Genomic DNA, 49,957 nt, shown 5'->3' with positions numbered 1-49,957 from the left:
CCACCGGAGGGCAGCCACCCGGCATTCCCCGGCCATCACCACTGCAGACCCGGCTGCTGGACCTACTCGGTGTCGACCCGACCAAACCAAGATGATCAAATACCAGAACATGACGACCAGGCCGAGTTGATCAACCCTCATGTGCGGAATGCCCGGCTAGCTCCCGAGACAGGTGATCATGGCCGAGCGGATTCAGGTCGAACTCGTCGATGATGTCGACGGGTCCCCGGCCAACCACACCGTCACCTTCGCGTTGGATGGTGTGACGTATGAAATTGACCTGAACGATGAGAACGCCCAACAACTCCGGGCCGTCCTCGACCGGTACATCAAGGCCGCGCGCTCCCCGAAGCCCGAGCCGGCGAGCAGCACGCGCCAGCAGGAGCGCGAGGAGGAGCAGGCCCGGCAGGCCAACAAGCAGTTGACCCAACAACTCCGGGCCGTCCTCAACCGCTACGTCAAGGCCGCGCGCTCCCCGAAGCCCGAGCCGGCGAGCAGCACGCGCCAGCAGGAGCGCGAGGAGGAGCAGGCCCGGCAGGCCAACAAGCAGTTGACCGAGCAGATCCGCGGCGCCGCGCAGCGCACCCGCGAGCGCCTCAGCAAGAAGGCCGCCGAGCCGGTCGCCCCGGAGCCGGTCGAGCAGCCCGAGCCCGTCGAGGAAGCGCCGTTCGAAGCGACTCCGGCCGAAGAGCCGAAGCCGGACCCAGGTAGTGGGCGCTATGACCGAACTGCAAAAAATGGCCAAGCCCCAGGAGTTCCTGCTGAGCGGGGACTCTAAACTGGTGTCCTACACCAATGTCTCGGCGATGATCGATGCCGGTGTCGGGTTCATCGCCCCCGCCTCGAAGGCGTACACCCCCGCCGCGAGACTGGCCGCACTGGACCTCGACTCGGCCACCCAGGTCGACTACGTCGCGCAACGCGACACGAGCAAACCGGCTGCCGCGCGGGGCCGATGGCACGTCAGCGAGGACACGATGACCCTTGCGGGCAAACGCAAGCGAGACCCGGTGCTCACGCTGCGGCGGGTGTTCGTGCACTCCACCGCCCGAGCCCACGCCGCGGCCACCGCCCGGGCCAAGAAACTCGACCGCGCCCGCGATGACCTCGACCGGCTGGCCCGGGGGTTGGGTTCCCGTCACTACCCTGACGAGAAAGCCGTGACCGCCCGAGTCGCCGCGATCGCGGCCGCCCGACGGGTCACCGCCTACCTGCGCACCGAGACCGGCACCGATCCCGCTACCGGCAAACCCACCCTGCGCTGGTGGTTCGACCAGGCCGCGCTGGATGCCGAGACGGCCACCGACGGCTGGTACGCCCTGCTCACCAACCTGCCCGCCACCGTCGCAGCGGCCGAGATCCTGCGCCGTTACAAGGGCCAGGAAGTCGTGGAACGCCGCTACAGCACGATCAAAGGCCCCTTGGCGGTGGCACCGATGTTCCTGAAGAACAACCGGCGCATCGCCGCCCTGATCACCGTGATCTGCCTGGCACTGCTGATCTTCTGTCTGATCGAGCGCCAACTCCGACTGGCAATCGCCCCCCAGACCACGCTTGACGGACTCTACGTAGGAAGGCCCGCCAAACCCACCGGCAGGCTGGTCTTCGAGGCACTGGCCCGTCTCCGCCTCATTCCCGTCCCGAGACAGGTGATCATGGCCGAGCGGATTCAGGTCGAACTCGTCGATGATGTCGACGGGTCCCCGGCCAACCACACCGTCACCTTCGCGCTGGATGGTGTGACGTATGAAATTGACCTGAACGATGCGCACGCCCAACAACTCCGGGCCGTCCTCAACCGCTACGTCAAGGCCGCACGCTCCCCGAAGCCCGAGCCGACGAGCAGCACGCGCCAGCAGGAGCGCGAGGAGGAGCAGGCCCGGCAGGCCAACAAGCAGTTGACTCGGATTGTCTCGCAGTGGTTACTGTCCGTTGGTGGCCACGTACCCTCGCCGGGCGCGGCGGCACGTGACCCGCCCGGCGGTTATCGGCTGGGCAACGAGCTGCTCTATGGTTGAGTACGAGACAACGGTGCCGCCGCGTGCTACAACGTGGTTAAGGCTCGCAGTAGTCTTACCTGCAAGTGTCGCGGATCGAGGCGGGGCACGTTCCCGAGACAGGTGATCATGGCCGAGCGGATTCAGGTCGAACTCGTCGATGATGTCGACGGGTCCCCGGCCAACCACACCGTCACCTTCGCGCTGGATGGTGTGACGTATGAAATTGACCTGAACGATGCGCACGCCCAACAACTCCGGGCCGTCCTCAACCGCTACGTCAAGGCCGCACGCTCCCCGAAGCCCGAGCCCAGAACATGACGACCAGGCCGAGTTGATCAACCCTCATGTGCGGAATGCCCGGCTAGCGATCCAACGGCTCGCGAGCCCTGAACAGCGGACACGGTTCTACTACCAGGTCGGACGCAGCGGGTAGTGGGCGTCGGTGTCGTCCAGGCGGACGCCGAGGACCTGGTGCAGTTGGACGATGTTGCGCTCGAAGCCCAGCTGGCAGGCCGCCATGTAGAGCCGCCACACGCGCGCCCGGTCGAAGCTCACCTCGGCGACTGCCTCGTCCCAGTGCTCCTCCAGGTTCCGGCACCAACCGGCCAGCGTCAGCGCGTAGTGCTCCCGCAGGTTCTCCTCGTGCCGCACCTCGAAGCCGTTGTCGTTCATCGCCGACACGAGCGTGCCCACCGGCTCCAGCTCGCCGTCCGGGAAAACGTAGCGGGCGATGAACTTGCCCGGCCGCGACCCGTGGCTGCCGTCCGGCCGGGTAATGCAGTGGTTGAGCAGCCGCCCACCGGGGCGCAGCTTGCCCGCCAGGAACGAGAAGTAGCCCGGCAGCTGCGCCTGACCGATGTGCTCGGTGAGCCCGATCGAGCTGACCGCGTCGAAGCCGGTCTCGGTGACTTCGCGGTAGTCCAGGTGTCGGATCTCGGCGAGGTCGGCCAGCCCGCGTTCGGCGATGGTCTTCTGCGCCCACTGCGCCTGCTGCCGGGACAGCGTCACGCCGAGCGCGCGCACCCCGTAGTGCTCGGCCGCGTGCATCACCATGCCGCCCCAGCCGCAGCCGACGTCCAGCAGCCGCATGCCTTCCTGCAGGCCGAGCTTGCGCGCCACCAGGTCGTGCTTGGTGAACTGCGCCTCCTCCAAAGTGGACGTCGCCTCGGGGTACACCGCGCAGGTGTAGGCCATCGACGGGCCCAGCACCCACTCGTAGAACCTGTTGGACACGTCGTAGTGGTACGAGATCGACTTTCTGTCGCGGCGCTTCGAGTGCCGCCAGCCGCGCGGGCGGTGCTCCACCTCCGGCGGTCGCACCGGCCACCACAACCGGTACCCGGCCAGCTTCACCGCCAGTTCGCGCCGCAGGCTCGGCGGGATGTCGTTGAGCGCCACGCTGGGGAACGCCGTCAGCGCGGTGTGCATGTCGCCGTGCACCTCGATCGCCCCGGTGACGTAGGCGCGCGCCAGGCCGAGCTCGCCCGGCGCGGCGGCGAGATGCGAAAGTGCCAGCGGCGAACGGATTTCCACGCACACGTCCGCCCCCGCACGCCCGGCGCGGCTGCCGTCGAACGCACGGATCTCCAATGAGACGTCGCTTCCGAGGATGCGCGTGAACACCTCTGCCCAGCCCATCAGCGGATCTCCTTCCTGCCGCTCAGTTCGAGGGTTGCGTGGGATTTGCTTTTATGTCCGAAGAGCATTCGAGCGACATGCCCGGCCTGCCAAGAACGACGTGACCACGGCTCAAGCTGCGTAGAAATCATCTTTCCCCCACGCATTTCTCGTACAGCCCGGGAAGCCGGCCCTTCGGGTCGTACGTCTCCTTCAACTGCTGGTAGGCGGGGCGGTTGTAGAGCTGCCAGAACTCCGCTTCCTCGAAGTAGGAGTTGGAGTACAGCGACTTGTGCCCGTCGAGTTCGGTCACCGCGCGCTCGATGGCCCGGTTGTGCCGCCCCGGCGCCTCGCCCGGCTTCAGCGGCACCGTGGCCCAGAAACCGACGTTGACGTACAGCGTGTCCGGGTCCATCGGGTACAGCGGCCAGCCCTCGCGGTCGCGCAGTTGCACCGGGCACAGCCAGACCGGGGAGATCCCGATGTCGCGGTGGAAGAACTCCAGGAACTCCGGCAGCCGGTCCACCGGGATCTCCACGTCCTGGATCACCGGCTCGTTGAGGCCCTTGCCGCTAAGCACCGCGATCCGGTCGGTGACCGAGTGGCGGCGGTCCCAGGCCACGATCCGGCGGTAGACGTCGGAGCGGCGGTACCGCTGCGGCCAGAAGCGGCGGACCAGCGGGTGCTGCGCGCCGAGCGCGCGGGAGCACCAGAACCAGTCGGTGTCCCAGCGCCACAGGTAGTCGTGGATGCCCAGGAAGTCGACCTGCCGCTGCTGGATGGACCGGTAGTAGACCTGCTGCCCGGTGTAGTCGCTGGTGAACGGCGCCTTGTCCACATAGGAGCCCAGCGTCAGGTACTGCTCGCGCGGGCTGAACACGGTGCCGTCGAGGAAGTCGACCGGCTCCCCGTCGAAGCTGCGGTCGCGGCAGATCTCGGCGATCACCGTGGCGCATTCCCCCGCCGAACCGAAGCGCACGTGCCGCAACCGGACGTACGGCTTGACCTGCTCCAACTCGATCTCCAGCCGCAGCGCGTAGCCCAGCGTGCCGTAGGAGTTCGGAAATCCCCGGAAGAGGTCGGCGTGCTCGTTATCCGGCCGGGCCCGGACCACCTCACCGGCTCCGGTGAGGATCTCCATCTCCCGCACGGATTCGTGCGGGAGACCGCTGCGGAAGGAGGTGGATTCGATGCCCAGCCCGGCGACCGCACCGCCGAGTGTGATCGTCTTGAGCTGGGGCACCACCAGCGGGATGTGCCCGGACGGCAGCAGCGCGTCGACGATGCTCTCGTAGGTCGCCATGCCCTGCACCTGCGCGGTGCGGCTGGCGGAATCCACTTCCAGCACCCGGTTGAACCGCCCGACGTCCAGTCCCGGCCCCTGCGACGGCGCGCGAAAGCGGAAGAGGTTCGAGGTCGGTTTGGCAAGGCGCACCGGCGCGCTGGCCGGCAACCGGCCGTACTGCGCCACCAAAGCGGATACTTCGTCGGAATGGCTTCCTGCCACGACTGTTCCCCGATCGGCCATGCCTCGACTCTATTGCTGGTCCAGCGCGCAGGCATCCCGCTTTACGTGGGCCAAACATGGCCGCAATGCGAACAAAAGGGGCAAAACAACCATGTGGTGTCGTCGGCGGCGATCGTCGAAGGTCGCAAAACGCCAGGTGATCGACGTAGGACCGGTGAGTTATCAAAGATTCTTGCTTGTCGCATGCAAATGCATCGGGATTTCGGTCACACCGGCGCCGGGCCGGTGCCGCACGCCGACCGTGAGCCTCCTGGACAGCCACAGCAACCCGGAAGACTCACGGCCGGCGATGCGACTTCACTCCGAACGGCGCAGCGCCCAGGCCCGCAGGCCGCGGAAGCCCTGCACCTTGGTCGGGCCCACCGAGATCAGCCGGTACTCCGCGTGCCCCCGCAACGCGGCCGCCAGCTCACGGTCCACCAGCACCGAGGCCGGGCGAGCCACCGACGTCAGCCGGCTCGCGATGTTCACGGTCGACCCGTAGACGTCGCCGAAGCGGGCCAGCACCGGCCCCCGCGCGAGCCCGATCCGCAGCCGCGGCAGCAGGTCGGTCTTGGCGATCTCCTCGTTGAGCGTCAACGCGATCTCGGCGGCCTCCGTCGCGGTGTCGGTCACGAACAGCACCTCGTCGCCGACCGTCTTGATCACCCGGCCGTGGTTCTCCGCGACCACGGCGCCGGCCAGCGACTCGAAGCCGTCGATCAGCCGGGCGAGCTCCAGCTCGGTGAAGTCCCGGATCAACCTGGTGTAGCCGACGATGTCGGCGAAGCCGATCACCTGCACCCGCTCGTCGACCCCGGGATCGCGTTCGGCGAGCTCGCGCGAAGCGGTGGCCGCCAGGTGCCGCCGCCACACGTAGTCCTGCATGCGCGCCATCACCGGCAGGATCACCTCGGCGACCTGCGCCGTGGTCGCCACGTCCACCGCGAACTGCTCGCCCAGCAGCGACTTGAAGATCCCGACCTGCCACTCCGCCAACCGCGACATGGTCTGTGCCAGCGACCGCGCGACCGCCGACTCCAGCTCTGGCGGGATCACCTCGGCGGAGACCAGCTCGACCAGCGCGCGAAGCGCGGCGATGTCGGCGTCGGTGAACACCACCGCGTCGTCCTCGACGTGGGCGAAACCCATCGCCTGCCAGAGCTGCTCGGCCCGGGCGACAGGAACCCCGGCCGCCGCGGCGACCTCTTCCTTGGTGTGCCGCGCCGGCCCGCCGAGGATGGTCTCCTGCACCCTCGTGGCCGCGCGGCGCACCCTCATCGCGCGGTTCGGACAACGAGCACATCGCGATCGGCCCGACGGCACACCTCGGACGGCACCGACCCGAGGATCCGGCCCTTCAACGTGTTCAGCCCGCGGCTGCCCACCACCAGCAGGTCGGCCGCCTCCTTCTCGGCGGCGGCCAGCAGCACTGACACGGGCGCGCCGACCGACGCGAAGGTCTCGATCTTCGTCGCCCCCGCCCCGCGGGCGACGGCGGAGGCCTCGCGAAGGGTGTCCTCGGCCGGTGCGGAACCGATCACCTGGAACGCCTCGTCGCCGAGCGCGTTCTATGCCTCCTCGACCTCCCGCGTGCTGCTCGGGTAGTAGGCGCAGACGATCACCAGCCGGGCCGTCGAGTCGCGGGCCACCTCGGCGGCGCGGGACACCGCGAGCAGCGAAGGTGCCGAGCCGTCCGTTCCAACGACGACGGTGCGGTAACTGGACATTACAATCTCATTTCCGCAGCGGAGCTGGCTTCGAGTGGGCACCGGCGTGAACACTAACGATCGCGACGCCCGGCGGTCACGCGTCGCTACCGAACGTGCCGAGTTGTGAAGCAGGATGCGACCACCCACCGGCCGATTTGTCCGCTCGACCAAACGAGGCCGGAAACTCTCATCCGACCCCACAATCAAGTGACGCGTCGGCGGCGCGTAGGTTTCGCCGGAACGTGCAAACCCTTCGGTGATGCAGACACGGACGACGTTGCGCGGAACGTCCGCCGGGCCGGATCACGCAATGTACGTACCCTTTCGCGCAGGACGAACGCATTCGGGAGAATCCGTGACCACACCAAGCCTTACCCCAGGGCGGGGGATATTCCGCCGCAAGCCGATCGACACGATCATCGAGGACGACGGCGAGTCCGGACTCAAGCGTTCGCTGGGCCTGTGGCAGCTCACCGCGATCGGCGTCGGCGGCATCATCGGCGCCGGGATCTTCTCCCTGGCTGGCGCCGTCGCCAACGAAAAGGCCGGGCCCGCGGTGCTGATCTCCTTCCTGATCGCGGGTATCGCCAGCGCGGCCGCGGCGTTCTCCTACGCGGAGTTCGCGGGCATGATCCCCAAGGCCGGTTCGGCCTACACCTACGGATACGCGGTGCTCGGCGAGGTCGTGGGCTGGCTGATCGGCTGGGACCTGCTGCTGGAGTACACCGCGATCGTCGCGGTGGTAGCCATCGGCATCTCGGGTTACTTCAACGAACTGCTCGGCTTCCTGCACATCGATCTGCCGCTGTGGATGATGGGCGCGCCGGGCACCGAGGACGGCGCCGCCCCGGCGGGCAGCTACAAGATCAACCTGTTCGCGGCGCTGCTGTGCCTGCTGATCGCCTTCATCCTCAACCAGGGCATGAAGAGCGCGGCGCGCTTCGAAACGCTGCTGGTGTACCTGAAGGTCGCCGTGGTGCTGGTCGTGATCGTCGTCGGTGCGTTCCACATCAACACCGGCAACTACAACCCGTTCTTCCCCTTCGGCATCAGCGGCGCGTTCGCCGGTGCGGCGACGGTGTTCTTCGCGGTGTTCGGCTACGACGCGATGAGCACGGCGGCGGAGGAATCCAAGGACGCCCAGCGGCACATGCCGAAGGCGATCATTTACTCGCTGGCCATCTCGATGGTGCTCTACGTGCTGGCCTGCCTGGTGCTGACCGGCATGATCCCGTATCAGCAGATCAGCGCCGAGAGCGCGTTCGCCACCGCCTTCGCCGACGTCGGTCTGCCGGTGCTGGGCGCGATCATCGCCGTCGGCGCCATCCTGGGCATCCTCACCGTGCTGTTCACCTTCATGCTCGGCGTGACCCGGGTGGGCTTCGCGATGAGCCGGGACGGCCTCCTGCCGAAGTGGTTCTCCAAGACCCACCCGGTGCGCAAGGTGCCGAGCCGCTTCACCTGGCTCATCGGCATCGCCTCGGCGCTGATCGCGGGTCTGCTGCCGATCGGCGAGGCCGCGGAGTTGACCAACATCGGTATTCTGCTGGCGTTCGTGATCGTGTGCGCCGCGATCATCGTCCTCCGCTACAAGCGGCCGGATCTGCCACGCGGGTTCAAGTGCCCCGGCATGCCGGTCGTGCCGATCATCGGCATCATTTTCTCGATCTGGCTGGTCACCTTCCTCGACCCGGTTACGTGGCTGCGGTTCGCCGCCTGGTTCGTCATCGGCCTGGTGATCTACTTCGCCTACGGGTACCGGAAGTCCAAGCTCAACGAGCTCTCGTCCACCGAACCCCAGAAGTGAGCCGTTGACCCCGGTCGGAGGACCGGGAACTCCGAACGCCGGACGTCGCCTCCCCGTGCGACGTCCGGCGTTCCGGCGTTCCAGTGCAATTTCAATGGAAATCGAAGGTCCAATTTCCATTGAAATTGCCGTAAATGGAATATGTTGTCCGCGAAGCGGAAGATCGTCGCGATCGATCAAGGGTGTTTTCTGCGTCTCAGCGTGCACTGGATCACAGCGCCGCACGGCTCCGGCGTCCTAGGGTTTCTTCAACGCCGCCGGAAGTTCCCCGGGGCGTCTGAGTTCCTACCGGGCCTCAATGCCGAGGGGTACTTGTGACGCGCGTTCGCGAACTGAGCCCGTATGTCGAGCTGCACCGCGCGCAGTGGCGAGAACTGCGCGACTACCTTCCCCTGCCGCTGACCGAGGACGAGCTCGTCGCCCTGCGCGGGCTCGGCGAGCCGGTCGACCTCGCCGAAGTCGCCGACGTCTACCTGCCGCTATCGCGGCTGATCAGCCTCCAGGTGGCCGCCCGCCAGCGACTGCACGAGACCACCACGACGTTCCTTGGCGAGGAGACCCGCGGCACGAAGGTGCCGTTCGTGATCGGCATCGCGGGCAGCGTCGCGGTCGGCAAGTCGACCACCGCGCGGATCCTGCGCACGCTGCTGGCCCGCTGGCCCGACCACCCGCGGGTCGACCTGGTCACCACCGACGGCTTCCTGTACCCGAAGGCCGAGCTGGTGCGCCGCGGCCTGATGCACCGCAAGGGCTTCCCCGAGAGCTTCGACCGGCGGGCGCTGCTGCGCTTCGTCACCGAGGTGAAATCCGGGGCGCCCGAGGTGGCCGCGCCGGTCTACTCGCACGTCGCCTACGACATCCTGCCCGGCGAACAGCACGTGGTCCGCAAGCCGGACATCCTGATCATCGAGGGGCTTAACGTGCTGCAGCCCGCGCCGAGCCTGGCCGTGTCGGACCTGTTCGACTTCTCCATCTACGTCGACGCGCACACCGACCACATCGCCCGCTGGTACACCAATCGCTTCCTGGCGCTGCGCAGCACGGCGTTCGCGAACCCGAACTCGCACTTCCACCACTTCGCCGAGCTCTCCGACGACGAGGCCCGCGCCGAAGCCGAGCACCTGTGGCGCACGATCAACGAACCGAACCTGGTGGAAAACATCCTCCCGACCCGACCCCGCGCGACTCTGGTGCTGCGCAAGGACATCGACCACTCGATCAACCGGGTCCGCCTCCGCAAACTCTGAGCCGGACGTCGATCCCCCAGCACCACGCGCCCGCGCCGCCGCGCCGGATCGCGTGCTAGATCAACCTCGACGTGAACTGCTCGGGCAGATCGCGCTGCTCCGCCGGGCCCCGAGGCACCTACGGGACGGCGGCTCGATCACCATCGCGGTCAGCTCAGGATGGGGCGGCGAGGACGCCATCGAGCAGCCGTCAGCGGCGGGCAGTCCGGCGGGCGAGCAGTAGTTGCAGGTGCGCGCTCAGGCGTTCCGTCGGGTTGGCGAAGTCGACGCCCGTGATCTCACCGGCCCGGCGGACCCGGTAGCGGAGGGTGTTCGGGTGGACGTGCAAGCCCTCACTGGCCGCGCGGACGTCGCCGAAGGCCTCCAGGTACGCCAGCAGCGAGCGGGCCAGGTCGGTTCCGTGCTCCGCGTCGTGCTCGTGCAGCCCCGCCAGGCGGGAGTCGCGGAACCGCTCGTTGCCCTGCAGCACCGTCAGGATCTCGCTGATCACCACCTGCGCCCGCACATCCGAGATGGTGGCGATCTCCGCGTGCAGGTCGTGGGTCATCGCGTCGAGGATCCGGTCCGCCTCGGTGCGCGACTCCGCCACCTCGTCCAGCGTCCGGACCGCCGATCCAACGCCCACCTGCACCCGCGCCCGCACGTGCTGCCTGGCCGCCGCCACGATCTCCCTGGTCAGGCTCAGCGCCGACGCCACCGCAGAGCGTTCCGGCAGGTCCGGCAGCAGCACGTACACCCGTGAACCAATCGTGGTGACCAGCGCACTGCGCCGGTAGGCCGAGGCGTGCACCGAGATCAGGCTGGTCATCTCGGACCGCTGCAACTCCAGTTCGGAACGGTCCGCGCTGGCGTCCGACGGGCGCAGCGTGAACACCACGACCACCGCCGGCTTCGCCGGATCCGCACCGATGTTGTCGGACACCGACTGGGCGTCGATGAGGCCGTCCAGCAGACCGGTAAGCAGGTTCTCCCGGAACCGTGGCCCGGCCGTGGCCTCGGTGCGCTGCCGGATCAGCTGTAACGCCGCCACGCGCGCCGCGCCCAGCAGCGCCCGCTCGGAATGCTCGGACAGCGGCCGCTTGCCTTCCTGCACCCAGATCGTGCCCAGCGGTTGGTTGCCCGCGTGGATGCCGACCGCCATCCGGCGGCGGATGCCCAGGTCCGGCCGCTCGTCGAGGCGCACGACGTCCTCACCGGCGCGCAACCGCTGGTAAACGCCCCATTCCCGGAGCATCGCCAAGTACGGCTCCGGCCCCTGCCGCCCCAGGATCGACAGGCGGCGCAGCTCGTCGACCTCGTCGTCGGAGCGCGAATACGCCAGCACGCGGCTCGCGGTGTCCTCGATCGCGACGATGCCGTCGGTCATCGCCGCCACCGTTTGGGCCAGCGAAAACAGGTCGCCCAGCGCCTCGCCGAGGTCCGCGTCGGTGGTCAGCCGGGCGTTGTCGACGGCCGAACGCGCGAAGGACTCCAGCCGCTCCCAGCGGACCTCGGGCCGCACGCCGAGCAGCGCGATCCGGCAGTCGATCGCGGTGTCGCGCAGGGCCCGCGCATCGGTTTCGGAGTCGACCTTCACCGCCACGGCAGCCGCCCCGTCGCGGGCCGCAGCGCGCACCAGCCGGGCGGCTGCCCTGCCTCGCGCGCCGATGACCAGCACGAAATCGCCACTGCGACCGCTGCCGGACTCCTCCTCCGGGTCGACAATTACGACGTCGCGCACCTCGACTTCGAAGCCGCGCGGCGCCGCGAGCACGTCGACCAGCGGTTCCCCCACTGCGATCAGGAGTTGGCGCAATGGCACGCCCACCACGGCAACGCCCACGGCGTCAACTTCGACCTCGTGCAACCAGGGCCCCCACTTGTCCAACCGAACAATCCAGCAATGTCAACGATAGCCGAACGGACAAGCCCGGGGCGCTAACGAAACCTTAACCTCCCAAGTAACAGGACCCTTCCCCCGACAGCGACTTCTCGCAAGGAGGCGAATTTGGCTATGGACGCCATCACTTCGGTACCGGTGCCCTACAACGAGCCGGTCAAGGGCTATGCGCCCGGCTCGCCGGAGCGGGAGTCCCTGCAGAAGAGGGTCGCGGAGCTGGAGTCCGAGCGCATCGAGCTGACCCAGACCATCGGTGGCGTGCAGCGGCTCGGCGGCGGCGACCGCTTCGCCGTCGTTCAGCCGCATGACCACCAGCACGTGCTGGGCACCGCCGCGCAGGCCACCACCCAGGATGTCGCCGACGCCGTGCAGGCCGCCAAAGACGCCGCCCCCGCCTGGGCCGCGACGTCGTTCGACGAGCGCGCTGCGGTGCTGCTGCGTGTCGCAGACCTGTTGGCCGGGCCGTGGCGGGACACCATCAACGCCGCCACCATCCTGGGCCAGTCCAAGTCGGTGCAGCAGGCCGAGATCGACGCCGCGTGCGAGTTCATCGACTTCCTGCGGTTCAACGTCCACTACGCCCGGCAGATCATGGCCGAGCAGCCGCGGTCGGTGCCCGGCGAGTGGAACCGCATGGACTACCGCCCGCTGGACGGGTTCGTCACCGCGATCACGCCGTTCAACTTCACCGCCATCGCCGGCAACCTGCCCACCGCCCCGGCGCTGATGGGCAACACCGTGGTGTGGAAGCCGACGCCCTCGCAGCAGTTCGCCGCGCACTTCACCATGCGCCTGTTCGAGGCCGCCGGCCTGCCGCCCGGGGTGATCAACCTGGTCACCGGCGACGGCCAGGCCGTCTCCGATGTCGCGCTGACCGACCCGGGCTTCGCGGGCCTGCACTTCACCGGTTCCACCGCCACCTTCAAGAAGCTGTGGCGCATCATCGGCGACAACCTGGACAGCTACCGCAGCTACCCGCGCATCGTGGGCGAGACCGGCGGCAAGGACTTCATCGTCGTCCACCCCTCGGCCAACCCCGCCCCGCTGGCGGCGGCGTTCGCCCGCGGCGCGTTCGAGTACCAGGGCCAGAAGTGCTCCGCCGCCTCCCGCGCCTACGTGCCGCGCTCCATCTGGGAGGGCGGGCTGCGCGACGAGCTGGCCGAGCTGACCCGCACCATCCGCTACGGCGACGTCACCGACTTCTCCCACTTCGGCGGCGCCGTCATCGACCACCGCGCCTTTGCCAAGCACAAGGCAGCGCTGGACCGAGCGGCCAAGACCGACTCCATCGAGGTGCTCGTCGGCGGCGGCTATGACGACTCCACCGGCTACTTCGTCGAGCCCACGGTGCTGGTCTGCGACGACCCGACCGACGAGGTGTTCACCACCGAGTACTTCGGGCCGATCATCGCCGTGCACGTCTACGACGACGCCAAGTTCTCCCACATCCTCGACGTCGTCGACGCCTCCAGCCCCTACGCACTCACCGGTGCGGTGTTCGCCACCGACCGCAGCGCCATCGAGCTGGCGCACCAGAAGCTGCGCGGTGCGGCCGGCAACTTCTACGTCAACGACAAGCCCACCGGATCCATCGTGTCCCGCCAGCCCTTCGGCGGCAGCCGCGCCTCCGGCACCAACGACAAGGCCGGTTCGCTGCTGAACATCCAGCGCTGGACCAGCCCCCGGGCCATCAAGGAAACCTGGGACGCCCCCGCCCACATCGGCTACCCGCACATGGGCTGAGCGTGAGGGGCACCCGCGCCTGCCGCGGGTGCCCCTCACCCCGAACACCTCACTCCGAATCCTTCGCCGGTGCCGTCCGGCGAACCGCGGCACGCAATTTCGACTGCAGGCAACGCGGAAGGCAAGGAGATTCCCGAACCCCGAGAACAGCTGCGAAGAAGGAGACCCACGATGCTGCGCAGCACCTTGCTGGCCGCCGCCCGTTCCCAGGGCGTGCGCCGACTCGTGGAGGCCAACCCGCTGACCAAGCCGGTCGTAGCGCGGTTCGTCGCTGGCACCACGCCCGAGGACGCGGTCCGGGCCACCCGAGCCCTGCGTGACCAGAACATGTACGTCACGCTCGACCACCTCGGCGAAGACACCCTCCTTGCGCAGCAGGCCGCCGACACCGTCCACGCCTACCAGCAGATGCTGCAGGCGCTCTCCGCCGAGGGCCTGGCCGACCGGGCCGAGGTCTCGGTGAAGCTCTCCGCGGTCGGGCAGTTCCTGCCCGCCGACGGCGAGAAGATCGCTTTGGACAACGCGCGGCTGATCTGCGAGGCCGCAGCCGCCGCCGGGACCACGGTGACCCTCGACATGGAGGACCACACCACCACGGACTCGACGCTGGGCATCCTCCGCGACCTGCGGGTGGACTTCCCGTGGGTCGGCGCGGTGCTGCAGGCCTACCTGCACCGCACCGAGCAGGACTGCCGCGACCTGGCGGGCGAGGGCTCCCGGGTGCGGCTGTGCAAGGGCGCGTACTCCGAGCCGGCTTCGGTCGCCTACCAGGACAAGGCCGAGGTGGACCGCTCCTACGTCCGCTGCCTGAAGATCCTGATGGAGGGCGACGGCTACCCGATGGTGGCCAGCCACGACCCGCGGATGGTGGCGATCGCCGCCGACCTGGCCGCGCGGTCTGGCCGTAGCGCGGACAGCTACGAGTTCCAGATGCTGTTCGGCATCCGAGCCGAGGAGCAGAAGCGGATCGCTTCCGAAGGAAACAAGCTGCGGGTTTACGTGGCCTACGGCGACGAGTGGTACGGCTACTTCATGCGCCGCCTCGCCGAGCGCCCGGCCAACCTGGTCTTCTTCCTGCGTTCGCTGCTCTCCCAGAACTGACCCAGCGCCCCGGAAGGCCCGGCCCGAAGCGCTTTCGGGCCGGGCCTCCACGCTGATCCAGGGTCGCCTTCACCTTCGCCAGACCCAGTGATAGGCGTAGCGCGCACCGGGGCCGGGAAGTTCCGCACCGCCTCGCACATCCCCCGCAGGCCGTCGATGAACATCTCGGCACCGCGACGGTCCAGTGTGGACATCTCGTTGATGTCGGCATCACCGATGAAGGCGCGGTCACCGGTTCCGGGTAGACACCGACAGGTACCGGCGAGCCATAACCACGCAGCAGCGATACGCCAATGAATGGGGCCAACGACCCGGCGACGGTCTGGTCGCCAAGGACTTCTGTGCGGCTCAGCGACCAGACCGTGTTTCCCTCATACGGCCGGTGTTACCGGTGATGCGTTTTCTCAGGTCAGCGGCTGGGATTCAATTTTCCGCACTTGTAGGTTGGAGGGACCTGTGCCGGGGATTCGACGTGTCCGGCGTGCGAGGAGCACCGAAACGATGGTCAGGAACTGGCTGGCGACGACGAAGAGCACCACTGGCCAGGGAGAGCCGTTCGTTGCTCCGACCATAGCGGTGGCGATGAAGGGTGTGGTACCGCCGAGGACCATGACATTGATTTCGCGCGAGGCCGCGATCGCGGTAAAGCGATAGCGAGTTTCGAAGAGTTCCGAGAGGAATGCGCTTTGGGAACCAAGCATGGCGCTTTGGCCAACGCCGTAGGCGATCACCATCGCTGCCACGACGATGCCTGACTGGCGGGTATCGAGCAGCATGAAGTAGAACGGCATGTAGATCGCGGTGAAGATCGCGCCGCCGAGCAGGACCGGCCAGCGGCCGATGCGGTCGGCGAGGATGCCGAACAACGGAACGGCGATGATGCTCGATCCGGTGGCTGCGACGACTCCAAGCGTCGCGACGGTAGCCGACATTTCCAGCGTGGTCTTGATGTAGCTCAACGAGAACGTGTTGACGAGGTAGCCGGCTACGTTCAATCCGGAGCCGCAGAGGATGCCGACGGTCAGCTCTCGTGGGCTTCCTTTGATCGCTTGCAGCAGCGGTATCTTCGTCGGTTCGGTCGTTGGCTTGCTGATTTCGGATTTGGCTTCGATGAATTCCGGTGTTTCTTCGACGCGACGCCGGATGAAGATCGCGACGCCGAAGATCACTACGCTGGCGAGGAACGGAATCCGCCACGCCCCGTTGAGCAGCGCATCCCGCGGGATCGCGGCCAGCACCGCGAAGAATCCGGTGGACAGGACGAACGCCAGGCCCACGGAGGCTTGAGCGAAGGAGGTGTAGAAAGCTCGTTTGTTCTGTGGAGCGTATTCGGCGACTGCGGTCACAGCACCGGCGAACTCCGCTCCCGCGCCGATGCCCTGCAGCATGCGGGTGAGCACGAGAAGTATCGGCGCCCACATCCCGATCGCCTCGTAGGTGGGCAGCAGCCCGACGGCCACTGTGGCCACCCCCATGAGCGTGACGGTGAAGATCAGAATGGGCTTCCGCCCGATTCGGTCACCAATGTGAGCGGCGATCATGCCACCGATCGGTCGCACGAAGAACGCGACGGCGAAGACCGCGAACGAGGCCAGCGCGCCACCGATCGCGCTTTGTTCCGGGAAGAACAGTGGGCCGAAAACCAGGGCGGATGCCGCCTCGTAGAGGGCGAAGTCGTACCATTCGATCACCGTTCCGATCGAACTGGCGATGACGACTCGTCTCGTGCCGCGGCTGTCGAGGGCAGCCGCGGAAGTGGGCGAAGGTGTCACGGTGACTCTTTTCTGATCGCCGTTGCGGTTCGTCGTTGAATGCGATTCGGCGCTACATAGGAGCACCCAACAGGAAATCATTGCAAATGTTGCAATGAGAATGCATTAATCACAATGCTAGGTCGCAGAATTCCTCGGTGTCAAGAATTCCACCTCGAATCGATCGGTGAACGTCAGCGTTCCGTTTTCGCTACGGCACGCCGGAGCTCCGGCAATGCGTCCGGATCGGACAGTGCGGATCCGACTGCCACTCCGCGACATCCTGCGGCAAGGAAGTGGGCCGCGTTGGATGCATCGACTCCCCCGGTCGCGACGAACCTGATGTCGGGAAACGGTGCGAGCTGGGCGGAAATCCAATCCGGGCCTAGTTGTGCGGCAGGGAACGCTTTCAGCCAGGTGAGGCCGCCTGCGAGCGCGGTAGAGATCTCGGTGGCGGTGGCGACGCCGGGCAGGTGCGGCAGGCCGCGCCGTCGTGATTCGGCGATGACGTCGGGGTGCGTACCGGGGGCCACGGTGAATTCCACGCCCAAGTCATGGACTGCGGCCAGTTGATCCACTGCGGTGACTGTGCCCGCGCCGATGGGTTTGCCGCGTGGCTTCGCGGCGGCGAGTGCTGCGCGCAGCGCGGGAAGCGCGTCAGGTGACTGCACGGGGACTTCGACGAGTTCGACCCCGAAGTCCCAGGCACGTTCGCACATCGCCACGGTCTGCCCCGGGCTGAGGTTGCGGAAGATCCCCAGCACCGGGTTGCGATCGAGACGACACTTGAAGAAGGTGTCAGTGTCCATATTGGTCTCCTCGCCAGCCCAGGCTCTTGGAGATCCGGTGTGCGGCTGCCCGGAATTGGTCGATGTGCCCTCGCAGCTCCTCAAGCGGCGCCACCGCGCGCAGCGCCGTGATGGAGATGCCGTGCGTAACTTTGCCCCGTGCGTCGAACACGGGCAGGGCGATGCAGTTGATGTAGTCCTCGCGTTCCCCGTTGTCCTCGGCCCAGCCCCGGTCTCGGGTGACATCGAGGTCCTTTTCCAGGTCGGCCAGGTCGGTGATGGTCGTGGGGGTGTAGCGCTCGAAGGTCACGCCGTCGAGGATGCGCGCTCGGGTGTCGTGGTCCTGGTAAGCGGTGATGATCTTCGCGACACCGGCGGTGTGCACGAGCGCCGGCAGGCCGATCCGGGAGCCCATCGCGACGCTGCCGCGTCCGTCGATCTTGTCGACATAGACGATCTGGTGACCGACCAGTTCGCCGAGGTGGACGGTGTGCCCGTATTGTTCGCTGAGCTCCTGCAGGACCGGGTGCGCCAGCGAGCGTGCCTCGACCTGATCCAGCGCCAGCTGGCCCAATGCGATGAGCTGAAAGCCCATGCCGTACCCCTCGGAGACCCGGCGGACGAAGCCGCCCTCCTCCAGCGTCTGCAGCAGACGCAGCGCCGTGGACTTGTGTACTCCGAGGTGTTCGGCGATCTCTCCGAGGGAACGATGCTGGCGCGAGACGAATCCGATGATGTCGATCGCACGCGCTACGGTCTGCGACATAGGTCATCGCTCCTTGGATCGTCGGCTGCTTCACCGTTCGGCTCGTCGAAAAGGCTAGCCAGCATTCCAACGATCTCTCGCGCCGGAAGCAGCTCGGCGAAGTCGGAGGGCGAGGCCAGAACCTGCGACGCCACATAATGCCCAAGCCTGATTCGGGTCACCTCGTCGCGATCGTCGAGCAGCCCGCTGAGCCATCCGGCGGCGAACGCATCGCCAGCCCCGACAGCATCGACCACATCGGTCCGGATAGATGGTTCGCGGAACACGCCGGCCGGGGTGAACGCCACGGCTTCGGTCGCACCGTCCTTGACGATCAGGGAGGCCGGTTCGTCGAGGAGGTCCCGGACACTGTCGACGTCGGAGGTGCCCCAGAGAGCTTCGGCTTCGTCCCGACCGACAAACACGATGTCGCTACGTTGGGCGAGTGCGCGGAGTTCCGCCGCGTGGTTCCTCCAGAGGTTCGGTCGGTGGTTGACGTCGAAGCTGACCAGGGCCGGGCCGAACGGTCGGTCGGAAACGACGTGGCGGGCCACGTCCATTCCGTCAGCCGAGATTGCCGCAGTGATCCCCGAGATGTGCACGATGCGCGCCGGTCGCTGGGTCCATGCAGCGACGTCGCTGGTGTTCATCGCCGATGCCGCCGAACCGGTCCGGTAGTAGTAGACCTTGGTCCCGATGGGGGCCGGGTCCTTGAAGTACACCGCGGTGGGGCGGCGTTCGTCGCGGCGGACGAGATCGACGTCGACGCCGTGCCCGGTCAGCGACTCCACGATGATGTCGCCGAGCGGATCCGTTCCGACGGCGCTGGCCCACGCGCTGCGGTGTCCGAGTTTCGCGAGCAGAGCGGCGACGTTGGACTCCGCGCCACCAGGTCGCAGGATGAAGCTGCTGCCGGTGTTCAGGCGTCCGCCGGGCTCGGGTGTAACCATCACCATGGTTTCCCCAACGGCGACCAGATCCAGCTTCTCCGCTGTGGTCATGGCGATGCCTCCCGGACCACGTTTCGCAGCGGGGTTCCGTCGAGCAGGTGCACGAGGTTCTCGACGACCTCCTCCGCCCGTTCCGAATACGTGTCGTCGGCCGTGGCCGAGAAGTGCGGGGTCATGACGACGTTGTCCAGTTCGGCGAAAGGGAACGGCGAGGGCGGGACCACGTCCGCGGAAGCCGGTGTGGTCCACACGTCGAGTGCGGCATTGGCGATGGTCCCTTGCCGCAGGGCGTCGTACAGGTCGCTCTCATTGAAAACCGCGCCGCGAGCGACGTTGACCACGGTCGCGGCCGAGCCGAGACGTTTGAGCTCGGGTGCCGCGATGAGTCCACGGGTTTCGTCGGTGAGCGGGCATGCCACGACGAGCACATCGGATTCGTCCAGCAGATCGCCGAGGGCGTCCATACCGGCCACCCACACGGCGTCCGGGTCCGAGACGTCGCGGCTGCTCGCGGATTTCCGGACCGCGATTGGCCGCATGCCCACCGACCGGCACAGCTGCGCGATGGACCGTCCGATATGGCCGAAGCCGATGATCCCCACCGTGCTGTCCCGGAGGCTGCGGAACACCGGCGCGGTCGGATCCACCATCCGAGTGCGCCAGCGACCTTGGCGCAATTCCGCATCGCGCCACAGCAGGTGGCGGCGCGCTGCGAGCAGGACCATCAGCACGTGCTCGGCGATCGAACGGCCGTGCCCATAGGCATTGCACACTGCGACCGAGGTGGGGAGTTCGTCGATCGCGATGTGGTCGGTTCCGGCCGCAGTGACCTGCAGCAACCGGAAGTCCGGCCCGACCGCGCGGGCCAGTTCAGCGTCGAAGAACACCCCTACACAGGCGCTCGCGCCGGAAAGGCGGTCGCGCACAGCCGCGCGATCCGTTCCCGGAAGGTACTCCAATTCGATCGGCTGGTTGGCCAGGGCGGTGCTGTCGCGCAGCCACGGCCAGACGTTCTCGTCTGTGACGGCCACCCGCATCGTCAGGCTCCAGTCGGGGTGTAGGCGCTGGTGTCGACGTACATCCGGTTCCATACCGGGGTGACGACGAGTTCATTGACGCAGACGTTGGCGGGCAGGGCCACGACCGAACCGACCACCTTGGCGACGTCGTCGGGCGAGAGCATGCGCTCGACCTCCTCCGTCGGCGGCGGGACCGGCCTGGTCTGCAGGATCGGGGTGGCGACCTCGCCCGGGCACAGGTGCGTGGCCCGGATACCGTGGCGGCCTTCCTGATCGTTGAGCGTTTCCACCAGCGCACCGAGCGCAGTCTTGCTGGCGCTGTAGGCGGCACCGGCCGCAGACATGTAGCGCCATCCTGCCCACGACGACACGACAATCACCTGGCCGAAGCCGGCAGCACGGAATCCCGGCAGCACAGTCAGCACGCACCGGGTCACCGCGTTCAGGTTCGTGTCGACGACCCGGCTGAAGTCCTTGCTGCTGAGCTGGGACCACCACCGATTCGTCACGTTGGTTCCCGCCGAGCACACCAGAACCTCGAGTGTTCCCACCCGTTCTTCGACGGTCCGGTGCGCGGCGGTCACCGAGTCGTCCTCGGTGACGTCGACCGGGACCGGCTCCGCGTGCCCGCCAGCCTCGGTGATCTTCTCGACGGTCTCGGCCAGATGCTCCTCGCATCGACCGGAAACGATCACGTGGTAGCCGTCGCGCGCCAACCGGAGTGCGGTCGCGCGCCCAATGCCGCTACCGCCGCCAATCACCCACGCCCCACGCGCCGGTGCGGTATTCGTCATGCATTTCCCCTGTTCTGCGATGGGTCGATGAGGACCTTCACGCAACCCTCACCTTGGGCCGCCGCAGCGAACGCGTCGGTTGTGGCATCCAGCGGGAAGGTCGTGGTCGGCAGGTCCGACAGCGACAGCGCGTCGGTTTCGATCAACTCGGTGGCGGCTGCGAAGTCCGCGCGCTCGTACACCCGGGTGCCGATCACGTGGTGCTCTGCGAAGTTGACCGTGCGCAGATCCACCGCCGGCGGCGACTTGTAGACACCGACGATCATGATCGTCCCCTGGATCCTCGCGGCCTCGGTCAGCTGTAAGGCCACCGCGGGATGCCCCGCGGAGTCGAAAACGATGTCCGCTCCGTTCCCGGCGCTGCGCCTGCGGATCTCGACGGGTGTTTCCGCTCCGAAAGGCAGGACGGTGAACCGATACCGTTCCGCGACGCCACGCCGCCAGGCGTTCGGCTCGACAAGCACGACATCGCCGGCTCCGCGATACCGGGCTACCAACGCAGTGAGCAAACCGATCGGCCCCGCACCGTAAACCGCGACGGAATCGCCCGACCGCAACCCCGACCGCGAGCGGTTCAGCCAGTGCGGTCAGTTCCGGCACAACGTTCGGACTCACCGGCTGGAGGGCGTCGGCGCGCACCGCGACGTACTCGGCCAGCCCGCCCGGCTCGTCCACCCCGTACAACCCGAGCGCTGCGCACACGTGGGAGTTCCCGGAGGCGCAAGCCCGGCACGTCGGAACCGTTCCACGATCGGCACAGACGATCAGTGGCCGCACCGCGACCTGGCTCCCTACTGGTGGCGCACCCGGGGCGTTCGAGTCGGCAACGGTTCCGCAGAACTCATGACCGATGATCACTCCGGGCTGGGCACGCGCGTGCTGCCCCCGAACGATCGCCAAGTCCGAGCCGCAGATGCCCACCCGCGAGACCTTGATCAGAACTTCGCCGGGGCCGAGCTCGGGGATCGGGACCATCCGCTGTTCGAGTCGATCGACACCGGCCCAAGACACAGCACGCATTGATCCGATGCCCACGATCAACTCCCGTTGCAAATATTGCAATATCGATGAACTATATGCAAAATGTAGGCCGACCGGGTTAACCTGTCAACGCGCCAGAGTCAGTCCCCCAGCGTTCTGCAGAGGAAATCGATGGAGATCACCCGAGTCGAAGCACGACATGTCGCCCGGTCAATGTGGGGCAACTTCTGGCAGCAGCAGAAGAGCGTCCGCGGCCCCAACCCGATGAGCCAGTTCCCGCAGCGCGGCAACGGATGGTCCTGGTACACCTGGCCACAAGGCATCGTCGTCGTACGCGTCACCCTCACCGACGGCACGACCGGTATCGGCTACGCCGAGGACGGGATCGGCGCGGCGACCACCATGCTCAACGAGCATCTCGGACGCATCGCGACCGGACTCGACGCACGCGCCACCGAACAAATCTGGGAACAGCTCTACCGATCGTCCATTGTGCACGGACGCAAAGGCGCCGCGATCGAAGCGATCAGCGCGATCGACATCGCTATCTGGGACGCGCTCGGCAAAACTCTCGGCCAGCCGGTGTACCAGTTGCTCGGCGGGTACCACGGCAAGACCGTCCGCGCCTACGCCAGCAAGGTCCAACCAGACGATGACCTCAGCGAGGTCCGCCGCATGGCCCGCGACTACACCGAACGCGGCTACACCGGGGTCAAGGCGAACTGGCCCTACGGACCCGCCGACGGCCGTCGCGGCGTGCTCGCCAACCTCCGCTACATCGAGGCCATCCGCGACGAAATCGGCGACGACATCGAGTTGATGAGCGACGCCTACATGGGCTGGGACCGTGCGTTCGCCACCGACATGCTGCGCGGCGTGGCTGAGTTCGACCTGCGCTGGGTCGAAGAACCACTCATCCCCGACGACGTCGAAGGCCACGCCGCGCTCCGCCACCTCGGTCTAGTGCCAATCGCCACCGGGGAGCACGAATTCACCCGCTACGGCTTCCAGCACCTCATCGACGCCGGCGCGGCCGACGTGCTCCAGCCCGATGTGCACCGGGTGGGCGGCATCACCGAACTGCGGCGGGTGTGCCAAATGGCCTCCGGTGCCAGCATCGACGTCATCCCCCACGTCTACTCCGCCGCCACCCTGCACGTCGTCCTGTCCCAGCCCAACTGCACCTGGACCGCTCTTTCTCGGCGAACCCGCCGTCATCAACGGCCACCCCGAATTCCCCACCGAACCCGGCATTGGCCTGCGCATCAACGACAAAGCCATGCCAGAACTCGCCGACTGGGCCACCGACGAGGAGAAACCCACGACACCGGCATCGAAATGACAGTCACCTAGTTCGGGATAGACCCGGCGGAACCGCGCAAGACTTCCGCGCTGCTCGGTCGGTTCGTCCACGCTCGCGATGAGGGGCCGCTGAACATCGCGATCGCCTGTGCCACGCGCATCTTCTCGCGCAGTTCGGGTTCAACCGGCGACCGCTTGATTCGCTTCGATCATGCCCCTGGGGTATCCCTTGGAGAATACAAGGCAAGCGAACAACAGATCCGAATGAATTGGAACAACCAGCAAGAGCGCAACGACGGATAAGTCATGCCGACGGCGCGGCAACTGGTCAGTTCACGGTCAAACGATCATGTCGCGAGTGCTGACACGACATCCTCGACACGCTCCGGCCGCCGATCGAATCGAGCAACACCGTCGACGAAACGGCAGGTCATGCACTCGTCTGGACGGTCGCAGGAACCTCACGATCACATCCTCGCCCTCAAGACAGCCACGACACCAACCCCAGGCAATGGTCAAATCGCGGCGTGCGCCACAGCCATATCACCGTCTCGAGACCGCATACGCAACACAGCCCCTGCCGGTGATGACCACCGGCAAGGGCTGTGACCTGCGTATATAGATGGTGCGCGATACTGGGATTGAACCAGTGACCTCTACCGTGTCAAGGTAGCGCTCTCCCACTGAGCTAATCGCGCGAGGCGGAGGCGGGAATCGAACCCGCGTACAGGGCTTTGCAGGCCCTTGCCTAAGCCACTCGGCCACTCCGCCGGACTCCGCATCCACACCAAAGTCGGCTGGACCGCTAGAGAATCCAGAGCGGACGACGGGATTCGAACCCGCGACCCTCACCTTGGCAAGGTGATGCGCTACCAGCTGCGCTACGTCCGCCTGCCTGCGACTTCGAAGTCCGGGGTCTTCCGGGCCCATCCGCCGCGTTGCACAGTGAACTCTAGACCACTCCCACGACCACGATCAAAGGGGGGGCCACCCGGCCGGAACGAGACCGCGCCGAGCCGAAGTTCTCCCAGATCAGCCCAGGTCGTGGGGCAGCAGCCGGGTCAGCGCCTCGTCCACGTCGACCCACAGGTTCTCGTTGCCCGGCACCACGACGTCGTAGGTGCGGTCGAGGAAGTCGGCCAGCTCCTGCGCCGAGGCCTCGAACACCGCGTGGCCCGACGGCGAGCTCAGCTCGATCGCCACGACCTCCGGGGCGTCGACCGCCGGGCGGATCGTCACGTCGCCCTCACCGGCGTGCGCGATCAGACCGTCGGCGAGCAGGTCGCGGGCGAACACCCACTCGACCCAGCCGGCGCGGCCGGTGCGGAACGCAGCCACCACCGCGTACGGATCCCGAGTGTCGTAGCGCAGCTCGACCTGGACCGGCACGGCCGGTGTCTGCGGAGCCAACAGATCGAACACAGCTGTCGAACGCAGTGTCACATGATCGTTACGCATTGTCCTCCCCTTTCTGCTCCTCCCGGTCCGCTTATCGACCGAGCAACATAGTTGTGACGCCTCATCGGGCCGATACGCTCGCAACTAACACATAGATCACCCGTACGGGGCAGGCCCCACTTCGCTGGGCAATCACGCGAACGCACAGCGTGTTCAACTTGCTCCGGCGCCGGAGTGACCACAGGCTGGCCGCCTCAATGCGAGACAGACCAGATCCGTTGTTCACACCAGAAGAAGATCCGTCGCGAACAAACCCGACAGAGGACGTTGAGCCGCAGGACCGACACCTACCCAGCGACCAAGCTCCGCTACATTCCGTAACCGAACGAACCGCTCTTGCACCGAACCTTCGATTCCGCCGCCCTCGCCTTGCGGAACTCGCCGCCGCGCCCGGCTGACCACCGGGTTTCCCACTTCGTCGAGCTCGCCTGACGTCCACTCGAGAATAGGCGATCGAACCGCTCGCCATTCTCGCAGCGTGACCAGCCGTTGAGACGCTCGCCACCATAGTTCCCCGTATCGGGCTAACGCCATGCATCTCCTCCGTAACCAAGCACGCGTACGTCCGAACGCCCTGTCGAGAGTGGCGTCACAATGTGACCAGGATCGAAGGAGCACAACAGGGCCGAAAGCCCCAACGGCGAGCACAACCGTCTATGATCCCGATCGCACTTCGGAGGGCCCGGCGAACCCGCGACGCCCGAGCGCCCGCTTGACACGCGGTGACCCACGGCACGGTCCCACCCGGACAAGGCCCGTATTCTGGCCCAGACCGGACACCGCGAGCGGCGCGGCCACAAACCGGCAGAACATGACGAACGTTCGCAACCGGCAGGTGGACAACCCTGAACGAGACAACCGAGTCGGACCCCCGCGACACCAGCACGGAACCCCCCGACCCCCAGCACACGTCCCGGCTGCACGCCATCCGGGAGCGCCTGCGTGCCTTTCGCGAACGCATCCGCCGCAAGCCCAGGCTGAACACCAGCTACCGGATCGTGCTCGGCGTCTTCGGCACCTTCGTGCTCGTCGCCGGCATCTTGATGATCCCCTACCCTGGCCCCGGCTGGCTCGTCGTCTTCGCCGGCCTCGGCATCCTCGCCACCGAGTTCGACTGGGCCCACCGCGTCAACAGCTTCGCCAAGCGCCACTACCAGCGCTGGGTGCGCTGGCTCGGCCGCCAACACCTCGCCACCAAGCTCGCCGTCATGGGCGCCACCTGCCTCGTCGTCCTGACGACGCTGTGGATGCTGGGCCTGTTCAAGATCGCCGGTGGCTGGCTCGGCCTGCACTGGAACTGGTTGGCGTCCCCCCTGTTCGGGACCTGAAAACGATCGTGTATTGTTCTTCTCGTCCCCAGGAACGGGGATTGAGACAACAAAACAAGGGCGATTAGCTCAGCGGGAGAGCGCTTCGTTCACACCGAAGAGGTCACTGGTTCGATCCCAGTATCGCCCACATTTCGTTTTTCCTGATCAGATGGCCTGTCGATGATTTTCATCGACAGGCCATCGGTTGTTTTTGGGGAGCAAATGGGGAGCACGGCTTCCTGACCACAACCCCCAATCCGAAGAGGTCATGCCGCTTTTGGTTCCACAGCGGGGTTTTCCTGCCAGGTCCACCCGCCGTCCTGCTCCCACCGCTGCTGGAGGGACTGGAGCGTATCCTCGATCATCTGCTCGGTGACGTGCGAGTAGATGTCGTCGACGTCCTTGCGCTTGTGTCCGAGCCGCACCAGCCGCATGATCCGAGGCACCCGGTCCTCGATCAACCACGTCTCTTGCGTGTGACGCAGGTCATGGAAGTGCAGCTCTTCGTTGAGCGGTGACCATCCCTTCTCCTCATCCCCGGCCAGAGCGGGCAGCCAGACCCGGCGGCGGAAGTTGGACCGCCGATGCAGCCCGCCATTGGCCCCGGTGAACACGAACCGCGAGTCGGGGTTGCGTTTCCCGGTGCGCCCGCAGCTCGTCGGCCAGGAACGGCGGCAGGTGCACCGTGCGGGCACTGGCCGGGGTCTTGGGCGGGCCGAGTTCCAACCGGCCCCGCACCTCGTGCAGCGCGCCGAACTTCGGGTCGATGTCGATGTGCGGCGTGTCGTCGTCGAGGTAGGTACGGATCCACTGCAGCCCGGCGATCTCGCCCCACCGCAGCCCGGTGTAGGCGTCGGTGATCGTCATCAGCCAGTTGTCCGGGCTCATGCGCCCGGCCATCGCGTCCACCTCATCGGTGGCGGCGTGGGGCCGCTCCGGCCGGTCCTCGAAATTGATCCGCAGTTTCCGGCATGGGCTCGAGCCGATGAGCCCTTCGTCCACGGCTTCCCCGAGAATCATCGAGAACAACACGAGGATGTCCTGGGCGCTCTTGTCGGCCATGTTCTCACGGAGCGTCTTGTTCACCCACCCCTTCACCGCGATCCGCGCAATATCTCCCAGGGCGGTGCCGGACCAGCGGGACAGGATGTGGTTACGGATGTGGGAGTCGTAGGTCGCCCAGGTGATGCCAGCGACGCGGTGTGCCTCCGACCAGGAGCGGATCCACTCGTCTATTGTGGTTTCGGCCAGTCGGGGGTCGACGAACCGGCGTCGGCGCTGGTCGGACTCCACATCGGCGGCACGGTTGTCCGCCTCGTCCTGAGTGGTATAGCCGTTCTCGGTAAAGATAGTTCCGTCATCGAGTCGATAGCGGACACGGAAACCGCCTCGATGTTTTTCTACCCATGCCATTATTGGCCTCTTTCAAAGAGAACAGTGGATATGACCGTGCCGGGAATGCGACACGGCCATATAGACGCTCTGTGGACCGAAAAACGCAACCCAACTGTGTTCAGGCACGACAAGAATCCGTACGCGTCATGGGCTGGGTCAGCGGGAGCCGGTCCGGGCTCGGACCGGCGGCCGGCCCCGGCGGCGAGGCGCCGCTCCAGTGCCGGACGCTGAGCCCCGGCCGGTTGACGCCGGACGGGCGGCTTCAGCAACGATCTGGTCGAGGTCGGCGCGGGAGAAGCGCAGATGCTTACCCAGGAACGTGCACGGCACGAGGCGGCGGGCCGCCCGACGGCGCACTTGGATGCGCTGCGCCGTCCGCAGCGCCTCTGACATCCCCGACTCCGAAAAATGCCCTCCTTTTCCCGACTCGTTATCCAATCTTTATCACGCTGGCGCGTGACCTCGTCACCGCCTACACGGCCCGCCGGTCCGGCACCGCGCCGTCGTGGGATCCGTTGCCGGTCGCCTACGCCGACTACGCGTTGTGGCAACGACAGTTGCTGGGCGAGCCGGGCCACCCCGGACAGCGAGTTCACCCGGCAGCTGGGCTACTGGGCGAGCCAGCTCGCCGGTCTGCCGGACGTGGTCAGCTTCCCCACCGACCGACCGCAGCACGCGGCGCTGTCGCCTGCCGGTGAGACGACCTGGTTCGAGGTGCCCGCGCGGGTGCACCGCGGGCTCGCGAGCCTGGGACGCGGCCAGGGCGCGACGACTTTATGGTGCTGCAGGCGGCCATGTCGGCGTTGCTCACCCGGCTCGGCGCGGGCACCGACATCACGATCGGCACCGGCATCGCCGGGCGCACCGACGACGCGTTGGAGGACCTGGTCGGGTTCTTCGTCAACACCCTCGTCATGCGCACCGACACGGCGGGCGACCCGGCTGCGCCGCTGCGACATCCGCGACGCCCACAGCAACCCGGTACATGTCACCCCGCACCAATTTCGGCACGTTGTCTCTGCTTAGTTCCCGTGTTGCGATAAGCCGGGAGGGGACTGGTGCCCTGGGGGCTTGGGCGTTGCGCCTCGGCGTGTGGTGTTTCTACTGTGGCCGCTCGTGATCTTGAGTTTCTTTTCGTCTCAGGGCTGGCGATCCTGGGATGTCGAGTACCGGCCGGTGATCCCGGAGGGTGCTCGGCGTGGATGACTTCGCCCTGCGCAAGCGGCACGTGTACGGCACGATCCTGGTCGACATCGACACCGGCAGCGTGATCGACCTGCTGGACGGTCGTGAGGCCAAACCACTGGAGCAGTGGCTGCGCGCGCATCCTGGAGCCGGGGTGATCTGCCGTGACCGCGCCGGCGCCTACGCCGAAGGCGCGAAGGCCGGGGCCCCGGACGCCGTCCAGGTGGCCGACCGTTGGCATCTGTGGCGCAACCTGGGCGACTACGTCGAGAAGGCGGTCGGGCGCCACCGCTGCTGTGTCAAGCTCGACCAACTCGACGGCGAAACTGTCGGTGTGTCGGCGCCGGAGGCGGCCCAGGACCAGCCGGACGCCGCGATGCCCGAACCGGTCGAGTCGCGACTGGCGATCCGTACCCGGGAACGTTATGTCGCGATTCACGGGCTCCTGGACCGCGGCGAGACGATCTCCGCCATCAGCAGGCAGATCTCGCTGGACCGCAAGACTGTGCAGCGCTTCGCTCGTGCCAGTACGGTTGACGAACTTCTCGGCAAGGCGATCGCCCGGGCGAGCTTGCTCGATCCGTTCAAGCCCTACCTACACCAGCGTTGGACGGAAGGCACCACCGACGCCGCGCAGCTGACCAAGGAGATCACCGCCCAGGGATACACCGGCAGCGACAAGACCGTGCGCCGCTACCTGCAGCCATTCCGCGGCATGCTCACGCCTCCGCCGTCGCCGCCTGCCGCGCCGAGAGTCCGTCAGATAACCGGTTGGCTGCTGCGCCGCCCAGAGGATCTCGATACCGACGAGACCAACCAACTCGCCGACATCCGATCCCGCTGCCCCCACCTGGATCGCCTCGCCGACCACGTCAAGGACTTCGCGAAGATGATGACCAACCGCGAAGGCGAGAAACTAGAATCCTGGCTGTCCACAGTGGAACATGATGATCAGCCCGACTTGCACTCCTTCGCCATCGGGCTCCGCCGCGACCAAGACGCCGTCACCGCAGGACTCACGCTGCCCTACAGCTCAGGAAAGGTCGAGGGCAACGTGAACAGACTGAAGGCGCTCAAGAGGCAGATGTACGGCCGAGCCAAGCTCGACCTCCTCCGCAAACGCGTCATCCTGGCCTGACGGCCCCCGGCTCACCCTGAGTCACCGAACCACGAAACTCGCGCCAGAGCCAGATTCTTCGGTGTCCGCCTACCCGGACTGAACTGTCCGCCTACCCGGATTTTTCGTTTCGTGTCCGCTGGCACCCAGCCTGCTCGGCGCGCCACTTCTCATACCGGGTCACCATCTCGGGGATGTCGCGATCGAGGAAGGTGTAGAAGTCCCGCATTTCACGCATGCGCTCGGTAGCCCGGCTATGGCGCCAGCGACGCTCGTCGAGGGCTTCGTTGAGTAGCTTGATGGTGCTGCCGACGGTCTTGCCGGCTTCGCGGTACATCCTGACCCAGACGTCGTCGCGGATCCGGTAGAGGTCACGTCGGGTTTCCGGCGATACGGTGCGCTCGACCATGCCGAGCCGGAGCAGCAGGCGACCTGAGTTCGATACGGTTGCCGCGCTTGCGCCGAGCGTTTCTATGAGGTCGCGGCTGGAGAGCTCGGTGTCCTCAGTCACCAGGAGTGCCGCCAGCATCCGTGCCGCCATCTTCGGCAGCTGGCTGGAGTAGAGCCCCGCGAAACTCTCGATGAAGTCTTCGGCCTGGTCTGCTCCAGCGTCCCCCTCGTGCATGACAGACATTCTAGCAGAGATGTCATTTACAAAAAAGTAAACGACATCTACTGTTGCTTGCACTGTGTTCACCATCCGGGCTTCGGAGGTTCGATGACCCAGCGCTACACGTCCGCGTCAGCGGACGAACTGACGAAGATCGGCGACGAGTTCTTCGACGCGACGATGGTGAGTGATCCTCTGGGCGCCACCATGTTCGGGATCCCCGGCTACGACCACCTTGTACCCGACCCGAGCGCGCGGAGCGATGAAGCGCGAATCAGCGGGTTGGAAGGCCTTGAGCGTCGGCTGGACAAGATCACGGGTCTTACGCCCGCAGACGAGCTGTCCGCCAAGGTGCTGCGACGGCTGATCTCCTCCTCCGCCGGAGAACTGCGACATGGGCTCATGGACGTCGCGGTGTCCGGCGGACTGATCGCTCCGCAGACGCAGGTCTTCCGGACGGTCCCCATGTCCGTGCTCGGCGATGACCGGTCCGGACGGGCCTACCTCGACCGCTTGCGCGGACTGGAGTTCTATTTTGACGGTTGGAGCGAGCGCTACCGGATAGCCGTCGCGGCCGGGCGCCTGCCGACACGGCGGGGCGTACGGCAAGCCGTCGAGCAACTCGACACCTATCTCTCCTCGTCGCCGACGGACGATGTGCTCGTCCGTCCCGCGGCGGGACACGCCGAACACAGCCAAGCTGAAGCTCTGATCACCGACATCGTCCGCCCTGCCGTCGGCCGTCTTCGCGCGCGGCTGGCCGAGGCCATGACTGCGGCCCGCGAGGATGACAAGCCGGGGATCTGCCACGTCCCCGGCGGCCCCGAGGGCTACGCGGAGGCCGTTACCCGGCACACGACCACGACGTTGTCTCCCGAGGAGGTTCACCGGATCGGGCTCGATGCGGTCGAGCGCCTGCGCCAGGAATTCGCCGACATCGGCGGCCCGGCGCTCGGGACCACCTCCGTCCCGGAGATCCTCGAGAAGCTGCGGACCAGCCGAGAACTGCGTTTCTCGACGTCAGAGGAGATCCTGCGCTTCGCCGACGGAGCCCTCGTACGCGCGAACGGTGTTCTGCCCGGCTGGTTCTTCCGCTACGACATCGGAGCCTGCGAGACCCGAGAGATCGGCCCGCTGGAAGCCAAGACCTCACCGCTGGCCTACTATCAGCCGCCTGCCGAGGACGGCAGCAGGCCCGGCGTGCACTGGGTGTCCACGGTGGACCCGCACTCGCGGTTCCGCTACGAATACGAGGCCCTCACCTTTCACGAGAGCGTGCCAGGGCACCATTTCCAGATCGGGCTGGCGCAGACGCTGGATCACCTGCCGCGGTTCCGTCGCGTCGCGGTCGGGAATCTTACGGCCCACGTCGAAGGCTGGGGCCTGTACGCGGAGCGGCTCGCCGACGAGATGGGTCTCTACAGTTCGCCCATCCAGCGGCTCGGCATGGTTTCATTCGACGCATTGCGCGCGTGCCGCCTGGTCGTGGACACCGGGATGCACCATCTCGGCTGGACTCGTGGCCAGGCCATCGCCTACATGCGCGAGAACACCGCCACTACCGAGGCGAACATCGCGAACGAGGTAGACCGCTACATCTCCTGGCCCGGGCAAGCCTTGGCCTATTTTGTGGGGCGCCGGGAGATCCACCGGTTGCGTGATCTGGCCAAGGCCGAACTCGGGAAGGCCTTCGACATCAAGCAGTTCCACCACCAGGTCATCGGTCATGGCTCACTCCCGCTCGACGTTCTGGGCGACGTGATCCGGACGTGGATCGCCGATCGGAGGCGCGCCTGACCGACCGTTTTCACCAGGGAACCGGTCGCCACCGGCCGGGCTTAGGGGCTATTCCGTTCCGTTCCTTTGTTTCTGGAGGATCCATGTCCGACACCGCTTCAGCACCCCCGGCGGCCAAGCCCGGCCCGCTCGCGCTCTTCGTCCTGTCCGTCCTCGTGATCGCCATCTCAGCGCTGGAGAGCATGCCGCTGTCCGCGCTTCCCTTGATCCAGAGGGAACTCGGCCTGACCCCAGCGCAGGCAGGCCTGCTGTCCACCACGTTGATCCTGACCGCCGCCGTCGCCGGGCCCATTGTCGGCAGATTCGGCGATCTTTACGGGGGACGGGGTGTCCTGCTCGTCATAATTTGGTGTGTGGTCGTCGGAGGTGTCGTCTCCGCCTTCGCCGCGTCTTTTCCGGTCATGCTGATCGGACAGCTGCTCCAAGGTTTCGGGTTCGGCTTCCTTCCCTTGAGCTTCGCGTTACTGCGGAACTCCTTCCCTGCGGCAGGGATGTCCGTGGGCATCGGGCTCATCACCGGCCTGTACACCGTCGGCGGTGCCGCCGGAGTACTGGGAGCGGGTCCGCTCGCGGACGCGCTCTCGCGCCAATGGATGTTCTTGCTGCCGACGGCGCTGGTCGTCCTCGCGGGTGTACTCGCACCGTTCACACTGCCCCGGACACGGGTGAAGGGTGCCGGCCGAGTCGACTGGGTGGGTGCGGTTTTGCTGGCCGCGTTGTTGTCCGCGCTGATGCTCGGGCTTTCGTCCGGACCACAGGGTGGCGCCGCGTTCTGGATGCTTCTCGGCGCGGTCGTCGTTCTGGGCGTGTGCTGGGTCCTGGTCGAACGACGGGTGCGGGATCCGTTGATCGACCTGAGTATGCTGGGCAAGCCGGGAATGTGGAGCTCCTGCCTCATCTCCGCGGTGCTCGGGGCCGGCTACGGAGTGATGTACTTCCTCATCCCGCAGTTGGTGGTGCTGCCGCCTGCGGTCGCCGGTTTCGGGTTAGGCGCCTCGATGACGGACCTCAGCGTCTACCTGCTACCCAGTGTTCTCGTGGCGATCGTCATCGGGCCGGCCTCCGGCTATCTCGTCCGGAAGGTGGGTTCGAGGACCACGATCGTGGCGGGCTTGCTGATCACGTCTGCCGGTGCGCTGATGGCGATCTGGTGGCATTCGAGCCCCTGGCAGATCGTCGTCATCTTGCTGTTGTCGACCGGAATCGGGGTCGGCGTGGCCTCGACTGCGCTCTACACCGGCACCGTCGAGGCGGTGACCGCCGAGGAGACCGGCATTGCCACGGGGATCAACCTAGTCGCCCGATCGATCGGCGCTGCCGTCGGCGTCCAGATCGTCGCCGTCCTGCTCACCGCGATGAGCGAACCCGTCACGAAGCTGCCGAAGGAATCGGCTTTCCAGTTGGGGTTCGCCTTGTCCGCAGGCGCCGTCCTGCTCGCCTTGACGGTCTCCTACGCGGTGCCGTCGCGTGCCCGCACCAACCACGTCCGACCCGCCGCCGCGGTCTGAATCGAAAGGAGAGGCCATCGTGACCATCGACTGGCAAAGCCGCTACAAAACCATCCGGGACCTGCTCGCCGATCCGAACAAGCTCGTGCGCAACGCGACGGTGCATCCGCGCTGGATCGGTCGTACCGGGAAGTTCTGGTACGACCGTCATTCCGACGAGGGGCGAGAGGTCAGGATCGTCGACGCGGGTACCGGCGACTTCGCCACGGTCACGCTGGCCCCTTTCTTCGTGGCACTCGAGACCGAACTGAAGACCCGGATCAACAGCGAGTACGCCGATCTGACGAATCTGGACTTCACGGTCGATCCGGTGCGCGCAATTTTCGAGTTTCACGGCCGGATCTGGTCCTATCTTCCGGATGACGACGTCCTGAGCGATCGTGGTGAGTCAGCCGCCACCCAGTGGGCCGTCGCACCGGACGAAACGACCGCCGTTTTGGTCCGCGACAACGATCTCTGGCTGCGCGACGGCGCAACCGGGGCGGAACGTCGGCTGACCACGGATGGTTCGGAGACCAACGCCTACGCGAGCGTCCCGCTGGCCGCCCGCGCCTTCCGGGTGGCGGCGGGCGCGCCGCCGGAAGGACTGTGGTCACCCGACTCGCGGTACTTCCTCACCGTGCAGACCGACGAACGGCATGTGCCCGAACTTGCCCTCGTCGATTTCGTCCCCGGTGACGGCGACGGCGCCCGGCCGGTCATCCACACCAACCGGACTAGTCTCCCTGGCGATCCGAAGGTCACCGAGTTCCGCGTGATCGCCGTCGAAGCCGAGACGGGCCGCCAGATCGAAGCCAGGTACCCCCGGCTGCCCGCGGTGCGGATGAACGACACGATCTTCGCCGGGCAGCTCGCCTGGTGGTCGCCGGACAGCAAGATCGCCTATTTCGTCGATATCGAGCGAGGCGAGAAGGCGGCCCACGTCGTGGCGTTCGATATCGCTACTGGCTCGACCAGAGTGATCTTCTCCGAAATGGCGGACAAGGCATTGGAGCTGGGAGTCAACGTTTACGGCCCCGCACTGGTCGAGCACCTTCCCGGAACGAACGAGGTCATCTGGTATTCCGAGCGGACCGGCCGGGGACACCTCTACCTGTACGACCTCGAGACGGGCGACCTGAGGAACTCGATCACCAGGGGTGACTGGCAGGTGCGTGAGCTGCTCGGCGTCGATACGGAACGAAGGGAAGTCCGGTTCCTCGCCGGCGGCCTCGACGAGAACGACCCATACCTGCGCCAGCCTTGTATCGCCTCGCTCGACGGTCAGAACCTCCGTGTTCTCTCCGACGAACCGGGGGACCACAAGGTCTGGCGGCCGAGGGAATTCAGCCTGACCGCGTTGCGGATGCTAACCGGTGCCGACACCGAACGGGTGTCCGGCTTCTCCCCGGACGGCCGGTATTTCGTGGAAACGGTTGCGTACGTCGACCGGCTTCCGCGCAGCGTGCTGCGCGCCCGGACCGGCGAGTTACTGGCCGAGCTGGAGGTCGCCGAGAACATCGGCCTGCCCGCGGACTGGGAATGGCCCGAATCGGTGACCGTTCTCGCCGCGGACGGTGAGACCGAGGTCCACGGCCTGCTGTTCAAGCCGGTGGATTTCGACCCCGATTCCTCCTACCCGGTGATCGATCACATCTATGGCGGCCCCCAGGTCTCATGGACGCCAAAAGCGCCGTTCATCGACTACGTCGAGACCTCTGCCTATATCGATACGGCCGCCTTCGCTCGCCTCGGCGCCTTCGCACTTGTACTCGACGGCCGCGGCACGGCGAACCGCGAACGCGACTTCCGGCAAGCCTCCTACGGAGCCGCTCACACGGCCTCCGACATCGACGACCACATCGCCGGAATCCGCCAGCTCGCGGAGCGCTACCCCGCGATGGACTTGTCCCGAGTCGGCATCACGGGCTTCTCCGGCGGTGGTTACGCGACCGCGCTGGCCGCGCTTCGGCGTGGTGAATTCTTTTCCGTCGCTGTGGCTGGCGGCGGCAACTACGACCAGCGGCTGTTCTGGCATGGCTGGGGGGAGCGTTATCACGGGGACTACGAGGCGGGCCACTATCGCGAGCAGGCCGCGCGGACCTACGCGGAGGGGCTCACCGGGAAGCTGCTTTTCGTGCACGGGCTCAATGACTGGGGTTGCCATCCCGCCGGCCTGTTCCAGCTCACGCAGGCGCTGATCGACGCCGACAAGGATTTCGATCTGATCCTCCTGCCGAACGCCGGGCACGACATGACCGGGTATGGCACACGCCGCCGGTTCGACTACTTCGTCACGCACCTTTTCGGGGAGACGCCGCCTCGTGGGGTGAAGATGGGATCGGTACTGAACGAGATCATAGCCGCCAAGATCATGGCGAACGCGGCTGCTCCTGTGACGCGGGAGACCGCGTGATTACCCGCGTCGTCCTGGCGACCGATCGCGGCGAGATCCACATCGACGCAGACGAAGGGCGAGCCCCCTTGTCCGCGGGCGACTTTCTCCGTTATGTCCGAGACGGAAGCTATGCGGGCGGGCTATTCCAGCGTGCGGTCACACCGCAGAATGACAACGGCGATCCGGTGATCGAGATCGTGCAGGCCGCCATCGCCGAAGGTGCGTTGCCGAGGGAACCGCTCGATCACGAATCGACCGAGCAGAGCGGTATCGCGCACACGGAAGGTGTCGTGTCCCTTCCCAGGGGCCGGTTGGGAACGGGCACGGCGGCCAGCTTCTTCATCTGTGTGGCCGACAGCCCCGGTCTCGACTTCGGGGGTACCCGTGTCGCGGACGGCGCGGGCTTCGCCGCGTTCGGGAAAGTGGTCGACGGTATGGACGTCGTCCGCGAGATTCACCGGGCTCCGACGCTGCCGGACGCGCCGGTCGAGTATCTCCGAGGGCAACTGCTAGCCGACCCGGTCGAGATCCGGGCCGTTCACATCGTCAACTACTGACTTTGTCGCTTCAGGGTCGGCGTATCGTCTTGGTCTATTGTGGATTTCCGGGCAAGGTTGGTTGTGCGATATGCGGATGGGGGCGGTACTGGCCCGGCGGCGCGTGCCAAGCGTGAACAGGTTCGTTGGCGGGTGGCGAAGATGTTCGAGCGAGGAGCCTCGCCGGTGGAGTTGGCGAAAGAGCTTGAGGTCTCAGCGAAGTCTGCGCGGGCATGGCGCCGCGCGTGGGTGGCTGGTGGCGTGGAGGCGTTGGAGTCCAAGGGGCCGGGCCGTGTCATGCCAGCTGTGTAAGCCGCGGATGGTCCAAGATCGGGAGGGCGCCGTCCTCCCAAGAAAGGTTCATTCGTGATGCAGGACGCATCGGATTCGAATTCTGAGTCGAACGCGGGCGAGATCCTCGCCGGTGCGCTGTCGCCGGAAAAGTTGGACGCGCTTGTGAAAGACGCCCAGGCGAATGGCGGTTCGCTGGGTATTCAGGAATTGCTCAACCAGCTGACCAAGGCTGTACTGGAGCGGGCGCTGGAAGCGGAGATGACCCACCATCTCGGCTACGAGAAAGGCGACCCTGCAGGGGCAGGGACCGGGAATTCACGGAACGGTCGGTCAGCGAAAAGGGTGTCCATTGCCGGGTAAATGGCGGGTGAGATCCCCGCCGTCTACCCGGCATTGTCATCCTTCCCTTGTTCGGAAGGCTTTCGGACTCGATCGGTCGAACGCCGCTTGCGTTGGTCTTCTCGTTCGGAGGCGCGGTTGCCATAGTTCCTCTGGCTCTGGCACTCAACGACTCATGGGTCAGCGCCCTCTTCATCGATCTTGCCTTCCTTGCCCTGACTGCCTGCGTGTTCTCTGTGCTCGCAGCTGTGATGGCAGAGCGGTTCCCTGCGCGAATGCGTGCGAGCGGCATCGGTATCCCGTATAACGTCGCCCTGTCGCTCTTCGGTCCTGCTTACCTGGTTTGCGAGCATGGGTAACGAGTCCTGGTACTTCGTGTATCTGGCAGCCCTCGCGTTTCTCGTCAGCCTCGGTTTCCTCGGTGTCGCACGCCGGGGTCACTATCATTGACTATTCGACGCTGAGGGGATGCTCACTTTCGTTCTCTGGGAGAGAAGGTGAGCCGCTCAAGAGCCCAAGCCGGGCCAGCAACCCGTGCGCCCGCTCGGCCTCGGCGGCGCCAGCACGGGCCTGGGCGGCGGTGTGCAGGGCGGCGAGCAGGTCGGGCATCAACGCCGAGGAGCGGTCGTAGCGCGACTTCCGTTGCAGTTCGGCGACCGTGGCCACCGCCCGCGCCAGTGTGTCGAGGGGGCTGGGCGGGTCGTCGATGGCCAGGGCAGGCCCCGCGATCACGGCGGTCTCCAGCTCGGCGATGCCCTCGCGTTCGGTGCCGGACTGCGGGCTGGGCTGCTCGTAGAGGTCGTACACGGTCAGGTTCAGCGCCCGGGCTACCGCCATCGAAAAGGCGTCCACTCGCTCCCAGGCGAGCTCATCACACGCTCGCTCGATACGCTCGATTTGTTCTCTTGAAAGCACTACAGACCCCAAGGCGGCCACGAGTCCCTCACATCTTGCTCAGCATGGGCGGGAGTCGCGCAGACAGCACGTCAGCGGTCGTTGAGCCATCGATTCATGTTGTCTTCGACCGCGGTGAACGGGAGGGCGCCGGCGCCGAGAACCAGATCGTGGAAGTCGCGGATGTCGAACGTGGCGCCCAGGGCGGATTCGGCTTGTTCCCGTAGTTGCCATAATTTGCGCCAGCCGAGCCGATAGCCGAGGGCCTGGCCGGGCAGGTCCGTCGAGTAGCGCAGCGTCTCGGTGCGAACCTGCGCCGGGGATTCCATGGTCTTGGCCGCCATGTACTTCCCTGCCTTCTCCAGCGACCACCCGTACAGGTTCAGCCCGGTGTCCACGACCAGCCGCTGCGCGACGAACCGCTGGTGCAGGTAAGCCCCGTACCGGTCCCAAGGGTCCTCGTACACGCCCATCTCGAAACCGAGCGACGCCGCGTACTCGCCCCAGCCTTCGGTGTACGCCCCCAGCATCATCGGCGCCAGTCTGCCGCGAATGGGGTGCAGGCCGGTGTCCTCGGCCTGCCGCGCGAGGTGGAAGTGGTGCCCGGGAACGAGTTCGTGCAGGATCAGCGCCGCAGCGTTGACCTGCGAACGAGTGTCCAAACCGGACCCATTGTACCGGTACCGGCCGACCGGGTTCCGCGCGGTCGGTTGTTCGTAGTAGCCGTAGGACATGCCCGCTTCGAGGGCCGGGGCGAGCCGCTGGACCTCGTATCGCGCTTGAGGAGTGACGCGGAACCACCGACCGACGACCGGTGCCACCACGTCGATGTGCCGTCGGTAGGTGGTTTCGACCGCTTCCGGCGTCGTCGCGTGGAAGCGCGAGTCCGCTTCGAGCAGCCGCTGGTACTCGCGCTCTCCCCCGTCGAATCCCACCTCCGCGCGTACCCGGGCCAGTTGCTCGTCCAGGAGTTCCACCTGTGCCAGCCCGAGTTCGTGCACTTCCTCCGGGGAGACGGCGTACGTTGCAGTGCTTTCGACCAGTTTCCGGTATGCCGCTTCCCCGCCGGGGTACTGGGACAGACCGACCTGGTCGGTCGCGCTTTCCCAGGCCGACCCGGTCAGGTATTCGAGCAGCGCGTCGAAAGCGGGAAGGATCTCGCCGGAAAGGATTCTCTCCGCGCCGTCGGTCAACCGGCCGCGATCGGCGGTGCCGAGTTTCCCGATGTCGTCCAGCGCCAGCCAATCCGTGGCGCTGGCGCGATGTCCGCGCACGGCGGCGGCGAAACCGTCGAGGGCCGCCTTCGGCACCCCCCAGCCGCGGTCGGCCTGAGCTGCCAGCTTCTCCCGAGCGCACCGCACCCAGGCGGCGATGTCAGCCGCCCACGAAAGCCAACGGTCGACGTCGGCGGAGCCGGCGGGCGAGAAAGCCCGCAGCACCTGATTCCCGTGCAAAGCGAGTGAGTAGGACTGGTAGGGAGCGACCGGGAACCGCCACCACCAGCTTTCCTCGGCTTCACTCCACTCGGCACCCAGGTGTTCCAGCAGAGCGAAGGTGTTCCGGTCGTCCGCGGTCAATTCGGACGGGTCGATCTCGCACAGCCGGTCCCGGATCGAACGGCCCACTGCGGCCTCGCGCTGTACCTCCGCCAACGACCCGTGCGGCAACTGCCCGACCGACTGGCCGATGCTCAGCGCGAACTGGGGCTCGGTCCCCACGACGTGGGCCCATGCGTCGTCCGCGATCCGCGTGAGCGCGGAAGTGGCCGCCCCGGTCATCGGTTCCCCTCCTGCAGGTGAGCGCGGAAGAAGGCGGCGACTTTGCGCCAGAAGTAGCTGTCGTGCACCGCGTCAAAGCCGTGCGGCTGTTCAGGCAGGACAACGAACTCGTGTTCCTTCCCCGCCCGGATCAGCGCCTCGCACATCTTGATGCTGTCGGTCCAGGTGGCGTGGTCGATCGTTCCGCAGGCGAGCAGGAATTCCGACGACAGCTGCGTGGCGAGCGGGAACAGCTCGGCTTTTCGGTAGGCGTCCCGGTCGGTTTGCGGGAAACCCAAGTAGCATTCGTAGAGCACCGAAGAATAAGGGTCGAACCCCGGCGCGAACGACACCGCCGCGGTGTAGATATCCGGGCGCTCGGCGGCGAGGTGGAACGCCGTGTACCCACCCCAGCTACCCCCTACAACGCCGACCTTCGCCTCGGAGAGGAACGTGTGCCGTTCTTTCAATTGCCGGACTACCGCAGCGTGATCCGGGGCCAGACCCGCAGTCCAGTCGCGGAAGACGACATCGTGGAACGCCTTCGAACGCCCAGGAGTGCCCCGCCCGTCGACCACGAAGGTCACGTAACCGAGCTGCGCAAGGGCGAGGACTTTTTTGGTGTAGAAACCGTCGGACGAATGCGGTGCCACCGCTATTTGCGGACCGCCGTAAACGTATTCGACGAGCGGGTACTGCTTCGTCTCGTCGAAATCGGCGGGAAAGAACATCACACCCCACAGCTCGGTTTCCCCGTCCGCCGCGGTGGCCGTGAACTGCCGCGGTGGCGTCCAGTCCAGCTGGGACGTATCCGCCGCCGACAACTCGCAGACCAGCGAACCGTCCGCCCGCCGCAGCACGCTGCGCGGCCCTTCCGCGGGTGTCGACCAGGTGTCGATCAGCACCTCGCCGGTCGGCGCGAACATCATCCGGTGCACCCCCGGCTGGTCCGACAACCGCTCGACCGGGCCACCGGCGAGCGGGACCCGCGCCAGGTGCACGTCGTAGGGCCGGGTCTGGTCGAGGTGCGCGGTGAAGTAAACGTGGTCGTCGTCCACGCGGTGCACGTAATCGACGGGCCACTCCCCTTCGGTCAGCTGCCGGATCGGGGTGCCGTCGAGGTCGTAGAGGTACAGGTGCTTCCAGCCGGACCGTTCGGACAGCCAGAGCAGCCGGGTGCCATCCGGTGTGGCGAAGAGGCCGATCTTGCGGCCGAAGTACACGTCGTGGTGAATCCGCAGGAAGGTCTCGCCCTCCTCGCTGAACAGCCGGCGGGTCTTACCGGTCGTCGCGTCCGCGAGCAACACCTCGGCCCGGCGGCAATCGCGGCTCAGCACGAAGACCACCAACTGGGCGCTATCCGGCAGCCAGGCTGCGTGCACGGGGTAGGTGTCGGTGGTGTCGCCGAGATCGAGCTCCACCGGCGCCCGGCCGTACCGGTCGAGCACGTGCAGCGTGGTGCGTTCGAGCCGGCCACCGGCCTGGCCGTGGTACCGGTGGACCACCTCGTCCTCCCGTTTGAGGTGGTGGATCTGGGGAGACTGGTGCACCCCGCGGTTGTCGACCCGGTGGACAGCCAGCCGCGAACCGTCCGGCGACCAGTTGCACACCGCGAACGCGAGCCCCAGGACGGCCAAGGCTGGGTCGACCAGGTCGAAGCGGTACTCGTGCTCGGGTGTGCCGTCGGTGGTCAGCGGCACCGCGCGGTTGTCCGCGACCGACCGCAGCACGATGTTTCCGTCCACTGTGGAGATAAACGCGTCCCCTTGGGGCGAAGCGAGTTCCCGGGCCTTCGCGGGGTCGACCAACGGCACCGTGCGCAGAAACTCCTTCGGTGTCCGGCGAAGGCTGTCCGCGAATTCGAGGTGGACGTCGAGCGGCCGTTCCGCGGGCACCTCGGCGACCTCACCGCTGTCGAGATCGACCGTCACCTGCACCGAACCGACCGCGGCGGCCAACTGCCGGGCGCCGGCGAAGCCGATGTGGTCGAACGGAAGCCCCTTTCCGGCCGGGGTCTGCCCAGTCGCCGCGCGGACCGCGTCCCGCAGCGCCGTCACGTCGGCGACGAGCGGGCCGCTGCGCCCGGACTCGAGGTCCACCAGCTGCCCGGTGCGCTCCTCCGCCGTGCCGTCCAGGAAGGCCAGCGACTTGCCATCCGGGGACCAGGCAGGCACGACGGTGCCATCGGTGACCAGTTCGCCCACGCCTTCGATGAACCGGTCGAACCCGGCATGGCCAGTAGTCATGGCTCGTCTCCTCACTGGTGGCTACGAGGCCCATGGTGCCGAAGACCACCGACAATCACGATCGGCAAACGTCGCCTCTTGTGCCGGGGGCGTTCGACGTTCGTCGTCCGGTTCCGGGGTTCAGCCGCCGAAGTGGTCGCGGTACGCGGTGGTGATAGCGCGGAGCTTGAGGCCGAGGTGCAGCATGAGCCGGTCGTCGCCGTTGTCGAAGCTGCAGCCGGTGATCTGCTCGACGCGCTTGAGGCGCTGGTACAGCGTGGCGCGGTGGATGCTCAGGGCGTCCACGCTGCGCTGGATGTTGTCGCCGTGGTCGAAGAAAACGGTCAGGGTGTCGATCAGGACGTGGTGGTTGTCCTCGTTCTCCAGCGCGACCAGCGCCGGTACCTGGGACGTGTTCCGCAGTTCGTCCACGGGCAGTTTCAGCAGCAGCTTGTACGGGCCCAGTTCACCCCATCGAGCGAGTTCGCCGACGCTCGGGAGCAGCATCGCGGCGCGGGCCGCCAGCAACGCCTGCTGGTACGAGGTGACGACGGCGTCGAGCTTGCCCACGGTGCCGCCCAGGCCGAACACCAGGCGGACGCTGTCGCCGGTGAGCCCGCGGAAGCGGCCGGTGATCCGGTCGGCGAGGGAATCCACCAGTGCCCTGGACGGCGAACGGCGCTGGATCAGCAGGATCCACGCGATCGGTTGGCCACCATCAACGTGGCGTCGTCACCCATCGTGCGGATGCCGCGCTCGATCGCGGCCTCGAAGGCGACCTGTTGCGGAGCCGACGTCGTGTGCGTGACCCGGCACTACACGGCGAGCACGGTGAACCGCATGCAGTCGTCGCCGAACCAACTTCTCGGCGAGCAGGTCCTCGACCGCTTGGGCCCGCACGGCGGCATCGGAGGAGACGAGTTCCCGCAGAATGCCTTCCTGCCTCGCCTTCCAGCGTTCGTGCAGCAGCAGGCGGCGGTAGAGCACCGTGCCCGCGGTGGCCGCCGCCTCCGCCGCGGCGGTCGTCTCGCGGTCGGCGAACTCGTCGATCAGCCACAGGTAACCCAGCAGCATGCCGTTGCAGCGCACCGGCACGCACAGCCGGGGCAGCGCGCCTTCGACGGTCGTCACGCCGGGTGCGGCCCAGCCGGCGATGCCCAGTGAGAGCACCCGGTCGGCCAGCTCCGGATCGACCGCCCGGTTGAGCACGGACCCGACCCGGACCTGGTCCTCGTCCCCGAAGTGGCGGCTCGCGGCGAGCAGCCGGATCGACGGGTCGTCGATCGCGACCGAGCGCCGCAACCGCTCGGCGAATTCCTCCACAATGGACTGAAGACCGCCGTCCGCCATGTCATCCCCTCCGCTCCGGTCACCACCTGCCCGTCCAAGGTAGACCGCGCGAGGGTCAGCCCAGCACCGTGCCGGAGCTGCCGGTGTTGCGCGGCCGCTGCGGGAGAAGCTGCCGGGGTCGATGTCCAGGCCGGTGTGCGGGCCCCGGTACCGCACCGGCTCGCGGTCGTGGTCGGCGCCCGCCTCGACCTGGTCGACCAGCGCAGCCATCAGCCTGCCGACCACCGGGGCGTTCTTGAACTGGTTGCCGCTGGCGCCGATCGCGACGTAGAAACCGGCCAGCTCGGTGCGGTCGTAAATCGGGGTCCAGTCGTCGGCGACGTCGTAGACGCCCACGACACCGCGGGCCCGGTTCGGCACCCGCAGCCCGGACAGCCGCCGCGCCGCCCGCGTCACCTGGGCCTCGAACACCGCCATCGTCGGCTTGAGGTTCGCCTCGTGCGGATCGTCCAGCCACTGGAGCGGATCTCAGTCCGGATCGGTGCCGCCGACGAGCAGCCCGCCGCCGACCTCACCGCGGAAGTACGTGCCCAGGTCCACGTCGGCGACCGCGGGGCCGCGGTAGCCCTCGGGCGCGAGCACGTGGGCGACCTCCTGCCGCATCGACCGCACGCCGACGGTGAAGTCCGCGCCGACGCCGGCCAGCTCGTTCAGCCGGCCCGACCACGGGCCCGCAGCGTTCACCACGACCGGCGCGGAGATCCTCGTACCGTCCGCGAGCACGACCGCGGTGACCCGGCCACCAGCGGATTCGACGGCCGTCACGGTGCTGCGGAAGCGGAACTCGGCACTTCGGCGGCTGCTGCGTCGGCGAGGTTGCGCGCGGCCAGCTGGGGGTCGGTGACGTACCCGGCGTCCGGGGTGTGGACCGCGCCGAGCGTGCCCCGCGGGTCCGTCCAGAAGCGGTCGTCGTCGATCCGCCTGGGCGGCCAGCACCGGCCCACGTCGATGCCGGGCACCCGTTCGGCCAGCGTCCGGGCGTCCCACTCCTCGTACGGCACGCCGACCTGGTCGAACAGCGGCAGCCAGCCGGAGCGGGGCACCGCGTCCACGTCGAGCACGATCATGCCGCTGCGCTCAAACCGGGCGAGGTGCCCGACGTCGTGGCCGAGGTGCTTGGCCCACGCCGTCCAGCTGTAGTGCGCCTCCCAGGCCGCGGTCACCCCGGCGAGGGTGGAGAAGTTGTACCGCGCCACGGCGCTCGACGCGCTGGTCGAGCCCTGCCCGGCCCCGCTCCCCCGGTCCACGACGACGACCCGGCGGGCCGTCCTGGCCAGCTCGAGCGCGATCGCCGAGCCGATCACCCCCGCGCCGAGCACCACAACATCCGCGCCGACTTCCGAGCTCATACTTCCCGCCCTCCCTGCGTTCGTCCCTCCCTCGCGGGCGGCTCCGGTCTGATCCGCCGGTGGCCCGGGAACAGCCGTCAAGCGTCACGTCCGGAGCCTGGCCGACGCGACGATCGTCGATTGCGCGGTGCCAGCCGAGGTGGCGAGAATGGCTGTGGTCAGACGGTGAATTCGGAGGTCTGTGGTGGAGTTCATGTCGCAGGAGCACATCGAGGCGATGAACGACTTGCTCGCCCGTTCCAAGGAAGTGGCAGCCGCGGCGGCGGAACTGCCGCGCGAGTACGTGCTCGTGTACGAACTCACCGACGGCCCGGTGGACGGTGCGACCGTCCACTGGCAACTACGGTTCAGCCCCGGCGGTACGACCTTCGCGCTCACACCCGCCCCGGACGCGGATGTGGTGCTTCGCGGTGACTGGCGCGCGGCGCTGACCGCGATGGAGCACAGCCGCCGCACCGGGCAACCCGCCGACGACGGCCTGACCACCGATGGGGATATCGAGTCCCTGATGGCGGCGATCGGCAAGCAGTTCGCCATCGCCAGAAAGGTGGCGACCCTCGAAACCACCTTCCCGGATTGACTCCACAGCGGTACCGGCCGGGCAAGGCATCCCGTAGGTGGACAGCCTCGGCCGGGCGCAGCGCCAGGTGGAACCCGCCGCTCGTCGAGCGGCGGGTTCCACGAGGTGACCGCTCGCAGGCTGTCGCGGGCGAGGTGCGCGCGGTGGATTCACTGATCCCGAGCGCGCCGACGATATCGGCGAACGACGGAGAACGCCGACCTCCTGGCAAGCCATCGTGAGCAACACACCGGATAGCGGTTCGTCAGGACAGCTCCGCGGTAAGCAACCGCAAGCCCTGCTCGAACAACTCGCTCAGATCCATTCCCGTCAACCGATCCTGGACCTCGGCAAGATGCGGATATTCGCCGTACCGGATCGCTTGGCGCAAGCTGTCGACCTCGGCGGACAATTCCGGGCCCGGCTGGCTCGCCGCTTGTTCCTCGATGACATGACCCGTCGTGAAGTGAAGGAGCAAGTGCGCGGTCTTGGTCGCTGCCGAAGCGTCGAGCCCAGCCTCTCGCAAGGCGATGCCGAGGGCTTCGGCGAATCCCAGGGTGTTCGGCCCGGTGGCATGTGTACCCGCGTGTACCCGCGCCCCGTCGCGATAGGACAAGAGGGCGGCGCGGAGACTTCTCATCAGTGCCCATACTCGCTCACGCGGCCGAGTCACTCCCTCTGCCGCGTCACGACAGCCATCCAGCATCGCCTCGGCCATCGCGGTCAGCAGCGCCCGCTTTGTCGGAAAGTAGCCGTACAGCGTGCCCACCTGGACGCCGACCGCCGTCGCCAAGTTTTCTCATGGTGAGTGCGTCGAGCCCGGTGTCGTCAAGCAGGCGGAGCGCGGTGGCGGTGACGTGGCCCCGGTCGGCAGCCTGGGGCCGACCACGGGGCTCCGCAACACGGGCGGCTTCGGCCTTCCGGCCGCAAGCGCTGGTCCAACCGCTGGAAGAAGGCCCTCAACGCCTTCGAGATCACCTTCGACGGACGCCTGTCCGCCGGACGCCGATAGAACCGAAATCAACAGTTACACCGAAAACTTGACAGCCCCACCCTTCCTTCCGTTTCTGCCAATGCGCCACCTTCGGTTGGAGCTCCGCCAACTCCACCGTCTGCTCCCCAGTCAACGGCCCCTGCTCCTTCAACGCCCACGGGCGGCAGCAGCCTTTCTCGCCTGGTAACTCTTCGCGTTCTTTTCCTTCTGTTTCGGTTTCCGCTCCGCACTCTGGTCCTGCTGTGCTGCCTGATCCGTCGGCCCTCATAGGCATCCGCGCCCAGCATCACCCCAGCATCCGCGGCACCCTGCGGAACCTGCACCCCATCTACATCCGCCACCGCCCGAGCAAGCCACGCATCCAGATCGACGTCAGCCGACCACACGTCCCAGTCGACTTGATCAGCCCCAGTCCACCCCGACATCCCCTCCGGCGCCGACATCTCATCCGGCCCCACACCCCGCCCTATCACGGGGCCACCCACCCCGGTCTCCGTCACGTCCCGGTCCTTCTTCTTCTGCCCCCGCCCCGGCACCTTCGACCGGTACTCACGAGCCAAAGCGCATGACCCGGAGTTCGAACGGTGCGGTCTCGATAAGCGGCTGCGCACGCCCGTCCATCGGATCAAAAAGCCGGACACCATCAGTATCGTTCACAGCCACCAACAAATGCCCGACACTCTCCCGGCCCCGGACATCCCTCCTGCGCAACCACACCAACACCTGGGTCTGCACCGGAAAAGAAGCGATCTCCTCCAACACCCCGAACCAATGCTCATGAACACCCACCCCGACCACAGGCCCCAGCTCCGCCACCATCGGACCAAACCACGCAGCCCGCCCAGGCTCCGGCGGCGGCATCAACCCCGGCTTCCCCGCATCCCAGTCATCCAACCACGACCACGGATCACGATTAGGCAAACCGAACGGCTGCTCACCAGGCGCTTTCGGAACCACCAGAGCCGCATCCAGCATCTGCTCACGCCAGTCACCACTGTCCCGGAAACTCCGGGTAGTACACGCGAACAACCAGCCACGCTCAGTCTCATCGACCGGATCAGCACCGACAAGCCCCACCTCACCGTCATAGCGGTACGCCAGCCACGCCTCCGCCTTCTCCACAGCCCCAGCGAATTCCTCCGCCGCGACCTCCCACGGCAGCAACCCACCCACCGAATCACCCCGCCGACGCTGGAAACGCGCCACCACAAGCTCAGCCACCTCGGCATCGTTCCGCTCCGCGACAGTCCCCCGTAGACCGTCGAGAAAGACCACAGCGCCATCCGCATAATCGGCATACAACAGGTGGCCGGCCAGTTCACGCCCGCCGAGCTGACGACGCAACCACACCACGGCCCGGGTCCCCACACCCCCGTCCACAATGGCCCCCGCCGCCTCCTCCCACGTCGCGCAGGTCACCACCTCCGCATCCGGGAAATACGACGCCAGCATCCGATCCCACCAACCCGGCACCTCACCAGCCGGATCCCACGGCAACGCCGACGCAGGCCAGCCACTCACCGCCGCATCCGTGGCGACCACACAGTTACCCGCGTTGACCCGCCAACGCCACGACCCCGGCGCAGACCCCGACACATTGATCGACTCATCCAGCGGACCGGCATTGGACGCGGGAAACGGCTCCGCCCCGTCCCGAGGCACGCAGATCGTCGCCGCCAACATCGGCTCGTCGGATTCCACGTAGCCGCAACCGAAGAACGCGGCCCGCTCCGTCGAGAGGATCGCCTCCTCACCCCTCAACACCACACGCGGACCATAGGTGTCCTGCAACCAGGAGCGTGCCCGCTCCGCGAGCTCGTTCATGCCACGCAGTCCCCTCAGCCACCAGATCATTTCACCATTTCCAGCGCATTATGAACCCACCACACCCAGCCTCCAAACACCTTGCCCGAACGTCGGGCAAACCTGCCCGCCCACACAACCAGGCCTCCCCGCAAGAAACACCACCCACAGCCAGCACTAGCGCCGGAACAGCAATATTTTGATCCTGATCACAAACAGACAACCCGGTCCGGAACTCCCGGAAAATGGGCACGCCGATCACACAGCACAGCCCCTCCGCACAGCCCTCCCAAGCAACGGCTAAAAGGCGTCGAACTCCTCGGCAGCGAACACCAACCAATGGTCCTCCGACACGCCGAACACCGCCTTGGCATCACACAACTCAACCCAACCATCCCGGCGAGCGACACATACACAATCCTTGTCCGGACGGCTCATGCTGGCCTTCCGGAATTCCGAATCAGCGACACCCTTCAGGAACCGCCGGGTCTCCGCGAACGGGCAAGTCCACGACCAGCGCCGAGTAGCCGACAACGCGACCAGTCAACTTCCACGGGTGTGTCCAGGCGAAAAGCTGCACCACCTACGCCGGCCCGCCCTCGCTCAGCGGCAACAACTCCAAGAACGCCGCCAGCTTCTCCAGCCAGAGCCCCTCGTCCCTGGTCTGGTCGTCATCCCCAGCAGATCCGGATCACCCATCAACCGATCCAGCCCCCGGTAGATCGCCGGATCGGTAGCGGCCAGCATCATCGTCCAACCCCTCCCGCGTCTCCCCCCACTCCGCCTGCAAAACCGCATCCGACTCCCGCAACGCTTCCAACCTCGCCTGCCGATCCTCGTCCGAAACGGACGAGGATGCCGCAGTCCGCCCCTCCCCACCTGAATCTCCCACCACCTCATCAACCGGCCCACCGACATCAACACCCCCATACGACCACGCGTCCCGTTCAGCCCCACTCTGCTCCGCCGAACCCGTATCCCGAGACACATCCAAATCCGCCAGCTCGCGATCAAGCCACGCACCAAGATCGACGCTCCCAACCGGCGACGCTTCCCGTTCAGCGCCAGCCGACTCCGATACCCCGCTCAGCACCATTGCATCCTGCTCGTCCTGCTGCCCACTTGCCTCCAAGTCCGCAAACCGACCCAGCTCATTGAGGTTCTTCTTCTTTTCCGCCAGCCTCCCCCGCGCCTTCTTCAACTACTCCGGAAAATCAGCCAACTCATCCATCTTCTCCTGCAACGGAGTAAATCCGTCATCAACCTCGGTACTCCGAGACAACGCCTCCAACTCCTTGATTTCCTTAGCCCACTTTTTCCTTTTCGAGGCATGGTAATTCAACCTATGCACTTCCCTATCATCCATTACTATTGCCCGCCGCAATCGGAGCTCGGCCTGCTGCTCCGGAGTAACCGCTCCTGCTTCTCCAACTCTTCCAACTTCGCAACCCGGGCGGCGGCGTCCTTTCTCGCCCCGTACCGCTTCGCGTTATCTTTCTGCTTTCGCTGCTTCCGCTGCTCCACCTTCCGCTGGAGCGTCGCTAGGTCATCCTCCTCCGCCGGAGCCAACTGCCCCTTCCCCTTCAACTCCGCGACCAGGTCAGCTGCGGTCTTTCTCGCCTCGCGATACGTCCGGCTATCTTTCCGCCATTGCTGCTTCCCCTCCGCAATCCGCAGGTCTTGCTGTGCTGCGTGATCCGTTGGCTCGGACCCATAGCTCCCGCCACCTTGACTACCGGAACCACTCCCAGCAGCGGGTTCTTGCACCTTCCGCCGCTTGGACGCCCCGGAACTCTCGCCAGCCTCCCCTTCCCGCGTCCTCTTCGTGCCTGCGTCCTGCCCAACGCGAGGCTGACACTTCGGACCTGTCACCGCCGTGGGCGGCCCGGGTCCCCCACCCTCGCGGCGCAACTCGAAACCGCCTGCCGGCAACACCACCTCCCGATTCAGCGCCACCTCGGCACGGGAATCACCCATATCCCGGTCGCAGCCAGGACATCAGCGGCCTCGGCGGCCTCCCCCTTCTGCGCATCCAGCGGATCCACCCCATCGCCATCTCCTGCACGCACCGCAACGATCACATGCGCACTACCGTCGGCACGCTGGTAAATCAGCGGCAAAGCCACACCCACCGGCATGCTCCGCACGTACTGCTCG

At 66.7% G+C, this 49,957-nt stretch carries 41 protein-coding genes, 4 tRNA genes and 4 pseudogenes; 20 read left to right on the top strand and 29 right to left on the bottom strand.

Annotation, left to right across the window (positions count from 1 at the left end):
- Window positions 1–178 precede the first annotated feature (178 nt).
- From SSPN_RS48735 to SSPN_RS43095, 3 genes are all read left to right on the top strand, one after another.
- Entirely contained in the window at window positions 179–778 is a 600-nt protein-coding gene (locus SSPN_RS48735; RefSeq protein WP_237710493.1) for an Lsr2 dimerization domain-containing protein, read from the top strand.
- The gene (locus SSPN_RS62515) at window positions 720–2,018 is read left to right on the top strand and encodes an IS1634 family transposase (protein WP_420187503.1); all 1,299 of its coding nucleotides are present in this window, start codon (window positions 720–722) and stop codon (window positions 2,016–2,018) included. The genes SSPN_RS48735 and SSPN_RS62515 overlap by 59 nt, the downstream gene beginning before the upstream one ends.
- A gap of 108 nt (window positions 2,019–2,126) precedes the next feature.
- Complete coding sequence (locus SSPN_RS43095; protein WP_083821859.1) at window positions 2,127–2,318, top strand: histone-like nucleoid-structuring protein Lsr2; 192 nt, start codon at window positions 2,127–2,129, stop codon at window positions 2,316–2,318.
- 90 nt (window positions 2,319–2,408) lie between these two features.
- On the opposite strand, the gene SSPN_RS0108590 is transcribed toward SSPN_RS43095, so the two are convergent.
- The 4 genes and pseudogenes from SSPN_RS0108590 to SSPN_RS43090 all read right to left on the bottom strand — a co-directional run bounded on the left by SSPN_RS0108590 (window position 2,409) and on the right by SSPN_RS43090 (window position 6,854).
- Window positions 2,409–3,638: an SAM-dependent methyltransferase gene (locus tag SSPN_RS0108590; protein WP_010693631.1), complete on the bottom strand. Its 1,230-nt coding sequence runs from the start codon at window positions 3,636–3,638 to the stop codon at window positions 2,409–2,411.
- Window positions 3,639–3,765: 127 nt separating this feature from the next.
- Complete coding sequence (locus SSPN_RS0108585) at window positions 3,766–5,145, bottom strand: FAD-binding oxidoreductase (RefSeq protein WP_044572734.1); 1,380 nt, start codon at window positions 5,143–5,145, stop codon at window positions 3,766–3,768.
- A gap of 297 nt (window positions 5,146–5,442) precedes the next feature.
- Window positions 5,443–6,405: an adenylate/guanylate cyclase domain-containing protein gene (locus SSPN_RS0108580; RefSeq protein ID WP_049887583.1), complete on the bottom strand. Its 963-nt coding sequence runs from the start codon at window positions 6,403–6,405 to the stop codon at window positions 5,443–5,445.
- Window positions 6,402–6,854 (bottom strand): annotated as a pseudogene (locus SSPN_RS43090) (universal stress protein). Before SSPN_RS43090 ends, SSPN_RS0108580 begins: the two are co-directional and overlap by 4 nt.
- Before the next feature lie 337 nt (window positions 6,855–7,191).
- Between SSPN_RS43090 and SSPN_RS0108570 the strand changes: the two are divergent.
- The 3 genes from SSPN_RS0108570 to SSPN_RS58295 all read left to right on the top strand — a co-directional run bounded on the left by SSPN_RS0108570 (window position 7,192) and on the right by SSPN_RS58295 (window position 10,113).
- On the top strand, window positions 7,192–8,643 hold the full coding sequence (locus SSPN_RS0108570) for an amino acid permease (protein WP_010693626.1): 1,452 nt from the start codon (window positions 7,192–7,194) through the stop codon (window positions 8,641–8,643).
- Between the two features lie 314 nt (window positions 8,644–8,957).
- Window positions 8,958–9,890 (top strand): type I pantothenate kinase, encoded by a 933-nt coding sequence (gene coaA / locus SSPN_RS0108560; protein ID WP_010693624.1) that lies wholly within the window; start codon window positions 8,958–8,960, stop codon window positions 9,888–9,890.
- A gap of 52 nt (window positions 9,891–9,942) precedes the next feature.
- Window positions 9,943–10,113 carry a hypothetical protein gene (locus SSPN_RS58295; protein WP_010693623.1) on the top strand — a complete coding sequence of 57 codons (171 nt, stop codon included), beginning with the start codon at window positions 9,943–9,945 and terminating at the stop codon, window positions 10,111–10,113.
- On the opposite strand, the gene SSPN_RS0108550 is transcribed toward SSPN_RS58295, so the two are convergent.
- The gene (locus tag SSPN_RS0108550) at window positions 10,081–11,757 is read right to left on the bottom strand and encodes a PucR family transcriptional regulator (protein WP_010693622.1); all 1,677 of its coding nucleotides are present in this window, start codon (window positions 11,755–11,757) and stop codon (window positions 10,081–10,083) included. The two genes, SSPN_RS58295 and SSPN_RS0108550, sit on opposite strands and share 33 nt — an antisense overlap.
- Window positions 11,758–11,883: 126 nt before the next feature.
- On the opposite strand from SSPN_RS0108550, the gene pruA reads away from it, so the two are divergent.
- Together pruA and SSPN_RS0108540 are read left to right on the top strand one after the other, a co-directional pair.
- On the top strand, window positions 11,884–13,512 hold the full coding sequence (gene pruA, locus SSPN_RS0108545; RefSeq protein WP_010693621.1) for an L-glutamate gamma-semialdehyde dehydrogenase: 1,629 nt from the start codon (window positions 11,884–11,886) through the stop codon (window positions 13,510–13,512).
- Window positions 13,513–13,683: 171 nt separating this feature from the next.
- The gene (locus SSPN_RS0108540) at window positions 13,684–14,613 is read left to right on the top strand and encodes a proline dehydrogenase family protein (protein ID WP_010693620.1); all 930 of its coding nucleotides are present in this window, start codon (window positions 13,684–13,686) and stop codon (window positions 14,611–14,613) included.
- 404 nt (window positions 14,614–15,017) lie between these two features.
- On the opposite strand, the gene SSPN_RS43080 is transcribed toward SSPN_RS0108540, so the two are convergent.
- From SSPN_RS43080 to SSPN_RS62510, 8 genes and pseudogenes are all read right to left on the bottom strand, one after another.
- Window positions 15,018–16,385: an MFS transporter gene (locus SSPN_RS43080; RefSeq protein ID WP_010693619.1), complete on the bottom strand. Its 1,368-nt coding sequence runs from the start codon at window positions 16,383–16,385 to the stop codon at window positions 15,018–15,020.
- Window positions 16,386–16,558: 173 nt separating this feature from the next.
- Window positions 16,559–17,173, bottom strand: coding sequence for a bifunctional 4-hydroxy-2-oxoglutarate aldolase/2-dehydro-3-deoxy-phosphogluconate aldolase (locus SSPN_RS0108530; protein WP_010693618.1), 615 nt, complete (start codon window positions 17,171–17,173; stop codon window positions 16,559–16,561).
- Complete coding sequence (locus SSPN_RS0108525; RefSeq protein WP_010693617.1) at window positions 17,163–17,918, bottom strand: IclR family transcriptional regulator; 756 nt, start codon at window positions 17,916–17,918, stop codon at window positions 17,163–17,165. Before SSPN_RS0108525 ends, SSPN_RS0108530 begins: the two co-directional genes overlap by 11 nt.
- A complete protein-coding gene (locus SSPN_RS0108520) occupies window positions 17,903–18,898 on the bottom strand; it encodes a sugar kinase (protein ID WP_010693615.1) in 996 nt (331 codons plus the stop codon). The genes SSPN_RS0108525 and SSPN_RS0108520 overlap by 16 nt, the downstream gene beginning before the upstream one ends.
- Window positions 18,895–19,884 carry a 2-hydroxyacid dehydrogenase gene (locus SSPN_RS43075; protein WP_049887582.1) on the bottom strand — a complete coding sequence of 330 codons (990 nt, stop codon included), beginning with the start codon at window positions 19,882–19,884 and terminating at the stop codon, window positions 18,895–18,897. Before SSPN_RS43075 ends, SSPN_RS0108520 begins: the two co-directional genes overlap by 4 nt.
- 2 nt (window positions 19,885–19,886) lie before the next feature.
- The gene (locus SSPN_RS0108510; protein WP_010693613.1) at window positions 19,887–20,660 is read right to left on the bottom strand and encodes an SDR family oxidoreductase; all 774 of its coding nucleotides are present in this window, start codon (window positions 20,658–20,660) and stop codon (window positions 19,887–19,889) included.
- On the bottom strand, window positions 20,657–21,217 hold the full coding sequence (locus SSPN_RS57595; protein WP_049887581.1) for a zinc-binding dehydrogenase: 561 nt from the start codon (window positions 21,215–21,217) through the stop codon (window positions 20,657–20,659). The genes SSPN_RS0108510 and SSPN_RS57595 overlap by 4 nt, the downstream gene beginning before the upstream one ends.
- A gap of 67 nt (window positions 21,218–21,284) precedes the next feature.
- Window positions 21,285–21,635, bottom strand: a pseudogene (locus SSPN_RS62510) (alcohol dehydrogenase catalytic domain-containing protein); the annotation flags it as partial.
- 177 nt (window positions 21,636–21,812) lie between these two features.
- Here SSPN_RS62510 and SSPN_RS43065 point away from each other — a divergent pair.
- The gene (locus SSPN_RS43065) at window positions 21,813–22,994 is read left to right on the top strand and encodes an enolase C-terminal domain-like protein (RefSeq protein ID WP_010693612.1); all 1,182 of its coding nucleotides are present in this window, start codon (window positions 21,813–21,815) and stop codon (window positions 22,992–22,994) included.
- A 572-nt stretch (window positions 22,995–23,566) separates the two neighbouring features.
- On the opposite strand, the gene SSPN_RS0108495 is transcribed toward SSPN_RS43065, so the two are convergent.
- The 4 genes from SSPN_RS0108495 to SSPN_RS0108480 all read right to left on the bottom strand — a co-directional run bounded on the left by SSPN_RS0108495 (window position 23,567) and on the right by SSPN_RS0108480 (window position 24,401).
- A tRNA-Val gene (locus SSPN_RS0108495) sits at window positions 23,567–23,641 on the bottom strand.
- A 1-nt stretch (window position 23,642) separates the two neighbouring features.
- Window positions 23,643–23,714: transfer RNA gene (locus tag SSPN_RS0108490), tRNA-Cys, on the bottom strand.
- A 47-nt stretch (window positions 23,715–23,761) separates the two neighbouring features.
- Window positions 23,762–23,834, bottom strand: a tRNA-Gly gene (locus tag SSPN_RS0108485).
- A gap of 141 nt (window positions 23,835–23,975) precedes the next feature.
- On the bottom strand, window positions 23,976–24,401 hold the full coding sequence (locus SSPN_RS0108480) for an SsgA family sporulation/cell division regulator (RefSeq protein WP_029535113.1): 426 nt from the start codon (window positions 24,399–24,401) through the stop codon (window positions 23,976–23,978).
- A gap of 917 nt (window positions 24,402–25,318) precedes the next feature.
- On the opposite strand from SSPN_RS0108480, the gene SSPN_RS0108470 reads away from it, so the two are divergent.
- Entirely contained in the window at window positions 25,319–25,729 is a 411-nt protein-coding gene (locus SSPN_RS0108470) for a TIGR02611 family protein (protein WP_029535112.1), read from the top strand.
- 58 nt (window positions 25,730–25,787) lie between these two features.
- A tRNA-Val gene (locus tag SSPN_RS0108465) sits at window positions 25,788–25,859 on the top strand.
- A gap of 118 nt (window positions 25,860–25,977) precedes the next feature.
- Here the strand turns inward: SSPN_RS0108465 and SSPN_RS62105 are convergent.
- Complete coding sequence (locus SSPN_RS62105) at window positions 25,978–26,325, bottom strand: tyrosine-type recombinase/integrase (RefSeq protein ID WP_010693606.1); 348 nt, start codon at window positions 26,323–26,325, stop codon at window positions 25,978–25,980.
- On the bottom strand, window positions 26,243–27,124 hold the full coding sequence (locus SSPN_RS56555) for a tyrosine-type recombinase/integrase (RefSeq protein WP_101377011.1): 882 nt from the start codon (window positions 27,122–27,124) through the stop codon (window positions 26,243–26,245). The genes SSPN_RS62105 and SSPN_RS56555 overlap by 83 nt, the downstream gene beginning before the upstream one ends.
- Window positions 27,125–27,882: 758 nt before the next feature.
- Between SSPN_RS56555 and SSPN_RS58290 the strand changes: the two genes are divergently transcribed.
- Window positions 27,883–28,149 (top strand): condensation domain-containing protein, encoded by a 267-nt coding sequence (locus tag SSPN_RS58290; protein WP_010693602.1) that lies wholly within the window; start codon window positions 27,883–27,885, stop codon window positions 28,147–28,149.
- A gap of 146 nt (window positions 28,150–28,295) precedes the next feature.
- Window positions 28,296–29,429, top strand: coding sequence for an ISL3 family transposase (locus SSPN_RS0108450; protein ID WP_010693600.1), 1,134 nt, complete (start codon window positions 28,296–28,298; stop codon window positions 29,427–29,429).
- A gap of 91 nt (window positions 29,430–29,520) precedes the next feature.
- Here the strand turns inward: SSPN_RS0108450 and SSPN_RS0108445 are convergent, their stop codons facing one another.
- Entirely contained in the window at window positions 29,521–30,033 is a 513-nt protein-coding gene (locus tag SSPN_RS0108445) for a GbsR/MarR family transcriptional regulator (RefSeq protein ID WP_010693599.1), read from the bottom strand.
- Window positions 30,034–30,126: 93 nt separating this feature from the next.
- On the opposite strand from SSPN_RS0108445, the gene SSPN_RS0108440 reads away from it, so the two are divergent.
- The 6 genes and pseudogenes from SSPN_RS0108440 to SSPN_RS43050 all read left to right on the top strand — a co-directional run.
- Window positions 30,127–31,815, top strand: coding sequence for a DUF885 domain-containing protein (locus SSPN_RS0108440; RefSeq protein WP_010693594.1), 1,689 nt, complete (start codon window positions 30,127–30,129; stop codon window positions 31,813–31,815).
- Between the two features lie 83 nt (window positions 31,816–31,898).
- On the top strand, window positions 31,899–33,323 hold the full coding sequence (locus tag SSPN_RS43055) for an MFS transporter (RefSeq protein ID WP_010693593.1): 1,425 nt from the start codon (window positions 31,899–31,901) through the stop codon (window positions 33,321–33,323).
- 19 nt (window positions 33,324–33,342) lie between these two features.
- Entirely contained in the window at window positions 33,343–35,718 is a 2,376-nt protein-coding gene (locus SSPN_RS50640) for a S9 family peptidase (RefSeq protein WP_010693592.1), read from the top strand.
- Window positions 35,715–36,257 (top strand): peptidylprolyl isomerase, encoded by a 543-nt coding sequence (locus tag SSPN_RS0108425; RefSeq protein WP_010693591.1) that lies wholly within the window; start codon window positions 35,715–35,717, stop codon window positions 36,255–36,257. The genes SSPN_RS50640 and SSPN_RS0108425 overlap by 4 nt, the downstream gene beginning before the upstream one ends.
- A 39-nt stretch (window positions 36,258–36,296) precedes the next feature.
- On the top strand, window positions 36,297–36,548 hold the full coding sequence (locus SSPN_RS62505; protein ID WP_420187496.1) for a helix-turn-helix domain-containing protein: 252 nt from the start codon (window positions 36,297–36,299) through the stop codon (window positions 36,546–36,548).
- Window positions 36,549–36,605: 57 nt separating this feature from the next.
- Window positions 36,606–36,875: pseudogene (locus SSPN_RS43050) on the top strand (transposase); the annotation flags it as partial.
- Between the two features lie 444 nt (window positions 36,876–37,319).
- Here the strand turns inward: SSPN_RS43050 and SSPN_RS0108410 are convergent.
- The 5 genes and pseudogenes from SSPN_RS0108410 to SSPN_RS62100 form a co-directional block, all read right to left on the bottom strand.
- A complete protein-coding gene (locus SSPN_RS0108410) occupies window positions 37,320–37,706 on the bottom strand; it encodes a hypothetical protein (RefSeq protein WP_044572724.1) in 387 nt (128 codons plus the stop codon).
- Window positions 37,707–37,855: 149 nt separating this feature from the next.
- The gene (locus SSPN_RS0108405) at window positions 37,856–39,541 is read right to left on the bottom strand and encodes a DUF885 domain-containing protein (protein WP_010693559.1); all 1,686 of its coding nucleotides are present in this window, start codon (window positions 39,539–39,541) and stop codon (window positions 37,856–37,858) included.
- Entirely contained in the window at window positions 39,538–41,766 is a 2,229-nt protein-coding gene (locus SSPN_RS0108400) for a S9 family peptidase (RefSeq protein WP_010693552.1), read from the bottom strand. Before SSPN_RS0108400 ends, SSPN_RS0108405 begins: the two co-directional genes overlap by 4 nt.
- A 120-nt stretch (window positions 41,767–41,886) precedes the next feature.
- A complete protein-coding gene (locus tag SSPN_RS59490) occupies window positions 41,887–42,432 on the bottom strand; it encodes a PucR family transcriptional regulator (RefSeq protein WP_272941753.1) in 546 nt (181 codons plus the stop codon).
- 45 nt (window positions 42,433–42,477) lie between these two features.
- A pseudogene (locus SSPN_RS62100) lies at window positions 42,478–44,444 on the bottom strand (NAD(P)/FAD-dependent oxidoreductase).
- A 193-nt stretch (window positions 44,445–44,637) separates the two neighbouring features.
- Here SSPN_RS62100 and SSPN_RS0108385 point away from each other — a divergent pair.
- Window positions 44,638–45,024: an SCP2 sterol-binding domain-containing protein gene (locus tag SSPN_RS0108385; protein WP_237710491.1), complete on the top strand. Its 387-nt coding sequence runs from the start codon at window positions 44,638–44,640 to the stop codon at window positions 45,022–45,024.
- A gap of 244 nt (window positions 45,025–45,268) precedes the next feature.
- On the opposite strand, the gene SSPN_RS43035 is transcribed toward SSPN_RS0108385, so the two are convergent.
- From SSPN_RS43035 to SSPN_RS0108350, 4 genes are all read right to left on the bottom strand, one after another.
- Complete coding sequence (locus SSPN_RS43035; protein WP_010693546.1) at window positions 45,269–45,796, bottom strand: TetR/AcrR family transcriptional regulator; 528 nt, start codon at window positions 45,794–45,796, stop codon at window positions 45,269–45,271.
- Between the two features lie 750 nt (window positions 45,797–46,546).
- Window positions 46,547–47,680 carry a YrhB domain-containing protein gene (locus tag SSPN_RS0108375; protein ID WP_237710615.1) on the bottom strand — a complete coding sequence of 378 codons (1,134 nt, stop codon included), beginning with the start codon at window positions 47,678–47,680 and terminating at the stop codon, window positions 46,547–46,549.
- A gap of 811 nt (window positions 47,681–48,491) precedes the next feature.
- Entirely contained in the window at window positions 48,492–49,001 is a 510-nt protein-coding gene (locus tag SSPN_RS56550) for a hypothetical protein (RefSeq protein WP_010693540.1), read from the bottom strand.
- Between the two features lie 745 nt (window positions 49,002–49,746).
- A partial coding sequence (locus SSPN_RS0108350) for a hypothetical protein (protein ID WP_010693537.1) occupies window positions 49,747–49,957 on the bottom strand: 211 nt, incomplete at its 5' end.

The organism is Saccharopolyspora spinosa NRRL 18395, assembly GCF_000194155.1.
Lineage (GTDB): Bacteria > Actinomycetota > Actinomycetes > Mycobacteriales > Pseudonocardiaceae > Saccharopolyspora > Saccharopolyspora spinosa.
The sequence above is the reverse complement of the archived record's forward strand: the minus strand, read 5'-3'. Positions and strand labels throughout refer to the sequence as shown.

What these genes read in the sequence shown, in the direction of transcription:
- SSPN_RS56555 (WP_101377011.1), bottom strand. Translation starts at nt 27,124, where the DNA reads ATGGCATGGGTAGAAAAACATCGAGGCGGTTTCCGTGTCCGCTATCGA.
- SSPN_RS58290 (WP_010693602.1), top strand. Translation starts at nt 27,883, where the DNA reads ATGGTGCTGCAGGCGGCCATGTCGGCGTTGCTCACCCGGCTCGGCGCG.
- SSPN_RS43095 (WP_083821859.1), top strand. Translation starts at nt 2,127, where the DNA reads ATGGCCGAGCGGATTCAGGTCGAACTCGTCGATGATGTCGACGGGTCC.
- SSPN_RS0108510 (WP_010693613.1), bottom strand. Translation starts at nt 20,660, where the DNA reads ATGACGAATACCGCACCGGCGCGTGGGGCGTGGGTGATTGGCGGCGGT.
- SSPN_RS0108480 (WP_029535113.1), bottom strand. Translation starts at nt 24,401, where the DNA reads ATGCGTAACGATCATGTGACACTGCGTTCGACAGCTGTGTTCGATCTG.
- SSPN_RS62515 (WP_420187503.1), top strand. Translation starts at nt 720, where the DNA reads ATGACCGAACTGCAAAAAATGGCCAAGCCCCAGGAGTTCCTGCTGAGC.
- SSPN_RS0108530 (WP_010693618.1), bottom strand. Translation starts at nt 17,173, where the DNA reads ATGGACACTGACACCTTCTTCAAGTGTCGTCTCGATCGCAACCCGGTG.
- SSPN_RS43055 (WP_010693593.1), top strand. Translation starts at nt 31,899, where the DNA reads ATGTCCGACACCGCTTCAGCACCCCCGGCGGCCAAGCCCGGCCCGCTC.
- pruA (WP_010693621.1), top strand. Translation starts at nt 11,884, where the DNA reads ATGGACGCCATCACTTCGGTACCGGTGCCCTACAACGAGCCGGTCAAG.
- SSPN_RS0108580 (WP_049887583.1), bottom strand. Translation starts at nt 6,405, where the DNA reads ATGAGGGTGCGCCGCGCGGCCACGAGGGTGCAGGAGACCATCCTCGGC.
- SSPN_RS0108585 (WP_044572734.1), bottom strand. Translation starts at nt 5,145, where the DNA reads ATGGCCGATCGGGGAACAGTCGTGGCAGGAAGCCATTCCGACGAAGTA.
- SSPN_RS0108520 (WP_010693615.1), bottom strand. Translation starts at nt 18,898, where the DNA reads ATGACCACAGCGGAGAAGCTGGATCTGGTCGCCGTTGGGGAAACCATG.
- SSPN_RS48735 (WP_237710493.1), top strand. Translation starts at nt 179, where the DNA reads ATGGCCGAGCGGATTCAGGTCGAACTCGTCGATGATGTCGACGGGTCC.
- SSPN_RS0108525 (WP_010693617.1), bottom strand. Translation starts at nt 17,918, where the DNA reads ATGTCGCAGACCGTAGCGCGTGCGATCGACATCATCGGATTCGTCTCG.
- SSPN_RS0108375 (WP_237710615.1), bottom strand. Translation starts at nt 47,680, where the DNA reads ATGTTGGCGGCGACGATCTGCGTGCCTCGGGACGGGGCGGAGCCGTTT.
- SSPN_RS43075 (WP_049887582.1), bottom strand. Translation starts at nt 19,884, where the DNA reads ATGCGGGTGGCCGTCACAGACGAGAACGTCTGGCCGTGGCTGCGCGAC.
- SSPN_RS0108400 (WP_010693552.1), bottom strand. Translation starts at nt 41,766, where the DNA reads ATGACTACTGGCCATGCCGGGTTCGACCGGTTCATCGAAGGCGTGGGC.
- SSPN_RS0108445 (WP_010693599.1), bottom strand. Translation starts at nt 30,033, where the DNA reads ATGCACGAGGGGGACGCTGGAGCAGACCAGGCCGAAGACTTCATCGAG.
- SSPN_RS0108440 (WP_010693594.1), top strand. Translation starts at nt 30,127, where the DNA reads ATGACCCAGCGCTACACGTCCGCGTCAGCGGACGAACTGACGAAGATC.
- SSPN_RS0108410 (WP_044572724.1), bottom strand. Translation starts at nt 37,706, where the DNA reads ATGGCGGTAGCCCGGGCGCTGAACCTGACCGTGTACGACCTCTACGAG.
- SSPN_RS0108405 (WP_010693559.1), bottom strand. Translation starts at nt 39,541, where the DNA reads ATGACCGGGGCGGCCACTTCCGCGCTCACGCGGATCGCGGACGACGCA.
- SSPN_RS0108385 (WP_237710491.1), top strand. Translation starts at nt 44,638, where the DNA reads ATGTCGCAGGAGCACATCGAGGCGATGAACGACTTGCTCGCCCGTTCC.
- SSPN_RS0108590 (WP_010693631.1), bottom strand. Translation starts at nt 3,638, where the DNA reads ATGGGCTGGGCAGAGGTGTTCACGCGCATCCTCGGAAGCGACGTCTCA.
- SSPN_RS0108540 (WP_010693620.1), top strand. Translation starts at nt 13,684, where the DNA reads ATGCTGCGCAGCACCTTGCTGGCCGCCGCCCGTTCCCAGGGCGTGCGC.
- SSPN_RS43065 (WP_010693612.1), top strand. Translation starts at nt 21,813, where the DNA reads ATGGAGATCACCCGAGTCGAAGCACGACATGTCGCCCGGTCAATGTGG.